A 42,534-nucleotide genomic window follows, 5' to 3' on the forward strand; every position below is an offset into this window, starting at 1 on the left:
CCACGTACCGCCTTCCGCACTCCATACCGCACGATGCTGCATGACCACATGCGTCACCTCACCGGTCTGTTCGCTTCGGCGGGCCAGCAGCACGCCGGACGCGCCGTTCATGCCCCAATGCTTGCGGCCGCAATCGCAATCAATCCAACCATCACCCGGCTGATGCACGTTTTCCTTGGGAGGAAGCGGTTTTGCAGCACCGGTTCGCGAATCGTGTTCAACGTTCGGTTCTTGATCGGCTCGCGTCACATTCCACAGATCGGTCCATTCCACGCCAAGCTCGGCGGCCAAACGGCGCGCCAGCGGAAGGCTCAAGCCGATAATGCCGTGCGGATCGCCTTCGATGGAGTCAATGAACGCTCCACCGAAGCCCTCAAGCGTGAAGGAACCAGCCACTTCCAACGGTTCTCCAGTAGCGATGTACCGTTCGATATCGGTGTCGGAATATTCGCAGAAGTGCAGCGTGGCCCTGCTCGCGCCTCGCGCGAAACGCCCGGTGGCAAAGTCGATCAGGCAATGGCCCGTCCACAACTCACCGGTGGCACCACGCATGGCACGCAGTCGTTTCCGAGCCACCTCAGCACTATGCGGCTTGCCGTAACATTCGCCGTCAAGCAGGAACATGGAATCGCAGCCAAGAATCAGCGGACCGACTTTCGCGCGGGTCAGGCTCGGCTTGCCATCAACGAAATCAGCAATCGATTCAGTGATCGTAGGAATGGTGATTCCAGAAAAATCGCGGGTATTTACGTCGGAGGCGGACTGCACTTCGTCCGCACGCAATGTAATACGAGGATGTTCTAAAGATGCAGAATCTCCAGTATTTTCAGCATTATCTGAATGTTCGGAAGATTTGGCAACGGCTTTCAGCGGATATCCGATCACGCGATCGCCGTGCGCAGCCGCGGCGGTGGAAGCAACGTTACGATACGCCTGATGCACGGCTTCGGCTTTGGCCGTAGCGAGAATCATCACCCGCTGTTCCACGCTCAGATCGCTTACGGCAACGCCCCTGACAGCCGCTTCGCGCTCAAGCGCTGCCGGCTCGTCCACGTTCGATACGCGAATCGTAGGGCAAATGCCCGCCGAGAAGAGCACGTCACGGCGGGGCTTGGATTTGGAGGCGAGAATCAGCGGAATGGGATTGCTCATACGCGTTCCACCTGCACACCCTTGGTGTCGATGCCCAAATGCAGCACACGCCAATGGCCGGAAGCGAGCTCTTCGGAAGCAAGCTGTTCCAACTGTTCGCGGGCGTCGCCGTGATGAAGCACCAGCACGCATGGGCCGGCACCGGAAACAGTGGAAGCGAAACCGCGGGAACGCAGCTTTTGGATCAGCGCCCACGACGGCTCCATCAAAGGAGCGCGATACGACTGATGCAGGCGATCCTGCGTGGCAGCGAACAGCAATGCGTTGGCGTTCTGACGCTGGCCAGTCGCCAGCATCGCAGGATTCATGGCAGCCGGCAGCAGGCTCACGCGAGACACGTTGTGCACGGCATCCTTGAACGCCAGCTGTCCCGGCAGCGCCTGACGCGCCTTTTCGGTGGACAGTTCATAATCCGGTACGAACACGGCGGCTGTCAGATCGTCGGCAACACGATAGTTGATGGTATGGAAGCCATTGTGCAGCGGCTCGCCGCCTGGAATCGGCACGGAACCGACACCTTCGGGGGTTTCCATGTCCCAAGACATGGTCAGGCCGCCATACACGGCAGGAGCCACGTTGTCCGGATGGCCTTCGATGGCGGCGGCAAGCTCGAACACGGCATCACGGTTGAGTTCGTCATCCTGCGCGAAAGCGGCCGCGGCGGCAATGCCGGCCACAATGGCTTCGGCGGAAGAGCCCATGCCTCGCGCCTGAGGAATGTTGTTGTAAGCCTGAAGAATGAAGCCCACACGCCCCAGACCGAAGGTCTGGCATGCGCGGCGGAACGTGGAAACCACCAAGTGGGTTTCGTCACGCGGGAGGGTATCGGCGCCTTCGCCTTCGATCATCACCTGAGCCGCAGTGTTCACCGGATCGGCGCTCAGTGTGAATTCAAGTTCGTCGTGGTAGTCCAGAGCAAGTCCGACCGTATCGAAGCCAGAACCAAGGTTGGCGCTGGTGGCCGGAACACGTACGCGTACTTTACGAGTAACTGGAGTCATCTCTCGTCGTCCTTCGTCACATATTTTTTACAAATGTAGCACCGTATACCCGAAAGGGTACAAGAGTCAAATTCAAGCCCATAATCGGCAGGTAATTCAGCAAACAATCGGCAAGCAATTGCCCAACACAGCAGCCGGAATATGAACAAAGAGACGGCTGCCCAATCGCAACGATTTGAGCAGCCGTCTCATGACTGTTAGTTAAGCACGCGGAGGATGGAAGGCTCTCCGACCACGCAGTCGAGTGCGCACACGTCTTTCACGGTTTCACGCAGGGTAAGCTCGTCGGTCATGTGCGTGACCAAGCGCAGCTGCTGCAGTTCGCCATCATAACCCGGATCCTTCAGCGTAGGCTTGAGGTCCTGGTTCACACCATTGATGGACACGCCATGCTCGGCGAACTTGGCCGCAATGGCTGCCAGCACGCCCGGATTGTCGTGAATCACGAAACGCACGGCGAACTCGGCCTTGGAAGCCTCGATCGGAGCCTTCTTCAAATCCTTATACAGCGGAATGGCCGGGCCGGTGCAGCCCTGTGCGATGTGACGAGCCTCGGTCACCACATCGCCGACCACCGCGGAAGCGGTCGGAGCGCCGCCAGCGCCACGGCCGTAGAACATGAGATCGTCGGCCGCTTCGGCCTTCACAAACACCGCGTTGAAAGAGCCGTGCACAGAAGCCAGCGGATGATCGTTGGAAATCAGCGCCGGATACACGCGGGCAGACACGCCGGCCTCGCCGTTCTCCACCACGGCCAGCAGCTTGATGACCTTGTTTTCGGAGGTTGCGGCGGCAATATCGTCGGCGGTGATCTTGGTGATGCCCTCAACAGACACATCGTCGATGGTCACGTTGGTGTGGAAGCCAAGCGTGGCCATGATGGCCGCCTTGTTGGCCGCATCGTAGCCCTCGATGTCTCCGGTCGGATCAGCTTCGGCATAACCCTTGGCCTGAGCGTCCTTCAACACGTCGTCAAAGTCGAGGCCCTTGGTGGTCATTTCGTCAAGAATGTAATTCGTAGTGCCGTTGACGATGCCGAGCATACTCGTCACCTTGTCTCCGACGAGGGATTCGCGCAGCGGCTTGAGGAACGGAATCGCACCGCCCACGGAGGCTTCGAAGTAAATGTCAACGCCCTTGGCTTCGGCGGCCGCATAGATTTCCGGACCATACTTGGCCAGCAACGCCTTGTTGGCGGTGACCACGGAAGCGCCGGATTCGATGGCCGCAAGCACGAACTTGCGGGCCACGCCGGTTCCACCGATCAGCTCGACCACAATGTCGGCATTGGTGGCCACGCTCATGGTGTCGGTGGTCACCACGGACTTGTCGATCCACGGGAACGGGTCGGTTTCCGACGGATCAAGGCAGGCGACGCCGGTCAATTCGACCGGTCGACCGATGCGTGCGGCAAGCTCTTCCTTCTGCTCCACCAGCAGGCGTGCGGTCTGAGAGCCGACCGTGCCCGCGCCCAACAATCCAACGCGAATCGGCGCAACATCTTCCTGTGCCAAGGCATCCTCCCTTGAATGTGAAGTATTGGTGTAACCCTGCCTATTGTACGGTCCCGATATGACGTAAGACCGCGAAATCATACGAAAATGGACGGTTTCTGAGCTTTGCCCCGAAAACCGTCCATGCTGCATCCATGCTGCGTCCATATTGCGTCCGCAATTTGAGACGAATCGCCATGAACAATACGAAACACGAGCGAAACGCCACGAATCGCTATTCGCTCACATCCCAATCCAGCAGATCGTCGACCGTCTGACGGCGGATCATCACATGCGCATCTTGCTCGGATACGGCAACAACCGCAGGAATCAGCGCCTGATTGTAGTTGCTGGCCATCGTGCGACCGTATGCGCCCGTAACAGGCACCGCAAGCACGTCACCGCGCTGAATGTCGGCAGGAAGACGCACCTCGTTGACGAGGATATCGCCCGATTCGCAATGCATGCCGACCACACGGCACAACTTGGTTTCGCTGGAACCCTCACGATTGGCGATTTTCGCAGTGTAATCCGATCCGTACAATGCCGGGCGAATATTGTCGCTCATACCGCCGTCAACAGACACGTACACGCGTTCCGTAACCGGATTTCCGGCCTTGTCTTTCGCGTTTCCGGCAAGCTGAACCGGCTTGACCGTGCCCACGCGATACAAGGTGACGCCGGTCGGAGCGACCGTCCAACGGCCAGGCTCGAACGAAATGACCGGAGCGGGCATGCCAAGCGCGCGATTCACGGCGGTGACCGCATCGGCAAGGCGGGCAAGTTCCGTATCGAGATCCATGGAATCCTCGCCATCGGTGTAGGCCACGGAATAGCCGCCGCCCAAGTCAACCTCCGGCAGTGTGTATGCGTCGGTGGCGTAGAAGGTCTTGCGCAGCAGCATCATGCGCTTCGCGGCCTGAATGAAGGCGTCCGCATCGTGAATGTTCGAACCGATATGCGAATGCACGCCGACCAGTTCGAGCACGTCCTGATGGCGGTAGATCTCCTTCAATACGGCGAGCGCGGGACCATCAGCCACCATGGTCATGGCTTCGGCGAGTTTGCGGTCGCCTTCGGAAACCTTCTCGTGGCTCATGTCGTACGGGTATTTGATGTCGTACTGCAGCTGGCGTTCTGCGCTTTCGCTTTCGCCTAGGCGTGCGTTCGAGCCTGCGGGGGTCACGTCGGTCAGATCGTCAAGCACGTTCAGCTTGCTCGCATCGGCACCGGCCGGCAGCAAGGCGACGCCGAACTTCTGGTCTTCGTGCGCGGTAGACACGAACTCGTGACCGCCCGCATGAATGCCGGACGTAACACGCAACATCACGCGAGCGCGCTTGCCGAGACGCTTGGCGATTTCGGCGATACGGGCCGGCTCGTTCGGCTCGTCCACCACGATTTTGGCGAAGCCTTCGGTAATGGCGAGTTCGATTTCCGCATCGGACTTGTTGTTGCCGTGCAGCACGAGTCGTCTTCCGGGAACGCCTGCGGCAAGCGCGATACGCATCTCGCCCATGGTGCAGGCGTCAATCAGCATGCCGGATTCGGTGACGATGCGGCAGATCTCCTTGGAAAGCAGTGCTTTCCCGGCGAAACTGACGTGGGTTACGGTGTTGTTGAACGCATTTGCCGCGGACTTGACGAATTTAGTGGCACGGGCTCGCACGTCATCAGTGTCGATAACGTAGAGCGGCGAACCGAATTCGTTCAGTAGGCTTTCGGCAGTGCGGCCATGGAACGTGATTTCACCTTGTTCGTTCACGTCGGAGCCGGCCGGCCAGATGGGGGTGACTGCCATGGCGATCACATCCGGTCTGGGGCTGCGACGCCAAGCAGGTCAAGACCTTCGGCGATAACCGTCTTGACTGCGTCATTGAGCTTCAAACGTGCAGCCGCACGAGCCGGTTCCGGAGCCTTGGCAATGCGCAGAGCTTCGGCCTGTTCGCCGCGAGCTTCCGGATCGGTGAGTTCCATAGGCACCACGCGTTCCACGTTGTACCACTTGTGGTAGGTGGCTGCAAGATCTTCCAAGTAGTGGGCCACACGATGTGGGGCGCGCAGGTCGCCGGCTTCGCGCAGCAGGGCCGGCCACTGGGCGAGCGCGGCAAGCACTTCGCCGTCGGCGGCGGTGTCGAGCAGACTCACGTCGGCACCCTCGTAGGTGATGTTTGCGGCGGCTGCGTTGCGGTCCACATTGCAGGAGCGGGCGTGCGCGTACTGCACGTAGTACACCGGATTCTCGTTGGAATGCGAAGCGAGCAGGTTCAGGTCGATATCGACCGGGGAATTGTAGTCGGTGCGTGCCAACGAATAACGAGAAGCATCCACGCCGATAGCGTCGGTCAGATCGTCAATGGTCACCACATTGCCGGCACGCTTCGACATGCGCACTGCCTTGCCGTCCTTCAGCACGTTGACAAGCTGTCCGATAAGAATCTGCATGTTTTCGCCAGGTTCGTCGCCGAATGCGGCGCACATGGCCATCATGCGGCCGATATAGCCGTGATGGTCGGCACCCAGCATGTAAATGGCGATGTCTGCCGGATCATTGTCACGATGGCGCTTGTTGCGATAGTAAGCAATATCAGCTGCGAAATACGCGTAGTTGCCGTCGGATTTGATGATCACACGATCCTTGTCGTCACCATGCTTGGTGGACTCGAACCAGGTTGCGCCATCCTTTTCGTAAATATCGCCGCGTTCACGCAGATCAGCAATGGCCTTGTCGACTTCGCCGTCGGAATACAGGCTGTTCTCATGGAACCACACGTCGAAGTTCACACGGAAATCCTTCATGGATTTGCGGATTTCGTTGAACATCATCGGCACTGCACGCTTGCGGAATTCCTCACGTTGTTCGGAATCGCCTTCACCCAACGGATTGCCATCGTTGTCAGCGCCACCGTCGACGCGCGGCAGGTCGAGAATCGCAATGCCGTCGGCATTGGCCTCATCGATGACGCGACGCGCGATCTCATCGATATAAGCACCCTTGTAACCGTCGATCGGGGTTTCCTCACCGTGAGCGGCCGCAACCAGCGACTTCGCGAAACGATTGATCTGCTCGCCATGATCATTGAAATAGTATTCGCGCACCACCTTGGCACCGTTCGCCTCAAGCACGCGGGCCATGGAATCGCCGACCGCAGCCCAACGGGTGCCGCCGATATGGATCGGACCGGTCGGATTGGCGGAAACGAACTCAAGATTCAGGGTCTTGCCGGAAAGATGGTCGTTCTTACCGTAGTTCGTACCCTCGTTGAGCACGGTGTCAACCACGGCAGCAGCGGACGCGGAATCAAGCACAATGTTGATGAAGCCGGGGCCGGCCACTTCCACGGACTTGATACCATCGGCATTGGCAAGTTCCGCAGCGAACAATTCAGCGAAATCATGAGGCTTCATGCCGGCTTTCTTAGCCAGCTGCATGGCCGCGTTCGACGCCCAATCGCCGTGCGCGCGGTCCTTCGGACGCATGACGGCGAATTTGGCCTGTGGAGGGATGAGATCGGTGGTCAAGGTGCCTGCCTTGCCTTCGTTCACAAGGTTGTTGGCAATATTGAAAATCAGTTCACTAAGCGCTTCTGGACTCATTCCTCCAAGTCTACCGATTATGCAGACAGAATCAGCCTTGCGTATCGCCCCGCGTATCATCCTGCAGTTTGCCATGCTTCCTGTGCCAGGCCACTGAAGCGTAATAGCCGATATAGCAGATCGCAACGAACGGAATCATATACAGCAATGTGGAGCGCTGCGACGGATCGCAAATCACCAAAACCAATGCGCCAATGCACATCACAATCGCAGCGATCGGCACGAACGGAAAACCGGGGGCACGATACTTCAAATCGTCAACCGAATGGCCTTGAGCAAGCCACTGCTTGCGGAAACGCAAGTGGCAGACGGAAACCGACGCCCACACCACCAGCGTGGCCAAGCCGGAAACCGCAACCAACGCCAAATACACCGTCGAAGCGGCAACCACGGAAGACAGCAACGCCAACAGCGATCCGGCCATACTGAAAAACACCGCGAACACGGGCACACCATGGAAATTCGTCTTGCCGAGCGCGCGCGGAATCATACCCTCCTGCGCAAGCGACCAAACCATACGCGAGCACACATACAAGCCGGAATTCGCAGCGGACAGCACCGCCGTCAACACCACGAAATTCATCACATCGCCGGCAAACGGCATGCCGATCGACTGGAACACGAGCACAAACGGACTCGCGTCGACACCCGACTGATGCCACGGAATCAGCGCGGACATCACCGCGATCGAGCCGATGAAGAAAATCGCAAGACGCAACACCGTAGTATGCACGGCCTTCGGAATCGCCTGCGCCGGATCCTTCGTCTCCCCCGCCGCAACACCAACGACCTCAGTGCCCGAAAACGCGAACACCACCGTCAGCAGCGTCGAGAAAATCGGGATCACACCATTCGGGAGCCAGCCGTCATCATAGAAATTCTCAAACAGCGGAGCATGATCGTAACCGGCAATCGGAATCGCACCAAACATGGCGAGCAAGCCGACCACAATGAACGCGATAATCGCGAACACCTTGATGGACGCAAACCAGAATTCCGACTCGCCATACAGTCGCACCGACAGAATATTGAGCATGAACACCACTGCAATGAACGCGGCGGACCAAATCCACGCGGGCGAATCAGGAAACCAACGTTGCATCAGCAGACCAGCGGCCGTGAATTCCGAAGCGAGCGCCACCGCCCAATTCAACCAATACAGCACGGCGATGGTGAACGCGGTGCCGGGGCCGATGAAACGCTTCGCATACAGGTGGAAACTGCCGGCATACGGCATGGCCACCGACAGTTCGCCGAGGCTGAGCATCACAAAATACACAAGTATGGATCCGATGCCATACGCGATGATCGCGCCAAGAGGGCCGGCTTGGTGAATCGTGTAGCCGGAGCTGAGAAACAAGCCAGTGCCGATCACGCCACCCAGCGAAATCATGGTCAGATGGCGGGTTTCCATCTTACGTTCAAGACCGCCCTGCTCGACTTCAGCGGATTCAGCGGCGTCAGTGCCTGCAGTAGATGCGTTGACTTGCGATTCGGTCATGCGCGACTGCTCCTTCATATTTGGCTGGGCGCGTTCTTGCATTTGCATGCGTTTGCATGCGTTTGCACAATACCCAAACGCATTACTATACGGAAATCGGTGGAAACATGTTGCCTGCTGTTCACTTTTGCGGCAATCATGAGGTTGCATAAACAAAACAGGCTCGCATGCAGCGTAAGAAACCGCATACGAGCCTGAAAAGGAATTCCCTGGAGATTTGCAATCAGCGCACTGAAATCAGAGCACAGCGATGGCGTCGATCTCGACGAGAGCGCCCTTCGGAATGTTATTGCCGCCGAACGCGACGCGGGCCGGCTTCACGGAACCGATGAAGGCCTGCGCGTACACGTCGTCGATCTCATGGAAGTCTTCGACGTTCTTCATGTAGATGGTGGCACGGCAGACGTGCTCGATGCCTGTGCCTGCTGCGTCAAGAATGTGCTTGATGTTCTTCAGCGCCTGGGATGCCTGCTCGCCGGCAGTTTCGCCAGCCAGTTCGCCGGTGGCCGGGTCGATGCCCAGCTGGCCGGAGACGAACACGAAACCGTTGGCCTTCACAGCCTGGCTGTAAGCGCCCAGCGCCGCCGGGGCTTCAGAAGTCGCAACCTCTTCCATCTTCTCGCTCATAATGTTTCTCCTTTGAAGAATGTGTTATTGCATCTTGCTTGCGTTCAGGCCGCGGCAAACCACGACAACGCAATCTCAAACAATCACTGTACCCATGGAATCGACGCGCATTGTCCCATGTTCCAAATACCGGCTCAGCGCCCGGCCCTTCACATGTCTTTGTGGTGGGCTTGATGGGGATCGAACCCACGACCTTCTGTTCCGGAGACAGACGCTCTATCCACTGAGCTACAAACCCGTGCGTCAACCTACTTTACACTGCCTTGAGATGAAAGCGACACTTTTTACGGAAAAATGGTCTTTGAATCTTAATCATCATGTTGGCAAAGTAAGTCTGAATGGGTTTTCGGCAACATACCCAACTATGAAGGGGAGGTGACGAGTATAGAACGGGGAACGAAGAGTATTACGTCATAATTTGCGGCACAATAACGTCATTTACCGCGTATTTTCCACTAGACTGAGAATATGGTTGAGGATTCAGGCAGAAATATAGGCGATTTCGAATACATGCGCCGTTTTTTCTGCCGTGCTTTGCCAACGCAGTTGGATGACAGCGACAGTCCGACATTAATCGTGCAAAGTTATTACGTTCATCAGGATAATTACGCGTTGCGCGTACGATTGAAAACAAAGTCCGTTCGCATCGCCATGACTCCGGACCTCGACCCGCTGGCCGTGCTCGAAAAGTATCGCGACGAATTCCAGCTTGGATCAGTCACCGTGAAGGGGCCGTCCGTAGGAGGCACGCGCTATGAGGCGAGCCGAGACTTGGATTCGCGCATCGCAGGAGAGCTCATCAAACGCGGCGGACACGTAACCATCAAAAACCGTTTCACCGACTGGATCGACGAAGATGGCTGGAACATCGACGTATTCGGCGGCACCAACGCTCCCCTGATCATTGCGGAAGCGGAACGTATCGGACCCGTCACCAATCTGGTGATCCCGAAATTCTGCACCACCGAAATCACCGACCAATCGCGGTTCAGCAATGAAGGACTTGCAGCGAATCCATATTCACGATGGAAATCCGAATTCGAAGCCGAACTGGAAGCGGACGGACCGCAATTCCTTGACTATTTCGGCACCAATCGTATGGAATAAGTCTTTTTTTTAAAAAAAAACAGCCGTAGGCCGTAAAGAACGATTTGGTTGTCAGCCTACGGTTGAACGGTACCCAAAACGGTATCTAAGTCAATAAACGTATCAGTACATAAGCGTGGCGAGGCGACGGCGGGCACGCTTCAAACGCTCGTCGGTCGGCTCAGGAATCGTGAAATATTCCAGCAGACGCTTGCGCACCGGCTCAATATCAGCCTTGTGACCGGCCGCAACGAAATCCAGCAAACGGTCGAACGCATCCTGAATCTGACCGCCGATCATATCAATGTCAGCAACGGCAAGCTGCGCTTCAACATCATCGGGATTGTCGGCAGCGGCGGCACGTACCTCACGCACGTTCGCATTGGCGGAACGGGCCAACAGCAACGCCTTCGCACGCTCGCGGGCTGCGCGGGCATCGTTCGGATCGGCTTCAAGCACCTTCTCGTACGCGGCTGCGGCACCAGCGTAATCGCCCTGCTGTGCCAGCATATACGCCTCCTGATGCTCCGGAGGCACCTCCTGAGCGCCGGCGGCGGAATTCGCCGCATCGGAATCCGGATCGCCCGAATACGGCGCGGAACCGGTCACTCCAGCCTGCTGGGCGGCAGCAACCAGATTCGGAATCGCCGCGTCCACGATCTGCTGCATTTCCTCGGCAGACGGCAAGCCCTGCAGAATCGGCATCGGGCGGCCGTTGATCAACGCGAACAACGCGGGAGCACCCTGCACTTGGAACGCTTGCGCGATTGACGGATTCGACGCGATATCAATACGAGACAGCTGAATCTGGCCGTTTAACTGGTTCACGGCATCGCCCAACTGGCGTGCCATGTCGAACAGGCGATCATCGGTCGGCACCCACAGCAACAGCAGAATCGGGAACGTGGCCGACGTCTGCACCATGGCCTGGAACGTGTTCTCCGTGGTGTCGATCACGTAACCCCCAGCGGCCGGAGCGCCTCCAGCCTGCCCCGGTTCGGCCTTCACCTGATGCTTCAACGCTTCAAGATCGACGGCCCCCGCCAAGGAAACTCCCGGATTAAACGGCCTTTGACCTGCCATGCTTGCCTCCTAAATATCAACAATCAACAACATTAAGCGCCCAGCGCAACACGCATCGCAAACGTTCGCCCCAAGCTTACGCGCAATCGCGCAATCGCGACGATTACAGCGCCTCAACCCTGACCGGCTGGCGTTCGGAACCGACTGAGGTAATCTTCTCGCCGGAATTTGCCGGAGGCACGTACAGCGCGATCACATTCACATACGTGGTTTTCATGGTGCTGGTGGCTTGACCGTTGCCAAACAGCGCTTTTTCCGCATCGGAAGCGGGCTGCGATTCACGTCCGGCACCAGCGGAACGCGTCCATTCGGAATTGATCTGCGCCACTACCAAGTCGCCACCATCCGCGGAACGCATGACGCTGATGGCACCGTCAACCGGCGTGAACACCTGCTGCTGCGATCCCTCGTTCAGCTCCATGGCCTTCTGCACCTGTTCGGTCAGATCGGCAAGCTTCGTACGCAAATCATCGTCGGCGAACTGCTGCGCATACTGGCTGGCCGCACCATTCTGCAACACGTCGGCATATGCAGCGACCGCATCCTTCGGGGTCATGACCAGACCGGTGTCTTTTTCCGTACCCTGCTCGCTGCCGGTCTTGGAAATCTCGAAACTCGGCATCTTCACGCCCGAAAACAGTCGCGCCACACCCCACAGCTTGTAGTTTTGGCGTGCGGAATCCTGACGGAACACCAGCAGACGCTTGGATTGCTGGTCGTCCGTGGTGGAAGTAATGGAAAACACCGAACGTGGCCATCCACTATCTGTGGAGATCACAGCCTGCGCCAGACCGGTTGGAATCGTGGTCTTGCGGTCAAGATTGCCCGTGACCTGCGCCACATGAAGTTCGCTTGTGCGAATCTCAAGTTCCGGCCCCTCCAAAATCGAGCCGAGGACGTCGATATTGCGGTCGTTATTGCACTGGTCAAGCGTTGTGAGAATATCCGTACGGATGGTTTTCTCCTGCTTGGCGGTCAGATTCGGCGCATCCTGACGTTGCGTGGTTTTCGGCTGCGGCAGCTGCCCCTCGCATCCGCACATGCCAACGACCATTCCCAATGCGAGCACGGCCGCCGCGATTGCGTTGAAACGCTTCTTCATCACTTGGCCTCCTCGTTGTCAGATTCGTCTGATTCGTTGTTTTCGGATGTTTCGTTGTTTTCGGATGTTTCGTTGGATTCGACCGGCTCGGCCGTTCCGGCCGTTTCGTTGACTTCGTTGGACACGTTAATTTCGCCGGATACCGCGAATTCTGAAGATCCCGAGGACGCTACGGACGCACTGCTTTCCTCTTGTGCGAGACGCGCGAAATATGCGGCAAGCTCGTCTGGCGAGATCACGGAAGTCTGTTCGAAATCGTCGTTTTCGTCAACGCCACCAGTGGCAGCATTCTGCTGGTCGGCAACCAAATTTCGAGCGGAAGGATCGACAATCGTAGGTTGCGCCGTCTCGTTCTGCGTATTTTCCGAAACGGTCGCACGATGGCTCGCATGGCGACGACGCGTACGCTTCGACCCGCTCTTTTCACTACGGGCGGCACTCGCTTCGGCGTTCTTCACCCATGCGGCAACCTCATCATCGTCTCCCTGCGTGGAACCGATGCCATCAACCATGGCAAACGCGCGCTTATTGCGACGCTTATGCGGAGGCATGGCGAACACGGAAGCCGAAAGTACCGCAAGTATTGCCAGCAATCCGCCGGAAAGATAGAACGGCATGGCGAAATTCAGCAGCGAACGACGGGTCCAGTCAAGCACGACCGAGCCTCCCTTGCGATCGCCGTAATCGATGATCGCAACGGAATCCTCGGCATTATTCGTATTAGCACCCTTGATCTGCATGTCAACGGAACCGGCATTGCATTTGACTGTGCGCCACATGTCGGAATCTTGGAACGCGACCTGGCCTTCGGAATTATCGGCGGTGCCCTGAGCCGTGGCCTTCAGCGTGGACAGGGTGGACCAGTCCGACAATCCGGTAACGCGCGTGTATTTGGATCCCGCAATCCAACCGGCAACATCGCGGGCGGAACCGATGGCGATGCACACGTTCGCGGATTTGTCGCGGGACTTCGCCGAAATGTTGACGTGATCGTCAACCAACTGCAACACATTCGGATCAGTGACCACATACTGCGATCCCGTAACCGCAGCGGACGCCGTGACCTGCGTCGAAGGCTTCCAAATCGTCGCGTTCAAGACGCCAAGTACGATGCAAGCAACGGCAAGCAATCCGAAAATAGGAGTGACAATGCCACGCATGATCTTAGCGTGTCGCGTAGGACCCGCCTTGGACTGCGGTTTTTCCTGTTCATCCTGCAATAAAGTCATAGCATTCTCCATTCTACATTGCCCCTCTGCAAAAGCCTGAAAAAACTATGAAAATCAATGATTGACGCTAAGGTTGAGCCTATGCGCAAATCTACTCTTTTCAAAGCCGTCGCAGCCGCTTGCACAACGATCATGTGCCTGGGTTTCGCGGCATGCGGAAGCTCCGACACGAAGTCTGATACCTCCTCCGATTCATCTTCCTCTTCCTCCAAATCCTCGTCGAAAATGAACCAGATCGCCGGAGTGACCGCCACAGGCAAGCCCGGAGAGAAGCCGACCGTCTCCTTCAAAACCCCTATGACGGTGGAAGACAACAGTTACGTCGTACTGCAGAAAGGCAATGGCGACCAGATCGAAGAGGGCGACCGCATATGCACGCAAGGCATCGCCATCAACGTCAAAGATGGTTCCGAATTGGCGAGCACATGGGAGAAAAACACCCCCGATTGCTCTACTGTGGTCACCTCCAACACCAGTCAGATGACTGAGAGTTATTACAACATTTTCAAGGATCAGAAGATTAATGCCACGCTTGCGTTCGGCGTGAACGATTCGAATTCCGCTGGCACATCGTATTTGATGGTGCTCACGATCGTGTCGAAGTCGAAGGATCTGACGAAGGCCACAGGCACGAAGGTGCTTGACGTACCTGCCGATCTGCCGAAGGTCACGCTTGCGAAGGATGGCAAGCCGTCGATCGACATGAATGGTTATAAAGGTTCCGACACATTGGTTTCGCAGGATTTGATCAAGGGCAAGGGTGCCGAGGTCAAGGATACGCAAACCGTGGTCGCTCACTATACCGGCTGGCTGCTTGACGGCACGCAGTTCGATTCCTCGTGGGATCGCGGCACTTCGTCGAGCTTCTCGCTTGACGAAGTGATCGCCGGTTGGAAGCAGGGCCTGGCAGGCCACACCGTTGGCTCGCAGGTGCTGCTGGTAGTGCCGCCGGACCTCGGCTACGGAAACAAGGATTCCGGTAAGATTCCGGCGAACTCCACGCTGGTCTTCGTGGTCGACATTCTCGCCGCCTACTAAAACACCACGTTTCGTGGGCCAAAGCCTTGCCCACGAGGAGCGAATGCGGCAATGCATGTGTGGCAAGGCGTACCGCGGAAAGGCGTGCAAAAGTACGTCGACCGAGGTACCGCCTTGCGCGGCCTTCGCAACAAGTTGCCCACTTCGTCTACGGGCAGTCCTCCGGATTGTCCGTTATACGGCTTAGCGCGACGACACTCCGTTGCCGCTCGCTAGGCTTGCCTCTAAAAGAGTCGTAAGGAGTCGTCTTCAGTGCCCTTCATTTCGTCATAGTCGAGGATCAGACAGTCGAAGCCGCGGTCTTGGGCGAGCACGCGGGCTTGCGGGGTGATGGTCTGCGCGGCGAAAATACCACGTACGGGGGCTAGCAGAGGATCGCGGTTGAGCAGTTCGCAGTAGCGGGTGAGCTGCTCAACGCCGTCGATACCACCGTTTCTCTTGATTTCGATGGCAACATGCTTGCCACTGGCGTCAATAGCCATGATGTCGACCGGCCCAATGGCAGTCGGATATTCACGGCGCACGAGCGTCGCCCCCTCACCGATGCGTTCGATCTGTTCAGCCAAGTATTTTTGCAGATGGTCTTCGACGCCATCTTTGATCAGTCCTGGATCTTCGCCCAAATCGTACGTTTCATCGGAATAAATATGCTGTAAGGTCACTTCGAGCACGTCATTGGATTTGTCTGCCGAAGCACGGATGACTTTCTGCGGCACTTCCGTTTCGGCATCGTCATCGGCATGATCCGGAGTGATGTCTTTGATGGTGCAGGGCGCCGCCATCCAATTAAGCGGCTTGTACGATCCGAGTTCGGAAAAAATCAGCAGACTGTTGTCGGCTTTGATGAGCAGCACTCGCTTGGCGAGCGGTAAGGACGCATTCAAACGTCCGGAATATTCGGCAGAGCAATCAGCAACAATAATTCGCACGAGGCACTACCCTACCATGATTGCCGTAAGCCCCGAATCTGTGATAAATGCAATCTTTTTTGATCAATACCGTTTTTGAAAAGAAAAACGGCCTGTCTGCCGCAACTGCATCAATCGCAATCATATGCGATTGCTGCAATCACAACAGACAGACCGTCAGAAGTATGCTACCGAGTGCTACTCGGCCATCTTGACGTCACGTCCACGCTCAACCGCAACGGTGAGCTTGTTCGAATCGAAGGAGATGAAACCGTCGGTCACTTCGAAGGAGCGACGGCTGCCATCCGGATCCACCACAACGATGGTTCCTTCCTTGATTACGGTCAATACAGGCTCGTGGTTGGGCAGGATGCCCATTCCGCCTTCAGAAGCCGGAATGGTGACGGACTTCGCCGTACCGTGCCACACGGGATGGTCGGCGGCGACGATGTTCACCTGCATTGTCAATCCGGCCATCACGCACCGTATTCCTTCTGCATGTCGTGCCACTTCTTCTCGAGATCGTCGATGCCGCCGATACCGGAGAATGCCTGCTCCGGAACGTCGTCATACACACCGTCGCAAATACGGGTGAAGGCTTCGATGGTCTCGTCCGCCGGAACATAGGAGCCCGGACGACCAGTGAACTTTTCAGCGACGTAGAAGTTCTGGCCGAGGAACTGCTCGATCTTGCGAGCACGGTTCACAGTGGTCTTGTCTTCTTCGCCGAGTTCGTCGATACCAATCAGGGCGATGATGTCCTGCAGCTCCTTGTTACGCTGCAGAATCGCTTTGACACGGTTCGCGCAATCGTAGTGAGCCTGGCCCACGTAACGCGGATCAAGGATTCGCGAGGTGGAGCTCAACGGATCCACTGCCGGGTAGATACCCTTGGAAGCGATGTCACGGGAAAGCTCGGTGGTTGCATCCAAGTGGGCGAAGGTCGTTGCAGGAGCCGGGTCGGTGTAATCATCGGCCGGCACGTAGATAGCCTGCAGCGAGGTGATGGAGTGGCCGCGGGTCGAAGTGATTCGCTCCTGCAGGGCACCCATTTCGTCAGCCAGGTTCGGCTGGTAACCCACTGCGGACGGCATACGGCCGAGCAGGGTGGACACCTCAGAACCAGCTTGGGTGAAACGGAAGATGTTATCGATGAACAGCAGCACATCCTGGTTCTGCACGTCACGGAAGTACTCTGCCATGGTCAGTGCGGTCAGCGGCACGCGCAGACGGGTACCCGGCTGCTCATCCATCTGGCCGAAGACCAGTGCGGTCTTCTCAAGAACGCCAGCCTCGTCCATTTCGCCAATCAGATCGTTACCCTCACGGGTACGCTCGCCGACGCCTGCGAACACGGACACACCGCCGTGGTTCTGGGCGACTCGCTGGATCATTTCCTGAATAAGCACGGTCTTGCCGACGCCTGCGCCACCGAACAGACCAATCTTGCCGCCCTGCACGTACGGGGTCAGCAAATCGATGACCTTAATACCGGTTTCGAACATCTGGGTCTTGGATTCCAGCTGATCGAATGCCGGCGGATTGCGGTGGATAGGCCAACGCTCGGTAACCGTGATGGTCTCGTCATCCTTCTTGTTGAGGATGTTGCCGGACACGTCGAACACGTGGCCCTTGGTCACATCGCCAACAGGAACGGAGATCGGACCGCCGGTGTCAAGCACGGTGGCGCCACGAACGAGGCCGTCAGTCGGCTTCAGCGCCACGGTACGCACGGTGGAGTCGCCGAGGTGCTGTTCGACCTCAAGCGTAATCTTCTTCGTGGTTTCGCCCTCTTCGTTGGCGGTGTTGGTCAGCTCAACGGTAAGTGCGTTGTAAATGTCGGGCAGGTGGCCCACCGGGAATTCGACGTCGATAACCGAACCCTGGATACGCGTGACGCGTCCAGCGGTCGGCTCTGCAGCCGTCTCGGGAGCCGCTGTGGTCTGATTCTCAGCCATATGCGTTCCTACTCTTCCTTCTTATTCAGCGCGTCGGCGCTGCCGATGATTTCGGTAAGTTCCTGGGTAATCGAAGCCTGTCGCGAAGCGTTGAGCTTGCGGGTCAGGTCGTCGATCAGGCTGCGGGCATTGTCTGTAGCCGTATGCATGGCGTTCTGTCGGCTTGCAGTCTCGGATGCCGCCGCTGTGAGCAGGCATTCATGAATACGGGACTGGATGTACTTCGGCAGAATCGCGTCAAGCACTTCGTCGACGCTCGGCTCGAACGCATAAAGCGGGGTCGCGGCATCGGCATCGGATTCGGGCACGGGGCCGGAGTCCTGCTGTTCCGGAAGTACGAGTTCAACGGGCAGCATACGCAGCACGCGCACCTTCTGAACAACCATATTCACGAATTCGGTGAACACGATGTAGAGTTCGGAAACTCCACCTTCGCTCGCCGGCTTCATGTAGGCGTCCATCAGGGCCTTCGAGATGGACTCTGCGACTTCCACGCCGGGCTGGTCGGTATCGCCTTCCCAAGTACCGGCAACATCACGATTGCGGTACTTGTAGTACGTCACACCGCGACGACCATACACATACAGTTCCGGCTGCTTGCCTGCCGCATCGAGGCGGGCCAGCAGCGATTCCGTTTCGCGGATGATCGAGGAGGTGTACGGCCCTGCCATACCACGATCCGAAGTGAGGGCGAGGACAGCCACACGAGGGTTGTCCTCGTCCTTTTTCACGATCGGATGGTCAATATGGGTATGGGCCACCAGCGCTTGCACGGCGTCGAAAATCGCATCGGTATACGGCTTCGCGTTCAAGGCGACGTCACGTGCCTTGGCGATGTGCGAAGACGCGATCATCTCCTGCGCGTTGAAGATTTTCTCCAACGACGCGGTGGAGGCGATCCTAGATTTCAATGCGAGTTGCGAGCCCATGGATCACTTCTCTCCTGCGACGATCTTTTCCTGCTCGACCGGAGTGGCGTTCTTGACGTCAGGCTTCTTCTCGACCAGCGGCTTGCCCGCGCTGGTCACGAAGGTCTCACGGAACGCTTCCACAGCCTTGTCGAGGGCGGCCTCGGTGTCGGCGGTGAAGTCTTCGGTCTCGCGGATGGTCTTGAGAATATCGGTGTTGTGGTCCAAGTAGTCCAGCATGGCCTTCTCGAACGGCAGCACGTCGTTCAGCGGCAGGTCATCCATCTTGCCATGGGTGCCGGCCCACACGGAGACGACTTCCTGTTCCATGGAATACGGGGAGAACTGCGGCTGCTTGAGCAGCTCGGTCAAGTGGGAGCCACGGTTCAGCTGGGCCTTCGAAGCCGCATCCAAATCGGACGCGAACATGGCAAAGGATTCCAGAGAACGGTACTGGGCCAAGGAGATCTTCAACGTGCCGGAGACCTTCTTCAACGCCTTGGTCTGTGCCGCGCCACCGACTCGGGACACGGAGATGCCGACGTCGACAGCCGGACGCTGGTTCGCGTTGAACAGGTCGGACTGCAGGAAGATCTGACCGTCGGTGATGGAGATCACGTTGGTCGGAATGTATGCGGACACGTCGTTTGCCTTGGTTTCGACGATCGGCAGGCCGGTCATCGAACCGCCGCCGAGGTCATCGGAAACCTTGGCGCAACGTTCGAGCAGACGGGAGTGCAGGTAGAACACATCGCCCGGGTATGCCTCACGTCCCGGCGGGCGGCGCAGCAGCAGGGAGATCGAACGGTAAGCCTCAGCCTGCTTCGACAGATCGTCGAAGACGATGAGCACGTGCTTGCCGTTGTACATCCAGTGCTGTCCGATGGCGGAACCGGTGTACGGTGCGATGTACTTGAAGCCTGCGGAATCGGAAGCCGGTGAGGCCACGATGGTGGTGTACTCCATGGCGCCGGATTCTTCGAGGGACTGCTTCACCGACGCGATGGTGGAGCCCTTCTGACCGATGGCCACGTAGATGCAGCGCACCTGCTTCTTCGGGTCGCCGGATTCCCAGTTACGCTTCTGGTTGATGATCGTATCGATTGCGATAGCGGTCTTACCGGTCTGGCGGTCGCCAATGATGAGCTGGCGCTGGCCACGGCCGATAGGCGTCATTGCGTCGATGGCCTTCAGACCGGTGGACATTGGCTCGTCAACCGGATGACGATGCATAACGTCAGGTGCCTGGGCCTCGAGAATACGACGGCCTTCGGTCTTGATCTCGCCAAGACCATCAATCGGGTTGCCTAGCGGGTCCACGACGCGGCCAAGGTAGCCGTCGCCGACGGGCACGGAGAGCACTTCGCCGGTACGACGCACTTCCTGGCCTTCCTCGATACCTGCGAAGTCGCCGAGGATAACCACACCGATCTCGCGGGCGTCAAGGTTGAACGCCAGGCCAAGCGTGCCGTCTTCGAAGGTCAGCAGCTCATTGGCCATGCAACCAGGCAGTCCCGTCACGTGCGCAATGCCGTCACCAGCAGTCGCGACATAACCGACCTCTTGGGTCGGGGTGTCCGACGGCTTGTACGACTCGACGAACTCATCGAGCGCCTTGCGTATCGTGGTGGGATCAATGGTAAGTTCTGCCATGATCACTCCTTATTGTTGTTTATAAATTCAGTCAAGTCTTGTTTCAGGCTTGTTCACCGTGCGGCGAACCGTTAGGCGGTTGCCTTCACCGTGCGCTGAAGATGCTGCAGCTGTGCGACCACTGTGTTGTCGGTGACCTCGTCGCCCACCTGGATACGCATGCCACCCATGACGGTCGGATCGACCACAGAGTTGATGTGCACCGAATGGCCGGTCTTCGCCGTATAGATGGCGACGAGCTTTTCCACCTGCTCCTTGCTCAACGGCGTTGCCGTGGTAACAGTGACCATCGATTCGCCCATATGACGGGAGAACTTGTTGATCAGCCACTGAATGGTCTGCAGGTAGCGGCGATTGCGCAGATTGCAGGTCGCGTGCTCGGCCAGACGCTTGGTCACCTTGGTGAAATCCGCATCACCAATCAGGCTGTACAGCAGCTTGACACGGGCTTCACTGGGAACGGTTGCGTCATACAGCTTGGTGCGCACGACCGGAAGGTTGAGCAGTGCGGAATGCAACTCGGCAAGCTCGACGGAGACCTGCAAAGTTGTATTGGTGTGGTCCGCGTAGTACATCATGCCGTCAACGCCGAAATCCTCGACGGCATTGGCGATATCAGACACGCGGCTCCAACGGCGGGACACCAGATCGGACATGATCTCCATCACCAGTGGATGGGCCTGATCCCCGATCAGGGTCTTGACTACCGCAACCTTGTCTTCGACTGGGCGCGACGGGTCGGTGAGGGCACGTTCAAGCTGGATGTTGTGGTCAAGCGCGCTGGTGATCGTGAACAGCTCGTTCCCGATACGCCATGCGTCCTCACCGCTGTTACGCAGCTTGGGGGCCAGCGAGTCACGAGAAACGCGATCTGCGATACGCGATGCTTCTCCTCGCATTGGTCACCTCCCTTTCTTGAAGGTTTCGATCACTTCTTGTCGCTGTCCATGTCGGCGATCATCTGGTCGATCATCGACGACTGCACATCGTTATTCTCGAGCTTGCTACCCAGGATCTTGCCGGCCAGTGCCGTTGCCAGCACGCCGACTTCACCCTTGAGACTCACCAGAGCCTGCTGCTGCTGCGATTCGATGGAACGCTGGGCGGTAGCGGTGATCTGCGCCGCATCGCTTTCGGCACGGGTACGTGCGTCCGCAATGATGTGCGATGCCTCCGTACGTGCGTCGTCACGGATCTTGGATGCCTCGACGCGCGCCTTGCTCAGCTGAGCCTCGTACTTCGCCTTGGCTTCATCGGCATCCTTCTGGGCCTGTTCGGCCTTGGCGATGCCACCTTCGATCTTGGCAGCGCGCTCATCGAACACGGCCTGGAACTTCGGCAGGAAGAACTTGTAGAAGAACACGGCGACGATGATCAGAATGACCAACGACCAGAAAATGTCGTAGCTTTTCGGAAGGAACAATTCCATTTCGCTAGCTGCGGTCACCATAGTGTCTTCCTCCTTTCATGTTCGTTTGCGTCTTCGGTGTTACCTTGAATCAAGTCTTACTTGATGAAGGCGAGCACGAAGCCGAGCAGTGCCAGCACCTCGACGAATGCCAGGCCCAGGAACATGAGGGTCTGCAGACGGCTGCCGAGCTCAGGCTGGCGAGCGGTGCCTTCGATGGTCTTGCCGATCAGGATGCCCAGACCGATGCCAGGGCCGATGGCTGCGAGGCCGTAGCCAACGACGTTCAGGTTGCCGGCAACCTCAGCGAGGGTAACGATATCCATGATTGTTTCCTTTCTGGTTATTGCTTGACAAGAAGCAACAATTAAAAAGCCGGCGGTCAGTCGATCTCCGGATAGCTCATATTGATGTATGCGGTGGTCAGGATGGCGAAGATGTAAGCCTGCAGGCAGGCGACCAGCGCCTCGAACAGGAACATGAACATGCCAGCTGCGAAAGTGATGACGCCGAACGGCATGAACACCTTGTTCACCACATCAATGAGGAAGTACTGCGTGGCCGAAAGGCACAGCGCAAGAATCAAGTGGCCCGAAACCATGTTGGCGAACAGTCGGATCGTCAACGAGAACGGACGGATAATCAGCAGCTCAAGCAGCTGAATCGGGGACAGCAGAATGTAGATCGGGGCCGGAACGCCCTTCGGGAAGATCTCATCTCTCAGGAAGTGGCCGAGGCCCTTTTCACGAATGCCTGCAATCCAGTATTGGCAGAAGCACCACATGGCGAATACCAGCGGCAGCGTAATCGTTGCGCTTGCCGCGATATTGAAGCCTGGGATGATGCCACACAGATTGAAGACCAGCAACGTGCAGAACACGGTGGTGATCATCGGCACGTAACGCTTGCCGCGCAGCTCGCCCATCACCTGATAGACGATGTTGTCGCGGACGAATTCGATCAACCATTCGACTGCTCCCTGCCAACGGCTGGGGATGAGCTTTGCACGGTTTGCCGTAATTCCGAGAACCAGCAGCATGATGACGGTCGCAAGAATGCGAACGAGGATGATGCGGTTAATGGCGAACGGCGTGCCCTGAAAAACGAACGGATCGGGAAGGAAGTCATCGATACTGGGCATCTCGGGACCATCAGCGATGGTCAGCATGCCCTTCCCCAATGCACCAATCATTCACGCCTCCTGCTCTTGTGTCAGCTGTTAGTTTAGCCCAACAACCGAGTCGAATGTGACGTTCTGGTTACTTAACCAAAGCGTACTTCGAAGTATGCATCGACGCGACCGGAGTCCCGTGCGACGCATTCGACTCCGAATGGCTGGATAGGATTATTAGCCCGTGTCTAGACAACGTCCACACACTTGGAGTTTTCCTTACGGCCATTTAGTTTTTCCGGCGTTTCGCTTCAAGCTGGACTAACTAGACACGGCTCTGTGATTCGTCGGATAGTCGACGTTATCCAGCATACCGCATGTTTTCAGTAAAACGTTTCACCATATCTATCGAGTGTCGGAGATCTTTTAGACCAATTCAGCCAACACCGATAAATCACAGACGAATGCGATTGATACAAACAAAAAAGATGCACACAATCACGCGATTCGTATCACGCGGATTATCTGCATCTTCAGCACATCGACGGCTTCCGCAATGTTACGGAAGGGACCTTGGATTTAGTCGTGGATCACGCCGTAGCCGTCGCGCACGAACGGCGCGAACGCATCGACACGCGGCGAACCCGGCTGATGGCGAATCGAACGATCCGTGCCAAGACGCTTCTGCGCACGAAGCTGCGGAACCTCGCTCAAATCGTATGGCGTGGTCTGATACACCCAATTCAGCCAATTACGCCACAACAGATTCGCGTGGGCACGCCACGCGAACACCGGCTCAAGCTGTGGATCGTCATGCGGGAAGTAGTTTTCGGGGAACGGCACGTTCGTCATCCCCTTCTTCATATCGCGCTCATACTCCTCGGCCAAGGTGTACTTGCCGTACTCCCAGTGTCCAAGCGCGAACACCTCCGAAAAATCGCGGGTGGCGATCAGACCAGGACCGGATTTCGGACCCCACGTAAGCACCTGCAATTCGGGATTGCGGGCGACATCACCCTCGCTCACCCCTGCAAGGCGAGAATGCGGCTGCAGGCAGATCTCGTCGAAACCGTTCGTCAGGAAGCAGTATTCATCCTGCAAATACTGCGGAAACACACCGAAAATCTTCTCCGGAAGATTCTCTTTGCGCACGTTATAGCGGTAATTGAGCGCACCCATCGCACCCCAGCACAAATACATGGTGGAAAACACATGCGTGGAAGCCCAGTCGAGAATCTTTTTGAACTCATCCCAATAATCGACCTGCTCGAAATCAAGATGCTCGACGGGAGCACCCGTCACCACGAAGCCGTCGTAATAGTTGTCTTGGAACGCGTCGAGGGTTTCGTAAAACTTCACTAAATGGTCGGCGCTCACATGCGTACCCTTATGCGTGGAGGTCTTCATGAAATCGATCTCCACCTGCAGCGGACTCTTCGAAATCAGGCGCAGCAGCTGAGTTTCCGTCTCAACCTTCTTCGGCATGAGATTCAGGATCACCAACTTAAGCGGGCGCACACGCTGACGCTCCGCTTCGGGCTTTTCGAGCGCGAAAATACGCTCGGAGTCGAGAATGTCTCTGGCCGGAAGGCCGCTGGGAATCTTGATAGGCATGCTTCTATTATGGTGCGGAGTCGGATATGGCGCACTCCCCTGCGCCGGCGATCGGTCGAAACGGGTATAGGAAAAATGGATAACGCGCTATTCGTGGCGCTGTTTTACACGGCCAAACGAGCGCGACACGCCGATTTGACATATTTGGAAGTAATCGTAAAGTTAATAGAGCTGTCTTAAAGACAAGCCGACGCGGGGTGGAGCAGCTCGGTAGCTCGCTGGGCTCATAACCCAGAGGTCCATGGTTCAAATCCATGCCCCGCTACCAATCGGGGCAGGCCGTCAGAGTTCATCTCTGGCGGCCTTTCTCATATCCAAAGCAATGGCAACTCTCAGCACGATGGTGTGCCATGCGCAAACAATTTCCAGCCCCGCAGTGGGCAAATGATGTAAACCATTGGCTTGATTCCCTCAAGGCGGCCGCATACTCGCCGGCCACCCTTTCGACGAGACGATGCCAATTGACCGCGTTGAGCCGTGCGCTCGGTGGATCCCCTCTCGATGTGGATGCCGACGAATTGGTTGACTATTTCGCCTCCAGATCTTGGAAGCCGGAGACGCGCAAGAGCGCGCGCAATGCGGTGGTCAGTTTCTTCCGCTGGTTTCAGGCGAGCGGGAAACGTGATGATGATCCGAGCGACGAGCTGCCGAGCGTCCGGAGGCCGCAGGCCCATCCGCGTCCATGCCCGGACCGCATCATTATCCAGGCGATGCGGCAGGCGGACGATGAGGAGCGACTGATGCTCAGGCTTGGCGCCGAGTGCGGGTTGAGAAGATCAGAGATTGCCGCGACCTCATCCGATGACGTGCTCGATGATGTTGGAGGAAGGAGCCTGATGGTCAGAGGCAAGGGCGACAAGCAGCGCATAGTGCCACTGCCCGACGAGCTGGCCGATGAGATCCTCGGCCATGACGGATACTGCTTCCCTGGCCGTTTCGGCGGGCATGTCGAGGCCACGTATGTCGGCAAACGGCTCTCCCGCCTGCTCGGCGACTGGACGCCACACTCGCTCCGCCACCGGTACGCGACGCGCATGTACGAGGCCACCGGTGACATCATGCTCGTCTCGAAGCTGCTTGGCCATGAAAGCGTGGAGACCACGCAACGCTACGTGGCGATGCCTGACAGCCGGCTCCGTGTCGGTCTGTCGTCAATCGCCCTCGGAGCGTGATTACAATTAATCCATCACATCAATGAATGATGCGCGAAGGGAGAGAACAATGAAAAGGATGATCGCGGCGATATGCGCCGCCATGATGCTGTGCGGACTCGCCGGATGCGGCACGGCAACAATACCGGACGTCACCGGCATGTCCATCACCGATGCAAGGTCGAAGCTCAATAGCGCCGGCTTCTACTCCGTCGATGTCAAGGATATGGGTGGCAAAGCCGCGTTCGATGGCAAGGTCCAGAGCCAGAAGCCGAAGGCCGGCAAGGAAGCGTCCACATCCGACCAGGTGGAGCTCGTCGTTAAGTCGGCGGCCGATCAGGCGCAGGAGGCGGTTGATGCCAGCAAGAAATTGAAGCAGGCCGCCGAGGATGTCAAGGGCAAGGATGCTGTCGAGGCCATCAAGACTCTGCAGGATATGAGCGCCGTCGGATCTATCAAGGACAAGAACGGAGCCGATGTCAGCGAGCAGCGGATCACCGACGATGAGGCCAACGGCGTCAAATGGGTGGTGACCGACGCCTACGCGCACACAATCACCAGCCAGACCATCGATCTGGTGGTGGACACGGAAGCCAACGTGGCGGCCTCCCAAGCGCAGGACCAGCAGAAGCAGCAGCTCGAGCAGAAGCTGTCCACCACCGCAGCGCTGGCCGCCTGCCGTGAATATGGCAAGCAGCTTTATCCATACGGCTTCAAGACTCATGACATCGCCGGGGTCATCCAGGACTTCACGCCATCAGACGAAAACACATGGTTCTACAAGGCGACCGCCGATGTAACCAACGCCTTCGGCGCGAAGCAGAAGGGGCTGACATACGAGTGCTCCGTCACCGGCACGACGGACGCACCGCAGGTCGTGGACTTCAACGTCTATTAATAAAGAGGGCAAAAAACGACAATAAGCCCCTCACCTTCCATGTTTTTTCCATGAAGATGAGGGGCTTTCCTTTTGCCTTTTTTGGACAGCGCTATGCTGCGAGGTCGAGCTTGTCCTTACTGAGCTTGCCGCCGAGCGCTGAATTGACGGCCGTGTAGACCACCTGCGCGACGCCGACGACGCCAGCCAGCACAACTCCCCAGCCATTGCCGTCGAAACCGCCGGTGGCGGCGATGGCGAGCGCGCCGAGGATGATGCTGACGGCGAGGGAGAACAGTCCGACGTATTCGGATGGGATGTATTTCTTTACCGCCTGCACGATGGCAGGGCAGACGAGTGCGACGATCGCGGATGCGAGCGCCGTTGCGTTGGAGATGTCCATCTTGATCCTTTCTGAGTGTTGTGGATGGGGCTTCCGCAACGCAAACGTTGCGGAAGCGTTTTATCAGCGGAGCACTTGGCCGGGGTGGATGATGTAGGGGTAGCTGAGGCCGTTGCGTTGCGCGGCCGCCTGCCATCCCGTCGCCCCGTAGATGGTCCACAGGCTCTCGCCTGCTGTGACCACGTGCGAGGTGCCGACGACGTGCGCGCCGACATTGGAGGCCGTGGAGCCTCCGTAGCAGACTTGCTGCCCAGGCCAGATGCGGTTGATGTTGCCGCTGGGCACGCTCCACGCGCTGGCCGGCGTGCGGCCGGTACGGCTGGCGATCGCGCCCATGGTGTCGCCGCTGGATACAACGACGCAGTAGGCTCCGCCGTTGTTTCCGGACACGCTGCCCGAGGATCCGGCGAGGCGCCGGTTGACGATGGCCATGACCTCCGTGTAGCGGCTGCCGAGCAGCTGGCGGCGCTGCGGGTCGTTGCCGTACTCGCCTCGGATCACGGCCGAGGCGAGTGTGTTCGCGTCGGCGACCGGGGCTCCGTTGGTCTTGTTGTTCGGCGGCGGCGTGGTCGCGTTGGACGTGACGGAGGATGCCGGAGCGCCCGCGTACTTCGCCCAGGTCACGGCGTCGCCGTAGAACCAGTTGACGTCCACCGCGCCGCTGATGCCGCCGACCGCGCCGGAACTGGAATACTGCCACGCGGCCGCGAACGGCCACGGGCTGACGCTGTACGGCACGGAGCCGGGATCACGCAGCCGGTCGCCCATGTAGCCGCGCGGATAGCCCGCGACCCACAGTCCGGCGTTCGTGGCCACGACGGCCGACCAGTCGCCGGTCGGAATCATGGCCGCGCTCATGTAGATCATCGGGTTGACGCCCCATGTGGACTTGACGCGGTTGACCCAGCGCAAAGCCCACCATGTCTGCTTGCCCCAATATCCGCCGGGGGCGGAAGGCTCCCAGTCGAGCACTGGGATGGCGCGGCCGACCATGCCGCGCGCCCGCGCCTCGGCCACGAATTTGTCGGCCTCGGCCTCCGGACTGCTGGTCTGCGGACTGGCGAAGTCGTAGGCGCCCTCGCGGATGCCGTTGGCTCGTGCGGCGTTGACCTGGCATGTGGCGTATGGGTTGACGTATCCCGTGCCCTGATTGAGCTTGATGAACGCGAAGTTGACGCCGGACGACTTGGCCTGCGCGCCGTTCCAGCAACCTTGGTAGCTGGCCGTGTCGATGCCGGTGTCGGCCATCGCGCATGGGGCGATGGCGAGGCATGCGGCGATGAGGAGCGCGACCGTCGGCTGGCGGTAGCGTCGGCGTGGCTTGGCGTGCTTCGGTGTTCCTTTGTTGGCTGTTGTCATTCCTTTCCTTTCCTTGTTGTTGTTGTGGTCAGTAGTCCCAGTCGTCGGATGCGAGACGGCGGCTGTAGTCGGCTTTGAGCTGCGTGATGCGCACATGGCCGGCGCCGTTGTATCCGGCGGCGAGGTATCGTTTGCCGACCTCGAGCTGGTGTTCGTGCTGGGTTCGGTCCTGGGTGGCGGCGAAAAGCTCCGATCTCATGGCCGACTGTTCGATGCTGTTGAGGCGTCGGTTGTCGTTGTCGAGCTTCGAGCAGACTTTGGCGAGCTGGACGTCGAGTTTGGCGATCTCGCCGGCGAGACGGTCGATGTCGGCCTTGGTGGCCCAGCCCGCGTCGAAGCGTTTGGTGGCCCAGCCGACGATGCCTCCGCCGCACGCCGTTATGATGCTGACGATGATGGTGAGCCATGCCGGCGAGCTCATGTCACTCCACCGTGCCCGCGTCGGGGTCGGCCGGTTCCTCTTCCCTGACGCCGAGCGCGGCCTTGACGTCGTCTCGGATGGGGGCCGGCACCTGGTCGATGGTGCGCAGGCCGTTGCGGACGAGGGCCACGTAGATGGGGATCATCTTCTTCCTCACTGTTCACCTCCCATCGCTTCGTACAGGCTTGCGATCGCGTCGAGGCCGTCGAGCTGGAGCTGCTTGAGTTCGTCGATGCGCTGACGGTCGGTCTTGGAGTCCTCCTCGGCCTCGGCGAAGAGCTGGTCGGCCTGCTCGACGGCTTCCTGCTCGAGCAGGTTGTATCGGACGATGTAGGCTTCGCGCGCAATCCACTGTTCTCCGGCGGGCTGGCCGTCGATCGCCGGGGTATCGACCTTGGCGATGTCCTTGCGGATGCGGATGTCGGCGCCTCCGTCGGCGCGTGGATGGTAGTCCACCTCCGCCGGTTCGGCCGAGTATGTCACGGTCTGGATCATGGTGTCTCCTTTCACGCCGCGAGGACCTTCCTCGCGCGGCGCATGGTCTTGTCGATGCCGTTGCGACGGCGGTATTGGACGCTGTCGCTCCATTTGAAGTAGCCGTAATAGCTGGCCAAACGTCTTGCCAGCCAAATGGGGATGCTCGCCATCCGTCGTGCGCGGCGGAAGTTGCGGCGTGCGCGAAGGAACACGCCGTGCCGGATGTTGACCCGGCCGTGCGGGCGGAAGGTGAAGCCGACCATGTCGATGGGCTCCAGCGCGAGCCGTTTGGCGTTCCACTCCGGATGCACGTCGAGGTGCAGGGAACGGCGCAGATAGGCGGAGAGCATGCGCGCCGCCATGCGCAGATCCGCCTTCCCTCGGCCGATGAGCAGGATGTCGTCCATATAGAAGAGGACGTGGGTGACGAGCCTATGCCTCACCACGGTGCCGTCGCGCCTGCGACGGAGCTTGGCCAGGCGTTCGGTGGCGAAATGGTAGGCGTAGCTCAGGTAATAGTTGGCCAGCCATTGGCTGGCGTAGCTGCCGATGTTGAGCCCCTGCGTTCCGGCGTATCGGTCGATGAGGTGGTATGCGAGGCGCAGCAGCGTCCTGTCGCCTACATCCTTGGCGAGCAGGCGCTTGAGGGTGGTTCTGTCGATCGACGGGTAGCATTTGCGGACGTCGAGTTTTATGAACCATTTGGATGAGCGTTGGCGGGTCCATCGTTTGATGGCCTTGCGCGCGTCGATGGTGCCGCGCCGTTCGACGCTGGCGGTCTGCCATCGGCCGATCTTGGCGTCCAGCATGGGTCTCATCGCGTCGATGGCGACGTGGTCGAGGATCTGGTGGTGGACGGATTCGCGGCCGATGACGCGGTGCTTGCCGCTGATCGGTTCGACTCGGTTGAAGTATCGGATGGTGGTGTCGTGGAAGCGTCCGGTGCGGATCTCCGACGCGATGGTCTCGGCGACGCGGTCGAGGTTGGGGTGGTGGTCGAGCCATGCCGACACGTCCCTTCTGGACCGTTTTCCTTTTAAATAGTGGTCGATGCTTTCGCGCACGAAGCGCGGGTCGGCCACATTGGTGTGTTTGCAGTATGTCTTCATTCAAGCTATCTGGACTATGGCGGCGTTCGGCCGATGGCCTACCGGTCGCGTGCTTGGTTTGATTTTCGGCTTAGGTTGCCGTGGCTGGCCCTCTCGCGGACGGCGGAGGGTAGTTGCGACGCAATGATGTTCGTGTTTTCCAGATTGGCGGCCCCCGTTGTTCCACCTGCGGTTGGCCGGATCGTTCCTGAGGTTCGAGCAGAACGCGCCGTAGTGCGCGCCGTCCCTGAGGTTGCCGAAGCGCCGAACGCCGATGTCCGGAGGCTCGCCGTCGCAAATCCCGAAGAATTGTCGCGGTGGAAGTGATGAGGGGGCGTTCGCCCCCTCGCTGCGCTCACCCCCACCGCTCTCGTCTACGCCTTCGAGCGGCCAAGCGCAGACAGGCGGCCCCCGAAGAACCACCAGCGGGAGGCCGGATCGTTCCAGAGGAACGAGCAGAACGCGCCGAAGCGCGCGCCGTCCCAGAGGTAGCCGAAGCGCCGGTGCATCTTGATGCCGGGCTGTTTGACCGGGTCGCCGCCGACGGCGTCGCACAGGCCGGTGGCGCTGCTGGCTCCGGTGCCGACGGGCAGCGGGATGCCGGCGGCGATGGAGAGGTCCTGGCAGTACTGCCATTGGTTGGAGGTCTTGTCGGTGAAGGCCGGGAAGTCTCCGATGCGCGTGTAGTCGGCGGTGATGGCGGTCTTGTTGGCCTTGGTGGTGTCGTAGGTCTTCCACAGTTCGCAGTGGCCGGCGGTGTCGGAGTCCTTGACGGCCTTTACGAGCGTGTCCTGTTCTCCCTCGTACATGCCGCAGAACAGTTCGATGTTCTGGAGCTTGATGGGCTGGTGCAGGACGTTGAGCTCGCCGTGCGGGATGCCGTCGGTGCCGAGGACCCGGTCGGTGGCGCCCGTGCGGTATGGCATGACGGACACGTAGTCCTTGAGGTTGCCGGTCGGGTTGATGGTGGTGATGGCGTCGCCGTCGAGGTCGAGGGCCGTGTTGGTGGCGTCGATGACGGTCTTGCCGATGATCCTGCGGCATTCGGCGACGGAGTGGTTGCCTGTGTTGTTGCGTTCGCCGTCGGTGCCGACGTTGACGTAGTTGTCGACGTCGAATCCTGCCGCGTCGGCGGTGCTGACGATGACGCGGTGCGCGTTCGATTCGCCCTTGGTGACGGTGGCCTGCTTGGAGTGCTGGAACATGCCGCCGAGTACGTCGCTGTTGGTGGTGCCCCATTTCATCATGAGCATGAGCTGGATGTACGCCGCGTCGGCGGACGTGAGGCCGCTGTAGCCTTTGCCGAGTTTCGCGGCGCGGTCGATGTAGTCGTTCTGGCATCCGAAGTCGCGCGACGGTTGGATGCCGCTCCAGCTGGTCGGCTTGCCGTTGGAGTCGAGGCCGGCCATGTATTTGGCGTGCAGCATGCAGGAGCGTTCGGTGCCGTCGGGCAGGAGCAGGCCTGGCATCGGGCTGAAGCCGGTCCATTTGCTGTCGGAGATGAGGATCTCGAGGCTGGTGGAGGTCTCGCGTACCGCGTAGTAGAGCGGCGGGGTCATGATCCAGACGAGGCCGTTGCGCCCGTACTGGTCGTAATGCTGGTCGTGGCCCTCGATCGCGGTGACGTGCGGCTTGCCGTCGTCTCCGACGGTGGCGTTGACGTTGAGGCATTGGAAGGCGTTGAGTGCGCGGTAGTCGTCGCGGCCGGCGGTGGTGTTGGTGGATTTCTCGATGACGAGGCCGGTGTTGTCGCGGGTTTTGACGCATGCCGGACTGTTGGACGCGGCCCATTTCGGTTTCTGTACGCCGTAGACGGCGCCGGTGCGGTGCGCCTTCCAGTATTCCGCGATGTTCGTGTATTCGCCTTTGGCGTCGTCGCGGGTCAGCGTGCGGCCGGTGTCGGCCTTGCCGATGGTGGCGTTGAGGCTCGCGGTGATGGCGCGTGCGAGGCCGTCGACGCGGACGACCTTCTTGGTGTCGACTGTCATTCCTGTTCCTTTCTCAGTTGGCGAGGTGGGTGCCGGCGGCGACGAACTGGCTGATCCAGTCGATGTCCTCGTCGGTGAGTTCGGTGAGCGGGCTGGTCTGTCCGAGCGGCGTGAAACTGCCGCCGTCCACGTAGCTCAGGTCGCTGTAGTTGGCGGTGTCGTTGCCGGCAGGCAGTTCGAAGTAGCGGATCCGTTGGACGGTGTCGCCGATCATCTCGGCCACCTTCCAGACCCACCTGCCGTCGGTGTTCTCAAGCTTCACGGTGGCTTTGCCCTGCTTGTCGAGATCGACTTTGAACGGCTTCGGCAGGATCAGGTCGGTGCCGGCGAAGTGGTGGCGTTCCGGCTGGAAGATCAGTGAGCCGACTGCTGGGTCGGTGGTGCCGTCGCCTTTGGGTAGGCGGATGCTGATGTTGATTGTGGTCGTGGCCATGGTTGCATTCCTTTCTCTAGGCCGTGTACCAGGTGGTGTGCAGGTAGATGGGGTTGCTGGACCCGTCGTTTCCTTGCTCGCATCGGATGGTGCCGTCGGTGCCGATGACCCACCATTGCGATGAGAAGTAGTGGTTTGGCGTCTTGGTCTGACGGTCTGGCCGGTAGCCTGCTGGGATGGTCGCGCAGACATATCCAGTCTGGAAGCCTCCGGTGCGTGAGATGGAGCCGTCGAGTGTGACCATGCCTCCGTCTTTGCGGATGGCGAGTGGTGGCGTGCCCTGCTTCCAGTCGGTGCTGGTTGGCTGGAGCGTGGCCCATTTGCTTGCGCCGGTGGCGGGCGGGAGCAGGTGCGTGGCGATGGCGAGCGCTCCTTGGATGGTGATGAGGCATCGGTCTCCTGGGTTTGCGGTGATGGTTTCCGGTGTGGCTTGGATGTTGGTGAGTGTGGTGCCGTCGATGGTGATGTCGACGGTGGTGTTGTGGGTTTGGGTGATGGTGGCGATGCGGGTGGTGGTGTTTTGTGTGTGTGGTTGGTTGGTGATTTGCAGGCCGAGTTGTCGGCCGAGTTGTCGTGCGATGGTGGTGTCGGTGTTCATGAGGCTTCTCGGAGTTCGGTTTGGGTGGGGAGTCCTGGTTTGAGGGTGATGGTTTGGGTGCGGATGGCGTAGGTGCCGGTGATGTGTTGTGTGGGGAGGTTGAGTGTGATGGTGTCGCCGATGGTGATGGGTGCGATGATGTGCGTGCCGGTGATGCGGTGGATGGCGTGTTGGTTGGTGGCGAGGAGGTCTGCGGCTTTTTGGTTGGCCATTTGTTGGAGTTGTTGGTCGGTTTGGTTTTCGGGGATGTCGTCGTATCGGTATTTTTTGCTGATGACGCGGCCGCGGTTGGGAATGCTTGTGGGGCTGTTTGGGTCGGTGTCTTTGGCGGTGCCGATGATTTCTTTTTCCTGGCTGGTGTAGATGGCGATGATCTGGTTGGCGGTGTCGAAGGTTTCTCGTTCGTCGGTGGTTTGTTTGGTCCATCGGCAGGTTGGTCCTTCGGTGAATGTCCAGGATGGTTTGCGTCGGCTTGGGTCGGTGTATGGCTGGAGGATGACGTGGCCGTATGGGTCGGTGCGGCAGGTGGTCCAGCCGGCGATGGTGAGCAGGTCGTTGGCAATGGCGAGTTTGTTGTCGGTCTGGTCGTCGGTGAGCCCGTAGGTGAGGGTGGTGCCGGTGCGGTAGTCGCTGTTGGGGTGTGGGAGGACGGTGAGTCCGTTGCCTGTGATGATTTTTTCGGCTTCGGCGACGGGGTCGCTTCCGGCTGGGATGCTGATCGGTTTGGCGTATTGGTCGTCGGCAAGCTCGCGGAGGCGGCCGTAGAGGGTGAGCGGGATGGTGGTGGTCGGTCCGTTGGTCTCGCGTTTGTCGGCCGACCAGAGGTAGGTGCCGAGTGGGATGCTTTCGCTGGTTTGGTCGGCGTAGGTGATGTCGGCCCAGATGCGGAGCAGGTCGGTGCCGAACAGGCTGGAGCCTTCGAGGTCGAGGGTGGCCTGTTCGGTGACCGTGGTGTCCTGGTTGCGTTCGATGCTGCCGCCTTGGACGATGCCTTTGACGATGCCGGTTTCGTTGCCTGTGTTTCGGTCGACGCGCATGACTCGGATCTCGGTGTCGAATCGCATGGCGTGGTGGCGCTGGTCCATGGCGGCGTTCTCCTTTCAGCTGTTTGGTTCTTCCCAGAGGATTTCGGTCATGTCGATGTCAAGCGTGGCCGTTGGTCCTTTGGCTTTGATGTGTGTGCTGATTGCGGCTTTGACGAAGGCTCGGGTGCCGTCGACGTTGCGCCACCATGCGTAGGTGTTGGCGCGTGCGAGGCGGCGGATGCGCTGGTAGAGCTGTCCGTCGAGGTAGTCGAGGCTTGTGCTGGCGGTGATCTGGTTGTCGAGCCGGCGGCTGGAGTAGCTGGCCGGCAGGTCGGTGTCCCCTCCGAGCTCGAAGTGGTACTCCTCCGTGTCGTGCGACTGCTTCTCGCCGATGTCGAAGCCACCGCCGACGGGGATGGCTTCGCTGGCGTCCGTGCCGAAGTTGAGCATGCACATGTCGGTCGTGACTGTCGTGGTGACGATGGTCTCGCTGACTGCTCCGCTGGCGGCGTGAGCCGTGATGCGGTAGCCGATCTCACGGTTGAGCGGCGGGAGCCTGTCGATGGCCTGTCTGCCGTCTGCCAGTCGTTCCGACAAAGTCAGTTCGTCGCCGTCGAGCAGTCTGGTCACGGCCATCCATTCGGTCTTCGGCTGGCCGTCCGTCGGAGTGCCGGCGAGCGCGGTGACCATGACGCTGAAGTTGCTGCCATCGATGTCGATGTTGGCTTTTGGTGGCGCCGGCGGGGTGTAGGCGACGTTAGCGCCTCGGCTTGCCGTGGTGGTGAGGGTGCTGCCGCCCTGGACGGTGACGTCGATGATGAGTTCGGAGCCGTTTTCCGGCAGGTATTTCGACTGATCGACGGTCAGGCTTCTGGCGCTGCCGTTGAGGTCGATCTGATAGACGACGGCTCCGTCTTTGCGGATGCTGACGCGCTGGTAGGCGACGCCGGTGGTATCGGCTACCGACCATGCGATGTCGAACGGGCTGGCGGTGATGGTGGTTGGGTCGGTGACGGTGACGTTCGGTGGGGTCGCCGTGCGGATGGTGGTCGGCTGGCTCCATTCGCCCCAGTCGGCATGCAGGCCTTTGGTGCGGACGCGGATCTGCCATCGGCCGTTTGTGCTGGTCTGGAGCCTGTAGGTGGTGGCTGTGGTGGTCGATGCCGTCGTGACGGTCCCGGTCGGATCGGTGAGTTCGATCTGCGCGGCCGTCTGTCTTGATCCGTCCGGATGATTCGGCGTCCATTTGACGTCGAGCGCGAGCGGCGTGGCCAGTGTGGTGCCCTGCCTTGGCGTTGTGATGGTCGGCGCGTTTGGCGGGCAGATGGTAGTGATCTGGTTGGATTGCGTCCACTCTCCGGTGAGCATCCCTTTGGAGGTGTCGTCTCCATAGATTGGGCGGCGGGCGCGGGCGCGGTATTCGACGAGACCGGCCGGGGTGTTGTCATCAAGCACCTGCGCTGGTTTGCCGGCGTAGCTGCCGGTGGTGAGGTCCTGCCAGTCGCCGCCGTTGCATCGGCGTTGCACGTCGAAGCCATTGGCGTAGCCGCCGGACAGATCGACGAGGATCTGCGCGGATTTGGCTCCGGTCTTGACGGCTTCGACCTTTGCCGGCGAGCGTGGCGTGGTGTAGATGACCGGCGAGTCGACGTGGGTGGAGTCGCCGGCCTGGTTTCGCGCGTAGACGGCGAACTGGTAGCGGCCGTTCGGTTTGAGGTTCGTGTACGTGTAGTTGGTTTTGTCCCAGTTGAGGACGGTCGCGCCGGATCCGCCTTTCTGATCGCTCCATGTGTTCCAGTTCCCGCCGTCGAGCGCGATGCGCTGGGCGAGGAGGACCTGTTTCCATGGTTTGAGAGCGCCGTTGTCCCAGTTGCCTTGCCATGTGATGGTCGCCTTGTTGTCGGATGCTCTGGCGAACGACACGTTTTTCGGCGGGTTTGGCTTGTGGTAGTTGATGCCGCCGGTGTACACGCCGCAGCTGGAGTTGCTGGTGCCGGAGTTGGGGCCGTTCCAGTAGATGCTTCCGCTGCAGGTGATGTTGCGCGCCGATTCCGCTTTGGCGACCGTCAGGTCTGCGGCGAGGATGCACACCTCGCTGTTGACGCCGAGGTTCTTGTTGCCGGAGTTCGAGGTGTGCGCGACTTGTTGGCCGTTGATCCATGCCGTGGCGGCGACCCAGCCGTAGTAGTTCCATCCGTTGAGTGACTGCCACCATACCTCGACGTGGATGGTGTCGGTGGTGTCGGTGAAGCCGGTGACCCACGCCTTGACGTGCGTGCGCCAGTTTCCGCAGATGTTGCCGTATCCGTCGGCCATTGTTCATCAGCTCCTTGCGGTGACGGTCGCGCCGCAGGCGGAGACGAGTTCGGCGAGGAGCCGTTGGAGTCGTTCGTTGCCTTCGATGGCGCGGTTGTTGAGTGTGATGTTGTAGGTCGTCGCCTTCGACGCGGCAGGTATCGCCGTGGACTGCGCGGAGAAGCGCATGTCGCCGGCGGTGATGGATGCCGTGGCCTTGCGCAGGCTGTCCTTGAGCGCATCGGTCGAGATTGTCGGCAGCGGGATGCTTTGCGGGATGGCGGCGGAGACCATGGCGTCGGCGGCGTTCTTGAACGCCGGAGCGCTTCGTTCGACGCCGATGGCGGCGCCTCTGCCGATCATCACGCCGACCTGGTCGCGGAAGACTCGTGATGGCGAGTGGATGCCGAGCTTGCTTTTGACCCAGTCGAGCGCGTTCTTCGCCGCGTTGACCGCCGCGTTGACGAGGTCTCCGGCGGCGGATGCGACGCCGCCGGCGATGCCTCTGATGATGTTCAGGCCGACACTACCCCAGTTGACGCCGGCGAAGGCGTTTTTGATGCTCGAGATGATCGACGGGATCTTGCCGACGAGCTGCGGGATGGCTGACACGAAGCCGGAGGCGAGTGTGGCGAGCATCTGCACACCGGTGGAAAGGATCTGCGGCAAGTGGCTGACGATGGTGCCGACGACGCCGGCGATGATCTGCGGCACGTATGCGATGAGCTGCGGGAGCGCCTGCGCGAGGCCCGTCACGAGGGTGGAGAGCATCTGCATGCCGGTGGAGAGGATGTTCGGCAGGTTGTTGCACAGGCCGTCGATGAGCGTCGAGATGATCTTCGGCACCTGAGCGACGAGCTGCGGCATCGCGGACACGAGTCCGTTGACCAGGTTCAGGATCATCTGCACGCCCTGCTCCATGAGCTGCGGGAGCCCGGTGGCGAGCGCGGTGATGATGGCCGTGATGATCTGTGGGATGGCGGCGGCGAGTGTCGGCAGGCTTGCGACGATGCCTTGCAGGAGTCCGTCGAGCAGTGTCAGGCCGGCGCTCATGAGCTGTGGCGCGGCGGCGATGAGGCTGGTCACGAGGGTGGTCACGAGGGTGACGGCCATCGGCATGAGCACGGGCAGGTGGGAGGCCAGGCTGGTGACGATGGTGTCGATGAGCAGCGTGCCAACAGAGATGAGCGACGGCAGCGCGGACGTGATGCCCTGGAGCACCATTTCGATGATGTAGGTGCCCGAGGAGATGAACTGCGGCAGGCTGGACTGGATCCACGTTTCGGCCTTGGAGAGAATGTCGGGCAGTGATGCGAACGCGGAGTCGATGACCCGCGACAGTTGTCCGCCCATCTGGCTGTTGATCATGCCGATACCGGCGACGAGCGCGGCGGCGAGCGCTCCGATGCCGAGGAATTTGATGAAGTTTCCCGGTGCGAAGAATCCGGTGACGAGGTTGCCGATGGCGTCGAGGCCGGATTGGAGTTTGCCTCCGGCGGAGCCGATGGCGTTTTGCAGTGGTCCGCCGATGGCGTCGCCGAGTCCGCCGAAGATGTTGCCGAACGCGGTTTTGAATGGTGCGGCGAGGCTGGAGATTTTGCCGGTGATGGCGCTGGTTTTGCCGCTGATTTTGGAGAGCGCGCTGGCGAAGGGGTCGCCGTCGAGGGTCATGGCTTCGCGGATGGTTTTGTTGAACAGCGGTTTTGTTTTGTCGCCTATGGCGGTGATGGCGCTGCCGAGTGGTGAGGTGTTGATTTTTCCGGCGGCGGTTCCGAGGCCTTTGGTGATGGCGTCGCCGATTTGTCCGGCTTTGGTTTTGATGCCGGTGGCCGTGGCGGTGAGGCCGGTGTACAGGCTGCTGTTCTCCCATTTGAAGGCGAGGCTTGCCACGCCTGGCGTGAGTTTCGCGCGGATGGTGTCGAATATGCCGTCGGTGGCGGTGGCGAGTTGGCTGCCGCCTTGTCTGATGCGGTTGATGGCGTTGGCGAAGGGGTCGCCGTCGATGGCCATGGCGTCGCGCAGGCTTGGGTTGAGGTAGCCTTTGGCGTTGGCGATCTGGGTTTTGATGGCGTCGAACGCGCCGCCGATGTCGCTGCCTCCTTTTTTGAGGTTGGCGACGAGGTCGGCGATGCCTTTGTCTCCGGATTTGCCGAGTTGGTCGAGGACCGAGACGATTTTGTCCGCGTTGCCTCCGACCGTGGCGAGGGTGGCGAAGCCGCCGGCGAGGGTGGCGGCCTGCGCGGCGAGGTCGGCGATGCTGGTTTTGCCGCTGGCGATGCTGTTGCCGAGGTCTTCGATCTTCTGCGCGACGATGGATGCGGCGGTGTCGAGGCGGCCGGCGAACTGGTCGGCGAGTTTTCCGGTTGCGGTGGTGGTCTGGTCGATGATGGGGATGAGCTTGCCGCCTACTTTGGTGGCGGCGTTGAGGAGCGGGGTCTCGAACTGTTCGCCGAGTCGGCCGATGGCGGCCTTGACGTTGCCGACCATGCCGTCGAAGCTTTCGCCTGCGTTCTTGGCGGCTCCGCCGATGTGTTCCTTCATGGCGGCCTCGAAGTCGGCGAAGCTGACTTTGCCGTCGGAGACCATGTCGCTGGCCGCTTCGGTGGTGGTGTGGAAATGATCGGCCAGATACTGCAGGACGGGGATGCCGGAGCCCATGAGCTGGAGCATGTCGTCGCCCTGCAGTTTGCCTTTCGCGGCGACCTGGGAGAAGATCAGGCCCATGTCCTGGAAGCTGCGGCCGCTGATCTGGGCGGCGTCGCCGACCGTGGTCAGCACTCCCTCGAGGTCGCCGCCCTGCTTGATGCCGGACGCGACGAGCGTGGCGGCGACGCTTGCGGCGTCGCCGAGTCCGAAGGCCGTGCCTTTGACGGAGGCGAGCGCGTTGCCCATGATCTTGTCGACGCTGGCGGTGTCGTATTTGAGGGCTTTGAGCTTGGTTTGGGCGCGTTCGATGTTGAGCGCGCGGTCGAAGCCGCCTTTCGCGGTCAGGCCGGCGATGCCGGATGCGATGCCGGCGATGGCGCCGACTCCGACTTTGCCGATTTTGCCGAACGCGCCGCCGATGGTGGAGATGATGCTTTTGCCGCTTTTTTGGGTGCCGGTGGCGGTGCCGTTGCTGATGGAGCCTTCGATGGCTTTGCCGAGGCCTTTGGTGCTTGGGCTGATGATGATGTAGCCGGTGCCGAGTTCCTGCGCCATCGTTGGCTCCTTCGCTTTTCAGTTATTCCTCTATTCCTCGTTCATCCAGTCCTCCGGCAGGCCGAGGCGGCGGTTGAGCAGTGCGCGTCGCCTGTGGTCGTGCCGGTGTTTGGGCGGTGTCGGCTCCGAGAGGAGCGTGTCCGGTTTCGCCCAGTCGGGCGTGAGGTTGAGTTTCGACTGGCCCTGGTTGATGGATTGGACGAGTTTGTCGGTGTCGTCCGGGACGTATGCCCAGCCGGCGAGCGCGGCGAAGCTGTGGCTTCGCCGGTTTTTGAGGATTTCCCTGCACATCGGCCATGCGATGTTGAGGGGTGTGGTCTTCGGGTCGAGGGGCTGGTGCCAGACTTGCATCCAGTCGTATTGCAGGGCCGCCCGGTGGTCCTGCCAGAGGGTGATGAGGATCAGGCTTTTGGGTCGGTCTTCCCCGCCTGCGCCCATGCGTCGATGATGCGTCCGATGTCGGCGATCTTGTCGCCGCTCTTGGTGTCGAGCTCACGTTCGATGAGCGGGTATTCGCGGACGAGGTAGGCGAGGATGGTGGCCATGAAGTTGATTTTTTCCTCTTGGGTGAGGTTCTTCCATCCGCGGCTGACGGCGGTGAGGCCGACGATGATGACGCTGGTCGGCAGGTTCGCGCTGTCGTCGAGGCGTGGGAGGTCCATTTTCACGTCGCCGTATTGGATGTGGACGGGGCGCGCCTCTTCGGGGTCGGCGATGGCTGTGGGTGTGATGGTCTGGATGTTGTCGGTCATTGTTTGTCTTTCTGCGATGCGCCGGCTGCTTGAGGGCGGGTGGGCCCCGCCGTCGGCGGCGGGCGCGGGAACGGCGGCGGGGCGCGGGTTGATGGTCAGACGTCCATGGGGAAGCCGTAGAGCTTCATGAAGTACGGCGTGGCGGCCACGTCCTTGTAGGTGCGCAGGGTCATGCCGAAGTTCATCAGGTCGCTGACCTTCCATTCGATGTCCTCGCGTTCGTTGACCTTGCATTTCGGCGCGTGCAGGAGCAGGAGGTGGTCGGATTGGGTGACGCCTGCGACGACGTACTGCGCGGTCTTGTTGCATTCCACGTGGTCGATGGTCAGGCTGCCGTCCGCGCCGACGGATGCGTCGAAGTACGTTTCGACGACTTCCTTCTTCGATTCGAGGCCGGCGAAGCCGATGGTCCAGTATCCGCCGGAGCTCCAGGAGAGCACGTTGTCTCCGTTGTGGGCGGTGAAGTCGTTGGTGTCGCCGTCCTCCGGGTGGATGGTGATGCCGTCTTCGGAGAAGTAGCCGAACGGCTTCTTTCCGGATACGGGACGCCAGTCCTTGCCGAAGGTGCCGATGTTCTCACCGACGTCGTACCGGTAGATCGCCGCCTCTTTGATGAGGTTGACGTAGTTCTTGCTGTTGCCTTCGGACACGAAGCTCAGGCCGGCGGCGCCGGCGGCGAGCAGCTGCGCCTCGAGGGCGGCGGTGTCGTTTGCCATTGGTGTGGCTCCTTTGTTTGTGGTGGTGGTCATGCGGCTTCGACGGTGAGCAGGATGACGGTGTAGGCGAAGTCCTGCCGCAGGTCGTCGTCGTGTGTCTGGAGTGGTCCGGATTCGACGCTGGCGTCGATGAGGGGCCGCTTGCGCCGGTTGTCGAGCAGCCATCGGCAGATGGTCTCGCTGAGCGCCAGGGCTTTGGGCCAGTCGCATGTCCTGCCGTCGTCTTGTGGCGCGTACACGCTGGCGCGCAGGCGCATGTACTGGCTGACCGGCGTCGGATAGGCGGCGCGGTCGAGCGCGAGGCGCACGCGCGGCATGGTCGTCGAGGCGGGCATGTCCCAGCCGATGGCCGCTTCGGGGATGGCCTGCGTGAGGCCGTCGAGGATGAGGCCGCTTGGGTCCCTGCCGATCGCGTTCATACGCTCACCTGGCCGAGGATGCGGGTGAGTGTGCCGTGTTTGGCTTCGAGCGCGACCGGTGCCGTGGCTACGACGTTGCCGTGGCTGGCGTCGTCGTTGCGGTACACGGTGATGCGCGGGTCTCCGGCTGCGGCGCGTTCGACCTGGGCCTGCACGTTGTCGAGCAGGGCCTTGTTGTGCAGGAGCTGTCGTTCGACGTTCCCGCGGTTGAGGACGAATCTGACGTTGCTCATTGGTCCTCTCCTTCCTCGGCGTGGATCTTCACGCCGATGCCGGTGTCGCCGCGCCTCCAGACCTCGGGCGGCTGGGTGACGCGCATGGTCCGGTCTCGGACGGTGAGCAGGTCGCCGGCGAGGATTCCGAACGGCAGGCCTCCGCGGTGGTAGAGGTTGCAGCCGTGCGTGATGGTGCGTCGTCCGGCGGTGTCGGTGCGGTCGTATGCGCATGGTTCCACGAGCGCCTGCACGGTGCCGACTGTGGACGGCGCGCCGACGGTGCGGCGGCCGTCGGTGGTTGTTTCGTCGGCGCGGGCGACGGTGATGGTTTCGGTGGGCGGCGTTCTCATGCGTCTCCCGTCATGGCGACGGTGAACATGCGGCCGCTTCCGGCGGCGTCGAGGTCGGCGAGCTCGCTGGATGTGAGGTACAGGTCTCCGTTTGGGTTGCTGTACGACCAGCTGTCGGCGAAGGGGCCGGTGGTCTGCGATCCCTGGCTGAGTCCTTCGGGGTTCGTCTCCTCGGCGACCATGGCGCGTTTGACCATGTTGCAGCAGATGTCCTTGCAGATGCCGGGCTCGGCCTCCTCCGCCTGCGCCCATGAGGGGCATTGCAGGCGGAGGAGGCCGAGCCCGGCATCTGCAAGG

42 protein-coding genes, 2 tRNA genes and 2 pseudogenes (1 of these 46 only partly in view) are annotated in these 42,534 nt (G+C 59.9%); 5 read left to right on the plus strand and 41 right to left on the minus strand.

Features of this window, described 5'->3' with window-relative positions; genetic code table 11:
- The 9 genes and pseudogenes from CE168_RS07295 to CE168_RS07330 all read right to left on the minus strand — a co-directional run.
- Positions 1-750, minus strand: a pseudogene (locus tag CE168_RS07295) (Maf family protein) (its annotated part extends 324 nt beyond the left edge of the window); the annotation flags it as partial.
- 92 nt (positions 751-842) lie between these two features.
- A pseudogene (locus CE168_RS09385) lies at positions 843-1,152 on the minus strand (Maf family protein); the annotation flags it as partial.
- Positions 1,149-2,153, minus strand: coding sequence for a homoserine kinase (thrB, locus tag CE168_RS07300; RefSeq protein WP_099571771.1), 1,005 nt, complete (start codon positions 2,151-2,153; stop codon positions 1,149-1,151). The gene thrB and the pseudogene CE168_RS09385, both read right to left, overlap by 4 nt.
- A gap of 197 nt (positions 2,154-2,350) precedes the next feature.
- Entirely contained in the window at positions 2,351-3,667 is a 1,317-nt protein-coding gene (locus tag CE168_RS07305; RefSeq protein WP_099571772.1) for a homoserine dehydrogenase, read from the minus strand.
- A 214-nt stretch (positions 3,668-3,881) separates the two neighbouring features.
- A complete protein-coding gene (locus CE168_RS07310; protein WP_099571813.1) occupies positions 3,882-5,447 on the minus strand; it encodes a diaminopimelate decarboxylase family protein in 1,566 nt (521 codons plus the stop codon).
- Positions 5,448-5,452: 5 nt separating this feature from the next.
- Positions 5,453-7,243: an arginine--tRNA ligase gene (gene argS, locus CE168_RS07315; protein ID WP_099571773.1), complete on the minus strand. Its 1,791-nt coding sequence runs from the start codon at positions 7,241-7,243 to the stop codon at positions 5,453-5,455.
- Between the two features lie 31 nt (positions 7,244-7,274).
- Positions 7,275-8,657 (minus strand): amino acid permease, encoded by a 1,383-nt coding sequence (locus CE168_RS07320; RefSeq protein ID WP_099571814.1) that lies wholly within the window; start codon positions 8,655-8,657, stop codon positions 7,275-7,277.
- 324 nt (positions 8,658-8,981) lie between these two features.
- Positions 8,982-9,371, minus strand: a complete 390-nt coding sequence (locus CE168_RS07325; RefSeq protein ID WP_099571774.1) for a Rid family detoxifying hydrolase — start codon at positions 9,369-9,371, stop codon at positions 8,982-8,984.
- Positions 9,372-9,533: 162 nt separating this feature from the next.
- Positions 9,534-9,609 (minus strand) — tRNA-Arg (locus CE168_RS07330).
- A gap of 230 nt (positions 9,610-9,839) precedes the next feature.
- Between CE168_RS07330 and CE168_RS07335 the strand changes: the two genes are divergently transcribed.
- The gene (locus tag CE168_RS07335) at positions 9,840-10,478 is read left to right on the plus strand and encodes a hypothetical protein (RefSeq protein WP_099571775.1); all 639 of its coding nucleotides are present in this window, start codon (positions 9,840-9,842) and stop codon (positions 10,476-10,478) included.
- A 102-nt stretch (positions 10,479-10,580) separates the two neighbouring features.
- On the opposite strand, the gene CE168_RS07340 is transcribed toward CE168_RS07335, so the two are convergent.
- From CE168_RS07340 to CE168_RS07350, 3 genes are all read right to left on the minus strand, one after another.
- Positions 10,581-11,540, minus strand: a complete 960-nt coding sequence (locus CE168_RS07340) for a tetratricopeptide repeat protein (RefSeq protein WP_099571776.1) — start codon at positions 11,538-11,540, stop codon at positions 10,581-10,583.
- Between the two features lie 103 nt (positions 11,541-11,643).
- Positions 11,644-12,642 (minus strand): hypothetical protein, encoded by a 999-nt coding sequence (locus CE168_RS07345; RefSeq protein ID WP_099571777.1) that lies wholly within the window; start codon positions 12,640-12,642, stop codon positions 11,644-11,646.
- Positions 12,642-13,871, minus strand: coding sequence for a hypothetical protein (locus CE168_RS07350; protein ID WP_099571778.1), 1,230 nt, complete (start codon positions 13,869-13,871; stop codon positions 12,642-12,644). Before CE168_RS07350 ends, CE168_RS07345 begins: the two co-directional genes overlap by 1 nt.
- 81 nt (positions 13,872-13,952) lie before the next feature.
- Between CE168_RS07350 and CE168_RS07360 the strand changes: the two genes are divergently transcribed.
- Complete coding sequence (locus CE168_RS07360) at positions 13,953-14,909, plus strand: FKBP-type peptidyl-prolyl cis-trans isomerase (protein ID WP_180753750.1); 957 nt, start codon at positions 13,953-13,955, stop codon at positions 14,907-14,909.
- A 224-nt stretch (positions 14,910-15,133) separates the two neighbouring features.
- On the opposite strand, the gene nucS is transcribed toward CE168_RS07360, so the two are convergent.
- From nucS to CE168_RS07410, 10 genes are all read right to left on the minus strand, one after another.
- Entirely contained in the window at positions 15,134-15,838 is a 705-nt protein-coding gene (gene nucS / locus CE168_RS07365) for an endonuclease NucS (RefSeq protein ID WP_099571780.1), read from the minus strand.
- A gap of 177 nt (positions 15,839-16,015) precedes the next feature.
- Positions 16,016-16,294, minus strand: coding sequence for a F0F1 ATP synthase subunit epsilon (locus CE168_RS07370; protein ID WP_034879774.1), 279 nt, complete (start codon positions 16,292-16,294; stop codon positions 16,016-16,018).
- Entirely contained in the window at positions 16,294-17,775 is a 1,482-nt protein-coding gene (atpD, locus tag CE168_RS07375) for a F0F1 ATP synthase subunit beta (RefSeq protein ID WP_039199253.1), read from the minus strand. The genes CE168_RS07370 and atpD overlap by 1 nt, the downstream gene beginning before the upstream one ends.
- Positions 17,776-17,783: 8 nt before the next feature.
- Positions 17,784-18,704, minus strand: coding sequence for a F0F1 ATP synthase subunit gamma (locus tag CE168_RS07380; protein ID WP_004223300.1), 921 nt, complete (start codon positions 18,702-18,704; stop codon positions 17,784-17,786).
- Positions 18,705-18,707: 3 nt separating this feature from the next.
- Positions 18,708-20,336, minus strand: coding sequence for a F0F1 ATP synthase subunit alpha (gene atpA / locus CE168_RS07385; protein WP_099571781.1), 1,629 nt, complete (start codon positions 20,334-20,336; stop codon positions 18,708-18,710).
- Positions 20,337-20,407: 71 nt separating this feature from the next.
- Entirely contained in the window at positions 20,408-21,235 is an 828-nt protein-coding gene (locus CE168_RS07390; RefSeq protein WP_099571782.1) for a F0F1 ATP synthase subunit delta, read from the minus strand.
- 29 nt (positions 21,236-21,264) lie between these two features.
- Positions 21,265-21,786 carry a F0F1 ATP synthase subunit B gene (locus CE168_RS07395; RefSeq protein WP_099571783.1) on the minus strand — a complete coding sequence of 174 codons (522 nt, stop codon included), beginning with the start codon at positions 21,784-21,786 and terminating at the stop codon, positions 21,265-21,267.
- A 56-nt stretch (positions 21,787-21,842) separates the two neighbouring features.
- On the minus strand, positions 21,843-22,070 hold the full coding sequence (gene atpE / locus CE168_RS07400; RefSeq protein ID WP_003809874.1) for an ATP synthase F0 subunit C: 228 nt from the start codon (positions 22,068-22,070) through the stop codon (positions 21,843-21,845).
- A gap of 56 nt (positions 22,071-22,126) precedes the next feature.
- The gene (gene atpB, locus CE168_RS07405) at positions 22,127-22,936 is read right to left on the minus strand and encodes a F0F1 ATP synthase subunit A (RefSeq protein ID WP_099571784.1); all 810 of its coding nucleotides are present in this window, start codon (positions 22,934-22,936) and stop codon (positions 22,127-22,129) included.
- A gap of 498 nt (positions 22,937-23,434) precedes the next feature.
- Positions 23,435-24,469, minus strand: coding sequence for a homoserine O-succinyltransferase (locus CE168_RS07410; RefSeq protein ID WP_099571785.1), 1,035 nt, complete (start codon positions 24,467-24,469; stop codon positions 23,435-23,437).
- 191 nt (positions 24,470-24,660) lie between these two features.
- On the opposite strand from CE168_RS07410, the gene CE168_RS07415 reads away from it, so the two are divergent.
- The 3 genes from CE168_RS07415 to CE168_RS07425 all read left to right on the plus strand — a co-directional run bounded on the left by CE168_RS07415 (position 24,661) and on the right by CE168_RS07425 (position 26,518).
- Positions 24,661-24,737 (plus strand) — tRNA-Met (locus tag CE168_RS07415).
- An 82-nt stretch (positions 24,738-24,819) separates the two neighbouring features.
- Complete coding sequence (locus CE168_RS07420) at positions 24,820-25,641, plus strand: tyrosine-type recombinase/integrase (protein ID WP_099571786.1); 822 nt, start codon at positions 24,820-24,822, stop codon at positions 25,639-25,641.
- A 49-nt stretch (positions 25,642-25,690) separates the two neighbouring features.
- Positions 25,691-26,518, plus strand: a complete 828-nt coding sequence (locus CE168_RS07425) for a PASTA domain-containing protein (RefSeq protein WP_180753751.1) — start codon at positions 25,691-25,693, stop codon at positions 26,516-26,518.
- A 91-nt stretch (positions 26,519-26,609) separates the two neighbouring features.
- On the opposite strand, the gene CE168_RS07430 is transcribed toward CE168_RS07425, so the two are convergent.
- The 19 genes from CE168_RS07430 to CE168_RS07515 form a co-directional block, all read right to left on the minus strand.
- Positions 26,610-26,900 (minus strand): holin, encoded by a 291-nt coding sequence (locus tag CE168_RS07430; RefSeq protein ID WP_099571788.1) that lies wholly within the window; start codon positions 26,898-26,900, stop codon positions 26,610-26,612.
- A gap of 63 nt (positions 26,901-26,963) precedes the next feature.
- On the minus strand, positions 26,964-28,259 hold the full coding sequence (locus CE168_RS07435; RefSeq protein WP_180753752.1) for a GH25 family lysozyme: 1,296 nt from the start codon (positions 28,257-28,259) through the stop codon (positions 26,964-26,966).
- 28 nt (positions 28,260-28,287) lie between these two features.
- Positions 28,288-28,680: a hypothetical protein gene (locus tag CE168_RS07440; protein WP_099571790.1), complete on the minus strand. Its 393-nt coding sequence runs from the start codon at positions 28,678-28,680 to the stop codon at positions 28,288-28,290.
- 1 nt (position 28,681) lies between these two features.
- Positions 28,682-28,837, minus strand: a complete 156-nt coding sequence (locus CE168_RS09185) for a CD1375 family protein (RefSeq protein WP_180753753.1) — start codon at positions 28,835-28,837, stop codon at positions 28,682-28,684.
- Entirely contained in the window at positions 28,834-29,175 is a 342-nt protein-coding gene (locus tag CE168_RS09190) for a hypothetical protein (RefSeq protein WP_180753754.1), read from the minus strand. The genes CE168_RS09185 and CE168_RS09190 overlap by 4 nt, the downstream gene beginning before the upstream one ends.
- A gap of 11 nt (positions 29,176-29,186) precedes the next feature.
- Positions 29,187-30,266 (minus strand): RNA-directed DNA polymerase, encoded by a 1,080-nt coding sequence (locus CE168_RS07445; RefSeq protein WP_236824359.1) that lies wholly within the window; start codon positions 30,264-30,266, stop codon positions 29,187-29,189.
- Positions 30,267-30,619: 353 nt separating this feature from the next.
- On the minus strand, positions 30,620-32,233 hold the full coding sequence (locus CE168_RS07455) for a hypothetical protein (RefSeq protein WP_099571792.1): 1,614 nt from the start codon (positions 32,231-32,233) through the stop codon (positions 30,620-30,622).
- 13 nt (positions 32,234-32,246) lie between these two features.
- The gene (locus tag CE168_RS07460) at positions 32,247-32,666 is read right to left on the minus strand and encodes a hypothetical protein (protein WP_099571793.1); all 420 of its coding nucleotides are present in this window, start codon (positions 32,664-32,666) and stop codon (positions 32,247-32,249) included.
- Between the two features lie 16 nt (positions 32,667-32,682).
- Positions 32,683-33,264: a hypothetical protein gene (locus CE168_RS07465; protein ID WP_099571794.1), complete on the minus strand. Its 582-nt coding sequence runs from the start codon at positions 33,262-33,264 to the stop codon at positions 32,683-32,685.
- Entirely contained in the window at positions 33,261-34,349 is a 1,089-nt protein-coding gene (locus CE168_RS07470; RefSeq protein ID WP_099571795.1) for a hypothetical protein, read from the minus strand. The genes CE168_RS07465 and CE168_RS07470 overlap by 4 nt, the downstream gene beginning before the upstream one ends.
- A gap of 15 nt (positions 34,350-34,364) precedes the next feature.
- Entirely contained in the window at positions 34,365-36,605 is a 2,241-nt protein-coding gene (locus tag CE168_RS07475) for a fibronectin type III domain-containing protein (RefSeq protein ID WP_099571796.1), read from the minus strand.
- A 6-nt stretch (positions 36,606-36,611) separates the two neighbouring features.
- Positions 36,612-39,785: a tape measure protein gene (locus tag CE168_RS07480; RefSeq protein WP_099571797.1), complete on the minus strand. Its 3,174-nt coding sequence runs from the start codon at positions 39,783-39,785 to the stop codon at positions 36,612-36,614.
- Positions 39,786-39,815: 30 nt separating this feature from the next.
- Positions 39,816-40,223, minus strand: coding sequence for a hypothetical protein (locus CE168_RS07485; protein WP_099571798.1), 408 nt, complete (start codon positions 40,221-40,223; stop codon positions 39,816-39,818).
- Positions 40,187-40,537, minus strand: coding sequence for a hypothetical protein (locus CE168_RS07490; protein WP_099571799.1), 351 nt, complete (start codon positions 40,535-40,537; stop codon positions 40,187-40,189). The genes CE168_RS07485 and CE168_RS07490 overlap by 37 nt, the downstream gene beginning before the upstream one ends.
- A gap of 95 nt (positions 40,538-40,632) precedes the next feature.
- The gene (locus CE168_RS07495) at positions 40,633-41,253 is read right to left on the minus strand and encodes a hypothetical protein (protein WP_099571800.1); all 621 of its coding nucleotides are present in this window, start codon (positions 41,251-41,253) and stop codon (positions 40,633-40,635) included.
- A 29-nt stretch (positions 41,254-41,282) separates the two neighbouring features.
- The gene (locus CE168_RS07500) at positions 41,283-41,672 is read right to left on the minus strand and encodes a hypothetical protein (protein ID WP_099571801.1); all 390 of its coding nucleotides are present in this window, start codon (positions 41,670-41,672) and stop codon (positions 41,283-41,285) included.
- Positions 41,669-41,905 (minus strand): hypothetical protein, encoded by a 237-nt coding sequence (locus tag CE168_RS07505; RefSeq protein ID WP_099571802.1) that lies wholly within the window; start codon positions 41,903-41,905, stop codon positions 41,669-41,671. The genes CE168_RS07500 and CE168_RS07505 overlap by 4 nt, the downstream gene beginning before the upstream one ends.
- Positions 41,902-42,237 (minus strand): hypothetical protein, encoded by a 336-nt coding sequence (locus tag CE168_RS07510; protein ID WP_099571803.1) that lies wholly within the window; start codon positions 42,235-42,237, stop codon positions 41,902-41,904. The genes CE168_RS07505 and CE168_RS07510 overlap by 4 nt, the downstream gene beginning before the upstream one ends.
- A partial coding sequence (locus CE168_RS07515) for a Gp19/Gp15/Gp42 family protein (RefSeq protein ID WP_099571804.1) occupies positions 42,234-42,534 on the minus strand: 301 nt, incomplete at its 5' end. The genes CE168_RS07510 and CE168_RS07515, both read right to left, overlap by 4 nt.

This window comes from Bifidobacterium sp. N5G01 (assembly GCF_002742425.1).
Lineage (GTDB): Bacteria > Actinomycetota > Actinomycetes > Actinomycetales > Bifidobacteriaceae > Bifidobacterium > Bifidobacterium hominis.

What these genes read in the sequence shown, in the direction of transcription:
- thrB (WP_099571771.1), bottom strand. Translation starts at nt 2,153, where the DNA reads ATGACTCCAGTTACTCGTAAAGTACGCGTACGTGTTCCGGCCACCAGC.
- CE168_RS07310 (WP_099571813.1), bottom strand. Translation starts at nt 5,447, where the DNA reads ATGGCAGTCACCCCCATCTGGCCGGCCGGCTCCGACGTGAACGAACAA.
- argS (WP_099571773.1), bottom strand. Translation starts at nt 7,243, where the DNA reads ATGAGTCCAGAAGCGCTTAGTGAACTGATTTTCAATATTGCCAACAAC.
- CE168_RS07320 (WP_099571814.1), bottom strand. Translation starts at nt 8,657, where the DNA reads ATGGAAACCCGCCATCTGACCATGATTTCGCTGGGTGGCGTGATCGGC.
- CE168_RS07325 (WP_099571774.1), bottom strand. Translation starts at nt 9,371, where the DNA reads ATGAGCGAGAAGATGGAAGAGGTTGCGACTTCTGAAGCCCCGGCGGCG.
- CE168_RS07335 (WP_099571775.1), top strand. Translation starts at nt 9,840, where the DNA reads ATGGTTGAGGATTCAGGCAGAAATATAGGCGATTTCGAATACATGCGC.
- CE168_RS07340 (WP_099571776.1), bottom strand. Translation starts at nt 11,540, where the DNA reads ATGGCAGGTCAAAGGCCGTTTAATCCGGGAGTTTCCTTGGCGGGGGCC.
- CE168_RS07345 (WP_099571777.1), bottom strand. Translation starts at nt 12,642, where the DNA reads ATGAAGAAGCGTTTCAACGCAATCGCGGCGGCCGTGCTCGCATTGGGA.
- CE168_RS07350 (WP_099571778.1), bottom strand. Translation starts at nt 13,871, where the DNA reads ATGACTTTATTGCAGGATGAACAGGAAAAACCGCAGTCCAAGGCGGGT.
- CE168_RS07360 (WP_180753750.1), top strand. Translation starts at nt 13,953, where the DNA reads ATGCGCAAATCTACTCTTTTCAAAGCCGTCGCAGCCGCTTGCACAACG.
- CE168_RS07370 (WP_034879774.1), bottom strand. Translation starts at nt 16,294, where the DNA reads ATGGCCGGATTGACAATGCAGGTGAACATCGTCGCCGCCGACCATCCC.
- atpD (WP_039199253.1), bottom strand. Translation starts at nt 17,775, where the DNA reads ATGGCTGAGAATCAGACCACAGCGGCTCCCGAGACGGCTGCAGAGCCG.
- CE168_RS07380 (WP_004223300.1), bottom strand. Translation starts at nt 18,704, where the DNA reads ATGGGCTCGCAACTCGCATTGAAATCTAGGATCGCCTCCACCGCGTCG.
- atpA (WP_099571781.1), bottom strand. Translation starts at nt 20,336, where the DNA reads ATGGCAGAACTTACCATTGATCCCACCACGATACGCAAGGCGCTCGAT.
- CE168_RS07390 (WP_099571782.1), bottom strand. Translation starts at nt 21,235, where the DNA reads ATGCGAGGAGAAGCATCGCGTATCGCAGATCGCGTTTCTCGTGACTCG.
- CE168_RS07395 (WP_099571783.1), bottom strand. Translation starts at nt 21,786, where the DNA reads ATGGTGACCGCAGCTAGCGAAATGGAATTGTTCCTTCCGAAAAGCTAC.
- atpE (WP_003809874.1), bottom strand. Translation starts at nt 22,070, where the DNA reads ATGGATATCGTTACCCTCGCTGAGGTTGCCGGCAACCTGAACGTCGTT.
- atpB (WP_099571784.1), bottom strand. Translation starts at nt 22,936, where the DNA reads ATGATTGGTGCATTGGGGAAGGGCATGCTGACCATCGCTGATGGTCCC.
- CE168_RS07410 (WP_099571785.1), bottom strand. Translation starts at nt 24,469, where the DNA reads ATGCCTATCAAGATTCCCAGCGGCCTTCCGGCCAGAGACATTCTCGAC.
- CE168_RS07420 (WP_099571786.1), top strand. Translation starts at nt 24,820, where the DNA reads ATGCGCAAACAATTTCCAGCCCCGCAGTGGGCAAATGATGTAAACCAT.
- CE168_RS07425 (WP_180753751.1), top strand. Translation starts at nt 25,691, where the DNA reads ATGAAAAGGATGATCGCGGCGATATGCGCCGCCATGATGCTGTGCGGA.
- CE168_RS07430 (WP_099571788.1), bottom strand. Translation starts at nt 26,900, where the DNA reads ATGGACATCTCCAACGCAACGGCGCTCGCATCCGCGATCGTCGCACTC.
- CE168_RS07435 (WP_180753752.1), bottom strand. Translation starts at nt 28,259, where the DNA reads ATGACAACAGCCAACAAAGGAACACCGAAGCACGCCAAGCCACGCCGA.
- CE168_RS07440 (WP_099571790.1), bottom strand. Translation starts at nt 28,680, where the DNA reads ATGAGCTCGCCGGCATGGCTCACCATCATCGTCAGCATCATAACGGCG.
- CE168_RS09190 (WP_180753754.1), bottom strand. Translation starts at nt 29,175, where the DNA reads ATGATCCAGACCGTGACATACTCGGCCGAACCGGCGGAGGTGGACTAC.
- CE168_RS07445 (WP_236824359.1), bottom strand. Translation starts at nt 30,266, where the DNA reads ATGAAGACATACTGCAAACACACCAATGTGGCCGACCCGCGCTTCGTG.
- CE168_RS07455 (WP_099571792.1), bottom strand. Translation starts at nt 32,233, where the DNA reads ATGACAGTCGACACCAAGAAGGTCGTCCGCGTCGACGGCCTCGCACGC.
- CE168_RS07460 (WP_099571793.1), bottom strand. Translation starts at nt 32,666, where the DNA reads ATGGCCACGACCACAATCAACATCAGCATCCGCCTACCCAAAGGCGAC.
- CE168_RS07465 (WP_099571794.1), bottom strand. Translation starts at nt 33,264, where the DNA reads ATGAACACCGACACCACCATCGCACGACAACTCGGCCGACAACTCGGC.
- CE168_RS07470 (WP_099571795.1), bottom strand. Translation starts at nt 34,349, where the DNA reads ATGGACCAGCGCCACCACGCCATGCGATTCGACACCGAGATCCGAGTC.
- CE168_RS07475 (WP_099571796.1), bottom strand. Translation starts at nt 36,605, where the DNA reads ATGGCCGACGGATACGGCAACATCTGCGGAAACTGGCGCACGCACGTC.
- CE168_RS07480 (WP_099571797.1), bottom strand. Translation starts at nt 39,785, where the DNA reads ATGGCGCAGGAACTCGGCACCGGCTACATCATCATCAGCCCAAGCACC.
- CE168_RS07485 (WP_099571798.1), bottom strand. Translation starts at nt 40,223, where the DNA reads ATGGGCGCAGGCGGGGAAGACCGACCCAAAAGCCTGATCCTCATCACC.
- CE168_RS07490 (WP_099571799.1), bottom strand. Translation starts at nt 40,537, where the DNA reads ATGACCGACAACATCCAGACCATCACACCCACAGCCATCGCCGACCCC.
- CE168_RS07495 (WP_099571800.1), bottom strand. Translation starts at nt 41,253, where the DNA reads ATGGCAAACGACACCGCCGCCCTCGAGGCGCAGCTGCTCGCCGCCGGC.
- CE168_RS07500 (WP_099571801.1), bottom strand. Translation starts at nt 41,672, where the DNA reads ATGAACGCGATCGGCAGGGACCCAAGCGGCCTCATCCTCGACGGCCTC.
- CE168_RS07505 (WP_099571802.1), bottom strand. Translation starts at nt 41,905, where the DNA reads ATGAGCAACGTCAGATTCGTCCTCAACCGCGGGAACGTCGAACGACAG.
- CE168_RS07510 (WP_099571803.1), bottom strand. Translation starts at nt 42,237, where the DNA reads ATGAGAACGCCGCCCACCGAAACCATCACCGTCGCCCGCGCCGACGAA.